49 protein-coding genes and 1 pseudogene (1 of these 50 running past the window's edge) are annotated in these 57,671 nt (G+C 55.4%); 30 read left to right on the top strand and 20 right to left on the bottom strand.

The genetic code is table 11. The features are described from left to right. The 6 genes from ureC to GOW56_RS18345 form a co-directional block, all read right to left on the bottom strand. A protein-coding gene (gene ureC / locus GOW56_RS18370) for an urease subunit alpha (protein ID WP_171206791.1) crosses the window boundary here: on the bottom strand, nt 1-958 show its 5' portion. It extends 803 nt beyond the left edge of the window; the window shows 958 of its 1,761 coding nt (coding positions 1-958); it begins with the start codon at nt 956-958; its stop codon lies off the left edge, out of view. Beyond that, nucleotides 933-1,265 (bottom strand): urease subunit beta, encoded by a 333-nt coding sequence (locus GOW56_RS18365; RefSeq protein WP_171118918.1) that lies wholly within the window; start codon nt 1,263-1,265, stop codon nt 933-935. The genes ureC and GOW56_RS18365 overlap by 26 nt, the downstream gene beginning before the upstream one ends. Beyond that, nucleotides 1,262-1,423: a hypothetical protein gene (locus GOW56_RS18360; RefSeq protein WP_171169025.1), complete on the bottom strand. Its 162-nt coding sequence runs from the start codon at nt 1,421-1,423 to the stop codon at nt 1,262-1,264. The genes GOW56_RS18365 and GOW56_RS18360 overlap by 4 nt, the downstream gene beginning before the upstream one ends. A gap of 18 nt (nt 1,424-1,441) precedes the next feature. Beyond that, on the bottom strand, nt 1,442-1,744 hold the full coding sequence (locus tag GOW56_RS18355; protein WP_152459090.1) for an urease subunit gamma: 303 nt from the start codon (nt 1,742-1,744) through the stop codon (nt 1,442-1,444). Between the two features lies 1 nt (nt 1,745). Further along, nucleotides 1,746-2,483: an urease accessory protein UreD gene (locus GOW56_RS18350; protein WP_371807919.1), complete on the bottom strand. Its 738-nt coding sequence runs from the start codon at nt 2,481-2,483 to the stop codon at nt 1,746-1,748. Nucleotides 2,484-2,890: 407 nt separating this feature from the next. Beyond that, on the bottom strand, nt 2,891-3,508 hold the full coding sequence (locus tag GOW56_RS18345) for a TetR/AcrR family transcriptional regulator (RefSeq protein WP_171118914.1): 618 nt from the start codon (nt 3,506-3,508) through the stop codon (nt 2,891-2,893). Between the two features lie 101 nt (nt 3,509-3,609). Here GOW56_RS18345 and GOW56_RS18340 point away from each other — a divergent pair, with 101 nt between their 5' ends. Genes GOW56_RS18340 through GOW56_RS18325 form a run of 4 tightly spaced genes read left to right on the top strand, consistent with a single transcriptional unit; the run spans nt 3,610 to nt 9,161 of the window. Next, nucleotides 3,610-4,758: an efflux RND transporter periplasmic adaptor subunit gene (locus GOW56_RS18340; protein WP_171206790.1), complete on the top strand. Its 1,149-nt coding sequence runs from the start codon at nt 3,610-3,612 to the stop codon at nt 4,756-4,758. Nucleotides 4,759-4,761: 3 nt separating this feature from the next. Next, nucleotides 4,762-7,890: an efflux RND transporter permease subunit gene (locus tag GOW56_RS18335; RefSeq protein WP_171206789.1), complete on the top strand. Its 3,129-nt coding sequence runs from the start codon at nt 4,762-4,764 to the stop codon at nt 7,888-7,890. Beyond that, the gene (locus GOW56_RS18330) at nt 7,887-8,306 is read left to right on the top strand and encodes a DUF2141 domain-containing protein (RefSeq protein ID WP_171118908.1); all 420 of its coding nucleotides are present in this window, start codon (nt 7,887-7,889) and stop codon (nt 8,304-8,306) included. The genes GOW56_RS18335 and GOW56_RS18330 overlap by 4 nt, the downstream gene beginning before the upstream one ends. A 6-nt stretch (nt 8,307-8,312) precedes the next feature. After that, nucleotides 8,313-9,161: an ABC transporter six-transmembrane domain-containing protein gene (locus GOW56_RS18325; RefSeq protein WP_171206788.1), complete on the top strand. Its 849-nt coding sequence runs from the start codon at nt 8,313-8,315 to the stop codon at nt 9,159-9,161. A gap of 319 nt (nt 9,162-9,480) precedes the next feature. Here the strand turns inward: GOW56_RS18325 and GOW56_RS18320 are convergent, their stop codons facing one another. Continuing rightward, on the bottom strand, nt 9,481-9,789 hold the full coding sequence (locus GOW56_RS18320; RefSeq protein WP_171206787.1) for a hypothetical protein: 309 nt from the start codon (nt 9,787-9,789) through the stop codon (nt 9,481-9,483). A gap of 452 nt (nt 9,790-10,241) precedes the next feature. After that, entirely contained in the window at nt 10,242-11,900 is a 1,659-nt protein-coding gene (locus tag GOW56_RS18310) for a sulfatase-like hydrolase/transferase (protein WP_171206785.1), read from the bottom strand. Between the two features lie 78 nt (nt 11,901-11,978). On the opposite strand from GOW56_RS18310, the gene GOW56_RS18305 reads away from it, so the two are divergent. The 9 genes from GOW56_RS18305 to GOW56_RS18265 all read left to right on the top strand — a co-directional run bounded on the left by GOW56_RS18305 (nt 11,979) and on the right by GOW56_RS18265 (nt 22,915). Further along, complete coding sequence (locus GOW56_RS18305; RefSeq protein WP_171206784.1) at nt 11,979-13,148, top strand: helix-turn-helix domain-containing protein; 1,170 nt, start codon at nt 11,979-11,981, stop codon at nt 13,146-13,148. Between the two features lie 347 nt (nt 13,149-13,495). Next, nucleotides 13,496-13,873, top strand: a complete 378-nt coding sequence (locus tag GOW56_RS18300; protein WP_171118898.1) for a nuclear transport factor 2 family protein — start codon at nt 13,496-13,498, stop codon at nt 13,871-13,873. Nucleotides 13,874-14,059: 186 nt separating this feature from the next. Next, on the top strand, nt 14,060-15,853 hold the full coding sequence (locus GOW56_RS18295; RefSeq protein WP_171206783.1) for an alpha/beta hydrolase: 1,794 nt from the start codon (nt 14,060-14,062) through the stop codon (nt 15,851-15,853). A 272-nt stretch (nt 15,854-16,125) separates the two neighbouring features. Next, complete coding sequence (locus GOW56_RS18290; RefSeq protein ID WP_171206782.1) at nt 16,126-17,112, top strand: zinc-dependent alcohol dehydrogenase family protein; 987 nt, start codon at nt 16,126-16,128, stop codon at nt 17,110-17,112. A 579-nt stretch (nt 17,113-17,691) separates the two neighbouring features. Further along, entirely contained in the window at nt 17,692-19,038 is a 1,347-nt protein-coding gene (locus GOW56_RS18285; protein WP_171206781.1) for a substrate-binding protein, read from the top strand. 105 nt (nt 19,039-19,143) lie between these two features. Continuing rightward, nucleotides 19,144-20,175: a branched-chain amino acid ABC transporter permease gene (locus tag GOW56_RS18280; RefSeq protein ID WP_171206780.1), complete on the top strand. Its 1,032-nt coding sequence runs from the start codon at nt 19,144-19,146 to the stop codon at nt 20,173-20,175. Between the two features lie 3 nt (nt 20,176-20,178). Next, a complete protein-coding gene (locus GOW56_RS18275; RefSeq protein ID WP_171118889.1) occupies nt 20,179-21,384 on the top strand; it encodes a branched-chain amino acid ABC transporter permease in 1,206 nt (401 codons plus the stop codon). 10 nt (nt 21,385-21,394) lie between these two features. After that, on the top strand, nt 21,395-22,150 hold the full coding sequence (locus GOW56_RS18270) for an ABC transporter ATP-binding protein (RefSeq protein ID WP_152459074.1): 756 nt from the start codon (nt 21,395-21,397) through the stop codon (nt 22,148-22,150). Between the two features lie 9 nt (nt 22,151-22,159). Next, nucleotides 22,160-22,915 carry an ABC transporter ATP-binding protein gene (locus GOW56_RS18265; protein ID WP_152459073.1) on the top strand — a complete coding sequence of 252 codons (756 nt, stop codon included), beginning with the start codon at nt 22,160-22,162 and terminating at the stop codon, nt 22,913-22,915. Between the two features lie 492 nt (nt 22,916-23,407). Here GOW56_RS18265 and GOW56_RS18260 read toward each other — a convergent pair whose 3' ends face one another. The 4 genes from GOW56_RS18260 to GOW56_RS18245 are packed head-to-tail and all read right to left on the bottom strand — an operon-like array spanning nt 23,408 to nt 26,568. Further along, entirely contained in the window at nt 23,408-24,205 is a 798-nt protein-coding gene (locus GOW56_RS18260) for an ABC transporter permease (RefSeq protein ID WP_171206779.1), read from the bottom strand. After that, on the bottom strand, nt 24,202-24,954 hold the full coding sequence (locus GOW56_RS18255) for an ABC transporter permease (protein ID WP_117872369.1): 753 nt from the start codon (nt 24,952-24,954) through the stop codon (nt 24,202-24,204). The genes GOW56_RS18260 and GOW56_RS18255 overlap by 4 nt, the downstream gene beginning before the upstream one ends. Before the next feature lie 9 nt (nt 24,955-24,963). Then, nucleotides 24,964-25,728: a transporter substrate-binding domain-containing protein gene (locus GOW56_RS18250; protein WP_171206778.1), complete on the bottom strand. Its 765-nt coding sequence runs from the start codon at nt 25,726-25,728 to the stop codon at nt 24,964-24,966. A 42-nt stretch (nt 25,729-25,770) separates the two neighbouring features. Beyond that, a complete protein-coding gene (locus tag GOW56_RS18245) occupies nt 25,771-26,568 on the bottom strand; it encodes an ABC transporter ATP-binding protein (RefSeq protein ID WP_171169002.1) in 798 nt (265 codons plus the stop codon). Between the two features lie 77 nt (nt 26,569-26,645). Between GOW56_RS18245 and GOW56_RS18240 the strand changes: the two genes are divergently transcribed. From GOW56_RS18240 to GOW56_RS18225, 4 genes are read left to right on the top strand one after another with little or no spacing between them, the layout of a single operon-like run. Then, nucleotides 26,646-27,302, top strand: coding sequence for a TetR/AcrR family transcriptional regulator (locus GOW56_RS18240; RefSeq protein ID WP_171118878.1), 657 nt, complete (start codon nt 26,646-26,648; stop codon nt 27,300-27,302). Further along, entirely contained in the window at nt 27,299-28,483 is a 1,185-nt protein-coding gene (locus GOW56_RS18235; protein ID WP_171206777.1) for a pyridoxal phosphate-dependent aminotransferase, read from the top strand. Before GOW56_RS18240 ends, GOW56_RS18235 begins: the two co-directional genes overlap by 4 nt. Further along, nucleotides 28,480-30,084, top strand: a complete 1,605-nt coding sequence (locus GOW56_RS18230) for a 5-guanidino-2-oxopentanoate decarboxylase (RefSeq protein WP_171206776.1) — start codon at nt 28,480-28,482, stop codon at nt 30,082-30,084. The genes GOW56_RS18235 and GOW56_RS18230 overlap by 4 nt, the downstream gene beginning before the upstream one ends. A gap of 3 nt (nt 30,085-30,087) precedes the next feature. Continuing rightward, nucleotides 30,088-30,870 carry a dimethylarginine dimethylaminohydrolase family protein gene (locus GOW56_RS18225; RefSeq protein ID WP_171206775.1) on the top strand — a complete coding sequence of 261 codons (783 nt, stop codon included), beginning with the start codon at nt 30,088-30,090 and terminating at the stop codon, nt 30,868-30,870. A gap of 266 nt (nt 30,871-31,136) precedes the next feature. Here the strand turns inward: GOW56_RS18225 and GOW56_RS18220 are convergent, their stop codons facing one another. From GOW56_RS18220 to GOW56_RS18210, 3 genes are read right to left on the bottom strand one after another with little or no spacing between them, the layout of a single operon-like run. After that, nucleotides 31,137-32,012 carry a copper resistance D family protein gene (locus GOW56_RS18220; protein WP_171206841.1) on the bottom strand — a complete coding sequence of 292 codons (876 nt, stop codon included), beginning with the start codon at nt 32,010-32,012 and terminating at the stop codon, nt 31,137-31,139. Between the two features lie 2 nt (nt 32,013-32,014). Continuing rightward, the gene (locus GOW56_RS18215; RefSeq protein WP_171206774.1) at nt 32,015-32,356 is read right to left on the bottom strand and encodes a copper resistance CopC family protein; all 342 of its coding nucleotides are present in this window, start codon (nt 32,354-32,356) and stop codon (nt 32,015-32,017) included. A 10-nt stretch (nt 32,357-32,366) separates the two neighbouring features. Continuing rightward, nucleotides 32,367-32,798 carry a cytochrome c gene (locus GOW56_RS18210; RefSeq protein WP_171206773.1) on the bottom strand — a complete coding sequence of 144 codons (432 nt, stop codon included), beginning with the start codon at nt 32,796-32,798 and terminating at the stop codon, nt 32,367-32,369. Nucleotides 32,799-34,083: 1,285 nt separating this feature from the next. Here GOW56_RS18210 and GOW56_RS21700 point away from each other — a divergent pair. The 8 genes from GOW56_RS21700 (at nt 34,084) to GOW56_RS18170 (ending at nt 45,874) form a co-directional block, all read left to right on the top strand. Then, nucleotides 34,084-34,500, top strand: a complete 417-nt coding sequence (locus GOW56_RS21700; RefSeq protein WP_217358838.1) for an antitoxin Xre-like helix-turn-helix domain-containing protein — start codon at nt 34,084-34,086, stop codon at nt 34,498-34,500. Further along, the gene (locus GOW56_RS18200) at nt 34,497-35,204 is read left to right on the top strand and encodes an RES family NAD+ phosphorylase (RefSeq protein WP_217358837.1); all 708 of its coding nucleotides are present in this window, start codon (nt 34,497-34,499) and stop codon (nt 35,202-35,204) included. The genes GOW56_RS21700 and GOW56_RS18200 overlap by 4 nt, the downstream gene beginning before the upstream one ends. Nucleotides 35,205-35,230: 26 nt before the next feature. Next, the gene (locus tag GOW56_RS18195) at nt 35,231-36,388 is read left to right on the top strand and encodes an aminotransferase class V-fold PLP-dependent enzyme (RefSeq protein ID WP_171206772.1); all 1,158 of its coding nucleotides are present in this window, start codon (nt 35,231-35,233) and stop codon (nt 36,386-36,388) included. Between the two features lie 9 nt (nt 36,389-36,397). Beyond that, a complete protein-coding gene (locus tag GOW56_RS18190; RefSeq protein WP_171206771.1) occupies nt 36,398-37,324 on the top strand; it encodes a DUF4007 family protein in 927 nt (308 codons plus the stop codon). A 1-nt stretch (nt 37,325) separates the two neighbouring features. Next, on the top strand, nt 37,326-40,631 hold the full coding sequence (locus GOW56_RS18185; RefSeq protein ID WP_171206770.1) for an ATP-binding protein: 3,306 nt from the start codon (nt 37,326-37,328) through the stop codon (nt 40,629-40,631). Then, nucleotides 40,628-41,464, top strand: coding sequence for a phosphoadenosine phosphosulfate reductase family protein (locus GOW56_RS18180; RefSeq protein ID WP_171206769.1), 837 nt, complete (start codon nt 40,628-40,630; stop codon nt 41,462-41,464). The genes GOW56_RS18185 and GOW56_RS18180 overlap by 4 nt, the downstream gene beginning before the upstream one ends. Nucleotides 41,465-41,528: 64 nt before the next feature. Continuing rightward, nucleotides 41,529-43,934, top strand: coding sequence for a sensor histidine kinase (locus GOW56_RS18175; protein ID WP_171206768.1), 2,406 nt, complete (start codon nt 41,529-41,531; stop codon nt 43,932-43,934). Then, nucleotides 43,931-45,874, top strand: coding sequence for a hypothetical protein (locus tag GOW56_RS18170; protein WP_171206767.1), 1,944 nt, complete (start codon nt 43,931-43,933; stop codon nt 45,872-45,874). Before GOW56_RS18175 ends, GOW56_RS18170 begins: the two co-directional genes overlap by 4 nt. Nucleotides 45,875-45,951: 77 nt before the next feature. Here GOW56_RS18170 and GOW56_RS18165 read toward each other — a convergent pair whose 3' ends face one another. The 3 genes and pseudogenes from GOW56_RS18165 to GOW56_RS18155 form a co-directional block, all read right to left on the bottom strand. Then, on the bottom strand, nt 45,952-46,890 hold the full coding sequence (locus GOW56_RS18165) for a phospholipase D family protein (protein WP_171206766.1): 939 nt from the start codon (nt 46,888-46,890) through the stop codon (nt 45,952-45,954). Continuing rightward, nucleotides 46,890-48,722, bottom strand: coding sequence for an ATP-binding protein (locus tag GOW56_RS18160; RefSeq protein WP_171206765.1), 1,833 nt, complete (start codon nt 48,720-48,722; stop codon nt 46,890-46,892). Before GOW56_RS18160 ends, GOW56_RS18165 begins: the two co-directional genes overlap by 1 nt. A 124-nt stretch (nt 48,723-48,846) precedes the next feature. Continuing rightward, nucleotides 48,847-50,121: pseudogene (locus GOW56_RS18155) on the bottom strand (DEAD/DEAH box helicase); the annotation flags it as partial. An 847-nt stretch (nt 50,122-50,968) separates the two neighbouring features. Between GOW56_RS18155 and GOW56_RS18150 the strand changes: the two are divergent. After that, nucleotides 50,969-52,228: a hypothetical protein gene (locus GOW56_RS18150; protein ID WP_171206764.1), complete on the top strand. Its 1,260-nt coding sequence runs from the start codon at nt 50,969-50,971 to the stop codon at nt 52,226-52,228. Nucleotides 52,229-52,263: 35 nt separating this feature from the next. On the opposite strand, the gene GOW56_RS18145 is transcribed toward GOW56_RS18150, so the two are convergent. Further along, on the bottom strand, nt 52,264-52,497 hold the full coding sequence (locus GOW56_RS18145; RefSeq protein ID WP_171206763.1) for a hypothetical protein: 234 nt from the start codon (nt 52,495-52,497) through the stop codon (nt 52,264-52,266). 581 nt (nt 52,498-53,078) lie between these two features. On the opposite strand from GOW56_RS18145, the gene GOW56_RS18140 reads away from it, so the two are divergent. The 4 genes from GOW56_RS18140 (at nt 53,079) to GOW56_RS18125 (ending at nt 56,464) form a co-directional block, all read left to right on the top strand. After that, nucleotides 53,079-54,089: a helix-turn-helix transcriptional regulator gene (locus tag GOW56_RS18140; protein ID WP_217358834.1), complete on the top strand. Its 1,011-nt coding sequence runs from the start codon at nt 53,079-53,081 to the stop codon at nt 54,087-54,089. Beyond that, the gene (locus GOW56_RS18135; protein ID WP_171206761.1) at nt 54,079-54,378 is read left to right on the top strand and encodes a DUF4258 domain-containing protein; all 300 of its coding nucleotides are present in this window, start codon (nt 54,079-54,081) and stop codon (nt 54,376-54,378) included. Before GOW56_RS18140 ends, GOW56_RS18135 begins: the two co-directional genes overlap by 11 nt. Continuing rightward, the gene (locus tag GOW56_RS18130; protein WP_171206760.1) at nt 54,375-54,893 is read left to right on the top strand and encodes a hypothetical protein; all 519 of its coding nucleotides are present in this window, start codon (nt 54,375-54,377) and stop codon (nt 54,891-54,893) included. The genes GOW56_RS18135 and GOW56_RS18130 overlap by 4 nt, the downstream gene beginning before the upstream one ends. Nucleotides 54,894-55,396: 503 nt before the next feature. Further along, the gene (locus GOW56_RS18125) at nt 55,397-56,464 is read left to right on the top strand and encodes a hypothetical protein (protein WP_171206759.1); all 1,068 of its coding nucleotides are present in this window, start codon (nt 55,397-55,399) and stop codon (nt 56,462-56,464) included. A 329-nt stretch (nt 56,465-56,793) separates the two neighbouring features. Here the strand turns inward: GOW56_RS18125 and GOW56_RS18115 are convergent. Continuing rightward, nucleotides 56,794-57,671, bottom strand: an 878-nt coding sequence (locus GOW56_RS18115) for a hypothetical protein (RefSeq protein ID WP_217358833.1), incomplete at its 5' end; no start/stop codon positions are given.

Below are 57,671 nucleotides of genomic sequence, written 5' to 3'. Positions count from 1 at the left end.
TGGGGTTGGTAGAGGAGGGCAGGACATGGTCCTCTCCGCAGATTTTGATGATATCTGGTGCGTGGCCGCCGCCCGCGCCTTCAGTGTGGAAAGCGTGGATAGTCCGACCCTTTATCGCGGCAACCGTATTTTCAACAAACCCGGATTCGTTGAGCGTGTCAGTGTGGATCATCACCTGAACGTCCATCGCGTCAGCGACCGAAAGGCAGCAATCGATGGCCGCCGGGGTCGTACCCCAGTCCTCGTGCAGTTTCAGGGCACAAGCCCCGGCTTTGACCTGTTCCTCCAAAGCAGCGGGAAGCGAAGCATTTCCCTTGCCTGCAAAAGCAAGATTCATGGGAAAAGCATCCGCCGCCTGCAACATCCGGCCGATATGCCACGGGCCCGGGGTACATGTGGTCGCCAGAGTGCCATGTGCCGGGCCGGTGCCACCGCCAAGCATGGTCGTAAGGCCAGAATGCAGCGCGTCCTCGATCTGTTGCGGGCAGATGAAGTGAATATGGCTGTCGAACCCGCCAGCCGTCAGGATGCGACCTTCGCCCGCGATGGCTTCGGTGCCGGGACCGATGATGATGTCTACTCCGGGTTGCGTATCTGGATTTCCGGCTTTGCCGATCTTGGCGATGCGCCCGTCCTTCAGACCGACATCCGCCTTGTAGATGCCCGAGTGATCCACGATCAGAGCATTGGTGATCACAGTGTCCACGGCACCTTCGGCACGCGTGGTCTGAGACTGACCCATCCCATCTCGAATGACTTTGCCGCCACCGAACTTGACCTCTTCACCATACACATCTTCGCGGTGGCCGGTTTCACTGAAACGCGCAGTTGTTGCGCGCTCCACGATAAGGTCTTTTTCTACCTCGATGATCAGATCGGTATCTGCCAATCGTACTTTGTCGCCGACCGTTGGGCCGAACATGGAGGCATAGTCACTCCGACTGATCTTGCCCGGCATCTTTCAGAGCCCCCATGATATGCATATTGAAACCGTAAATGTGCCGGCGCCCTTCAAATGGCACCAGTATAACTTCGCGAGTTTGGCCTGGCTCAAATCGCACCGCGGTACCCGCCGGGATGTCCAGCCGCATACCCAAAGCTGCATACCGATCAAAATCCAGGGCCGAGTTTGCTTCGGAAAAATGGTAGTGGCTGCCGACCTGTATTGGTCGATCGCCGGTATTGGCGACAATAACAAGACGGCTACTGCGTCCCGCGTTCAGCGTCAGTGAGCCTTCGGCAGGAATAACCTCACCCGGAATCATTTCGGCAGCTTCAAAATTACGGTTATGGCGATGACCCCAATCAAAGCCAACCCAACTGCAAGCGCGGTGTAATCGCTGCCATGGGCGTGAATATGGGTATCCGAATGGGCCGTGGCCGGACCAGCCAGAATGAGAGCGGGAAACAGCATGCGGATCATGGGTGACTCCTTTGGAAATTAGCGAATGGGGTTGTGGACAGTCACAAGTTTTGTGCCATCCGGGAAAGTGGCTTCGACCTGCACCTCGTGGATCATCTCGGGCACGCCTTCCATGCAGTGTTCCCGAGAGATCACTTCAGCCCCAGCTTGCATCATGTCGGCGACCGAACGGCCATCGCGCGCGCCTTCGACCACGGCATCGGTAATCAACGCAATGGCCTCGGGGTGATTCAGCTTGACGCCACGCGCCAGCCGTTTGCGAGCGACCTCGGCGGCCATGGCCACCAGTAGTTTGTCTTTTTCACGAGGGGTCAGGTTCATGTCAGAGCATCCAGCATCGGGGCAATGTGTCGTTGTTCAGCCGGCGCAGAACCGGCATCAATGTGCGGCGCAGTGCAAAGCTGTCGCCGGCCAGAATGCGAATGACCAGTAGGTCTTTCCGGATCAGAGTTGCCCCGGCGGCGTCCGGTAGCAATTCCCTGACAGGTTCCAGATGACCTTCGGCGGAACTCGACATTAAGACGATCAGGGCCATCGCCCCTGCGCCGTTTGCAATATGCCGCTTAGCCAAGTGAGTGTGCCAATCTCCAGCGAACCTAATCGCATCGAGAAACAACGGCGTTCCTTCGCGCCAAATCTCGATCTGATCGCGCAAGCGGATTTCAGTCAACGTTTCACCCATGGCGACGCGTCCAAAAACAAGCGGTTCCACCATCAGCATGTCGGCATCCGGTGACAGGTCGATCCTGAGGCGCCGGTCTAACGCACTGCCATTGTACAGAATGGTCTCTTGTGGCAACCAGTTCAGCCGGGCCCCAGCCTCTACCGTCAAATGATTTGTAACCTGGCCCCATTCTTTGGGCGGGGCCTTGTAAGCGCGCTCGCAAGCTTGCGTTGTCAAGGTCAGCGCTGTGCCTTTTGCTGCCTTGCAAGAAAACCGAAAGGAATCTCCTCCTGTCACTCCGCCAGCCGAGTTTAGCAGAACCGCATCAAGTTCAGGTGTCGTGGTTCTGGGGAATAGGCATTTGAATGACCCAGATTGGCGAAACTTGTTCAGCACGGTCCTGTTGCCCAATTGCTTGGTGCTTAAGCTGACGGTGCCTGCTGCGCGCGGTGGTACTGCGCTGTGCGCGGGTAATATGGTTGCAACTTGTGTAATAGGGCACCTACAGCGCTTCGTTTTGCTGCCACCTGTTTCTCTGTTGAAGTATCGGAACACTAACCTGCAGCGTCGGAATCTGCTTAATTTCACATCATGTGATTAAATTTTAGACAGCAACCATTGGCTTGGATGAAAAAATATGCGCATCTCGCCGATTTCCCAAATTGGGTTAAAGGTAACTTGGGGAGGCTTCGTTTTCCTGAAGGATGGGCGGAAAGCTGAACTCAGCTATCCGCACGATTGCCACAGTGCGTCTTCCCGTTCGCAGGCTTTCATCAGCCTCGAATAGACAAGTGACACAGGCTTCATCGACGCGCCAGCAGAGAGCTCAGAATGAAATCCTCCATGCTTCCAGCGATTTTGCTCATGGGCGTTTCCGACAGAACGCTGCGATACGCGCTTCCTTCCAGAACCTCTATCACCAATTGCGACGCTTGTAGAGGATCCGGAACAGCGCGCAGATCTCCTGCCTCCACGCCGCGTCTCACTACTTCTTCAAGCGCCTCCGTCAGTCTGGCTCGGTTTTCGACGAACAGTCGCGCGATATCCTGTTGACGAACGGCTTCGCTCGAAATCTCCAAGGTGAGGATGACGTTTTCCGGCGCAGCCAGATAGTTGGCGTAGGCCCGGATGAACTTTTTCAACACTTTGGGTGCGGGTGCATTTGAATTCAGGACTTTCAGAAACGGCTCCAGTTCGCGGCGTTCGAGCATTGCGATTTCCACAAGCACATCATGCTTGCCGCGAAAATGGTTGTAGAGGTTTCCAAGGCTGACGCCCGCCCGCGCTGCGATATCGCGGACGCCGGTCTGATGATAGCCGCGCTCGAGAAAACACATGACGGCGGCTTCCAAAATCTGGTTGCGGCGCTTGGCTGTAGCCTTTTCCCGGGCTGACCCTGGTTTTTTGGTGTCTTCAGACATTTTTGCTTTTTCATATTGAACGAACGATCGTTCATAGTATATGACATCCAATCGTGCACCACAAGGCGCAATGGTTCAGGCGGCTCAGGAAAAACAGGACAATGACAGACAAAACCTCAGAAGCTCAGCGAAGACCAGCCCGACGATGGCTCTGGATTGGATTGTCGCTGATGCTGTTTGTGGCGGTCGTCATCCTGTTGTTTGACGCGGAAGATACGGTTGATGTTCAGCCAGCAAACACCTCACCTCCGCCACCGACCGTCTCTGTCGTAACTGTTGTTCCGGAAACCGTGCAGGCGCGTGTTTCTGCATTTGCCGAAGTTCGGCCTCGTTGGGATGCCGAGCTGCGATCTGCTGTGTCCGGGCGCATCACCGCAGTCCATGCCGGTGCTTTGGCCGGGACACAGGTGGAAGGGGGCGACCCTTTGTTTTCAATCGAAAATGCCCCTTATCAAAGCGCCGTTGCAACCGCCGAGATGGAGCTTGAGCGAGCAGAGCTTGCACTGTTGCGCGCGCAGAACAACGTAACCGTCGCGAAACGGCAGTTCGAACGAGACGGGGTGGAACCGCCAAACGAACTGGCCGTGAACCTGCCGCAATTGCGCGTCGCCGAAAAAACCGTTGCAGCGGCGCAGGCACGCCTGAATGCGGCGAGAAATGACCTGAAGGACGCAGAAATTGTTGCCCCGTTTTCAGGCTTTGTCACCCGTCGCTTTGCCAGCCTTGGCCAGGCGGTCAACCCGGGCGATCCCCTGATACACCTGTCGGACAACCGGCAATTCGAACTGGTTGCCGCGTTCAGCCAAGCGGATTGGGCGCTGTTCGATCATCCGATCTCTGGCGTTGCTGCTGACCTGACGCACCGCTCGGGCGAAAGCCTTGGGCAGGCTCGGGTTCGGCGTGGAGGCGGGTTTCTGGATCAGGACACACGACAGGTGCGCGTCTTTTTGGATGTCGCAAACCCCGGTGACGGCATACTCGCCGGAGATTTTCTGAAGGTGCACATTCCCGGACGACGAATTGCTGACACCGTGACCCTGCCGGAAAGCGCCCTGACGCGTGCGGGGTACATTTGGATTGTGGATGAAAACGACCACCTTCAGAGGTTCAGCCCGAACATCCTGTTCCGCAGCGAAGGTGCTGTCACGATACAGGCCCCCGACGGGAACGGCCCATGGCGCGTGGCCAAGACACCTCTGGCCTCGTTCCTGCCGGGTCAGCGCGTCACGCCGCTGTCGGATGGGGGTTGAGCCATGCACGCGCTGACATCCTGGTTTATCCGCAACCCTGTCGCCGCCAATCTGATGATGGCGCTGATCCTCTTTCTCGGGGTGCAGACGCTGCTGAATATTCGGATCGAGGGCTTCCCTCGCATTCCTGCGGAAAGCGTTACGATTTCGATCGAGTTCCCGGACGCCACTGCCGAACAGGTCGATGAATTGGTGACCCGGAAAGTTGAGCAGGCGCTGGAAGGGTTGGAGGGCGTGCGCAGTGTGACTTCGCAATCCCAAAACGATCTGAGTGTCGTGACCGTCCGCCGCGCGGGTGGCCAGAAACTGCAAGCCGTTCTGGATCGGGTCCGCATTCGCATCGATGGGTTGACCGATCTGCCCGATACCGCGCGCCGCCCTGTGATCGAAGCGTCGGGTTTCGATTTTCCGGCGCTCTATCTGAACCTTTTCGGCGAAACGGACCCGGCCACATTGCAGAGCCTGGCGCAGCGCCTGAAAGAAGAGCTGCTGGCGCAACCGGAATTGTCGCGGCTGCAAATCTGGGGTCTGATCCCGCGGGAACTGCGCATCGAAATCGACCCTGCGCTGCTGCGCCACTATGGCCTGACCGTGGCGGATGTGACCCGCGCCATCGAGGAAAACTCGGTGACATTTCAGGCAGGCCGTTTGCGGACCGAGGGCGGCACGATCTATCTGCGGGCCGATGATCGCGCAAAATACGCTCCTGAATATGCGGCCCTGCCGATCATTGAACGTGACGACGGGTCTTTTGTGCCCTTGGGTGATATTGCCAAGATCGAAGACGGGTTTCAGGACGGCGAGTACCTGTTTCGGCTGAACGGCAAGCCAACTGTCGGGATGGAGGTTCTGGTCGGGCAGAAAGAGAACCTGCTGACGATCAGTGACGTTGTGCGCCGCACGGTGGATGAGTTCAGCCGTCAGTTGCCGTCGCAGGTTCAGGTCGATGTCTGGGGCGACAGCGCCGGCTATATCTCGGACCGGCTGGCGCTGTTGCGGTCCAACGGGGTGCAGGGACTGATCCTTGTGACCTTGATGCTGTCGGTGTTTCTGAACGTGCGCCTGGCCTTCTGGGTTGCCATGGGCATTCCGGTTTCGGTCATGGGGGCCATAGCCGTTTCGGGTTCAAAATGGGTGGACTATTCGCTCAATGATGTCACTACCTTCGGTCTGATCATCGCCCTGGGCATTCTGGTCGATGATGCCGTTGTGGTCGGAGAAAGCGTTTTCGAGGAACGTCGAAAGGGCAAAGACCCGATTCAGGACACTGAACGCGGCGTGCACCGCGTGGCAGTCGCAACAGTCTTCGGCGTTCTGACGACAATCGCGGCGTTCTTCCCGATGTTGTTGATCGACAACCCGTTGGGCAAGGTACTGGCCGGGTTCGCGGGGATCGTGATCCTGACGCTGGTCTTTTCGCTCATCGAAAGCAAGTTCATCCTGCCCGCCCATCTGGCGCAGGTTTCGATGGGGCAAGAGCGCAGGTACCTGCTGTCCCGCCTCTGGGGCCGCGTACAGGATACTGCGCAGGGCGGCCTGGACTGGGTACGGGATCGCATCTATCAGCCCTTGCTTGTCGCCGCGGTGCGGCAGCGCTATGCAGTGCTGATCCTGTTCGTCGCCGCCGCGACGCTGGGGCTTGGCTTGATGTACAAGGGCAAGGTCAGAACGGTGTTCTTTCCCGAAGTGCCCGGTCAGATCATCACGATGAACCTGGAAATGGACGCCCGCGCGCCCTTTGCGCTGACCCGCGCGAACGTGGACCGGATTGAAACTGTGTTGAGCGATCTGAACGCCGAGCTTGCCGAGGGCGCGGGCATGGCCACGCCGCCCGTTCAGACGGTGTTCAGCATCATCAACGGCGCAGGAAACGCGCAAATATACGCTGAAATGATCCCGGTGGCCGAACGACCGGATGTTCCGATCCTTTCCGTGGTTCGCGAATGGCGCGACCGGGTTGGTGCGGTCGAAGGTGCAACCGAGTTGGAGTTCACCGGCTCGGAAACACTCGCCGGAGGACTCCGCATCCGGTTGGCGTCCAAAGACGAAGACCTGCTGCAACAGGCCAGCGCCGAGATGAAAGACTTCCTGTCGAACATTGAGGGCGTGGCGAATGTTCGGGATGGGCTGGCGGGCAGCCAGCCCGAACTGAAACTCCGCCTGCGTCCGGACGCGCGGCACCTTGGCTTCAATGCCGAGGCTTTGGCCAGACAGATTGGTTATGGGTTCGGCGGGGCCGAGGTGACCAAGGTTCGGCGCGACGGGTCCGAAATCCGCGTGGTCGTGCAGAACGCGCGGGAAAACCGCGATACGCTCGCCGATCTGATGCAGACCCAGTTGCGCAGCGCATCCGGTGCCTGGGTGCCGCTTGAGACGGTTGCCGAAATCGAAGGCACCTACGCCTCTGACACCGTCGATCGCCGCGACGGCAAGCGCATGAACATCGTGGCCGCGTCCATCGACCGCGACCGTGTTGCCCCCGAAGAGGTTGGTCAGGCGGTGTTCGAACAGTTGGTCCCGAAACTCCGCGAAAAGTACCCGAGCGTCAAAGTTCTGCCCGCCGGTGAACTGGAAGAGATGGCCGATATCAGCGGTGGCTTGAAACGTGCGCTGCTGCTGGCCGCCGTTTTGATCTATGTGTTGATGGCCGTGCCGTTGAAAAGCTATTGGCAACCTTTCGTCATTCTGGCCATCGTGCCCTTCGGTTTTATCGCGGCTGCGGTCGGGCACCTGATCATGGATGTGTCGCTGTCGCTGTTTTCGTTCTTCGGCATGCTGGCGCTGACCGGCGTGATCGTGAACGACAGTCTGGTCATGATCACCCGATACAATCAGGCGCGCGAGGAAGGCCAGCCCGTGAACCTGGCGCTGACAAGCGCTGGCATCGGACGTTTCAAGGCGATCTTTCTGACCACCGCAACGACGGTGATCGGCCTGCTGCCCTTGCTGACGGAAACCTCGGAACAGGCGCAGTATCTGATCCCTGCCGCCATCTCTCTGGCTTTTGGCGAACTGTTCGGCACCGCCCTCATGCTGCTGCTGGTGCCCGTGCTGATCGCCATTGCCGAAGATGTCCTTGTCGTCTTCAAGCCAGTCCCGCCGCACCCTTCCAGAGAAAGGACACAGTTATGACACGTAGCATTCTGGCCCCCGCATTCGCCCTGATGGCGCTTGCAACGCCTGCCGCCTCTGATGGTCTGAACGTGATTGTGGAGGGTATCCGCAACGCCAAGGGAAACATTGTGATCCTTGTTTTCGACGACGCGCGCGCCTTTGACGGTTTGGATGTCCAGAGCGCGATTGACTACGCCCAGGTTCCGTCCCGCAAAGGCAGTGTCAGCCATGAGTTTCCTGACCTGACGGCCGGCCCTTATGCTGTGCTGCTGTTTCACGACGAAAACAAGGACGAAGACCTGAACATGACCGAGACGAAACTTTTGGAGGGGCTGGGTTCAACCGGCGCCCCGAACCCTCAGGACTTGCCTGATTTCAGGGCCGCCTCGGTCTGGCCGGGCGATGTCCGCGTTCGTGTCCACTATGATCCGTGATGCCGCATGCTGAGGAATAGAAAACTGACTATAGGCACGTTGCTGAGCGTGTTTCGGTGGCGTGTCGGGATCACCTGGTTTCTGATACTGTCGGAAACTGCATTAACCGTGTTGATCCCGCTGTTCATCGGCTTTGCCATCGATGGATTGCTGCGCGGACAGTTTCAGCCCTTTGTGCATCTGGGCGCTCTTATGGTCGCCCTCACGCTGATCGGCGTGATCCGGCGGATATACGATACGCGCGTCTACGGAACGATCCGCGTCGAGCTGGGCAAGGCGCTTGCTGCGCGTTTTTCAAACCTGCCGATTTCTTCGTTGAACGCCCGGATCGGAATGGGGCGCGAACTGGCCGACTTTCTGGAAGAGATACTGCCTTCGGCAATTTCAGGGATCATGCAGTTCGTCGTCTCAGCAATATTGCTGTTTTACTTCTCGCCGGTGCTGGCTCTGTCAGCCTGCGGGGTGCTTGTGGGAATGATATGCATCTACGCCCTGTTTCATTCGACGTTCTGGCAATGGAACCGTGCCCTGAATGAGCAGATGGAACATCAGGTCAGCATTCTGGAACAGCGCCGCGTCCGCCCGGTGCTTGTCCACCTGACGAAACTGCGTCGTTTCGAAGTCAAGCTCTCGGATACCGAAGCCTACCTTTACGGTGTGATCTTCGTTCTGCTGATTGGTCTGATCCTGTTCAACCTGTGGTTCGCGACGCAAAACCTGGATGCGACACCTGGAATGATCTTTTCGATTGTCAGCTACTCATGGGAATTTGCTGAAGCCGCGCTTGCTTTGCCGATCACGTTCCAATCCTGGTCCCGGCTGTCCGAAATCACGGTCCGATTGCAGAGAGGATGATCAGATTTTCAAACTGCAAGTTGCGTGGAACAGGTGTTGCAATCAGGTGTTGGTCTTCTAGTGACCGCCGTTGAACCACCCTCCGGCATGCGGCAGGGCAGCTCTTTGTGGCAAATACCCTGTGCGATTGCTTTGCGGCAAAACTGTCAGAGACCTGTATCGCGGGAAAAGCAGGTTTCGAAACAATGGCAGTGTCTCTGCGCAGGTCAGAGTGTTGAATGGAATGTCGTACAGGCTGTAGCTTTGCCAAGACAGCGTCGGCGGGATCTTTCCGGTAGGGAAGGATCAGCCAAGCCAGCCCATTTGCAATTGCTTAGGTTCAGGCTGTATAACGCCTGAGAACGTTATGCGTGATTTGCTGAGTGGTGCGGTCCTTCCGCTTGAGACATAGGAACCAATAGATGGTGCCCGCGCAGAAGGCCTCGCCCTTGCCTTCGATCAGCTGCGCCCAACCAGTTTGCGAAACCGTGTCATAGCGCGATACGATGTATTGCTCGGCCACCTTGGCGCCTATGCTGGGCGATGTGATACGGGCCGCGTTCGGATCAATATCTTTGTTGAAAGCGCTGACCTTGATTTCGATCCCGTCTCCTCGACGGCAGCGGAACTGTGAGGAGTACCCGATCAAAGGTCATTCAAGCCCCGGTTCGGACTGTCGGGCCTCAACCTTGGTTGTGACGTTGTTCCAGGCAGCGCCCAGCATCGCAGGCGATGCGACCACGCTCATGGAGGCTTTCAAAAAGCCGCGGCGGCTAAGGTAGTCAGTAATCAAAGCAGAGTTTTTTGGGCACGGTGATTTGTCCAGCTGGGTTGGAATGCGGTTGGCACATCGGTCAAACGATCCGCAAAAAACCACATCCGGTGAAAGCCTAAAAAGCCAGTTGCTACCAGATTGAACAATATCAGGGCAAACACTGGCGCCGATGCGTTCAAAGATTGCCTTAGAACACTACCTTCCTCGGCATTCGATTGGCTTGGGCCACGCGGAATCTTGTCCAAGCACTGGGGAGTGGCCCAGTGTTGTCTTGACTGCATAGGTTGTCGTTGGCGCGCGGGCAGGTTCCGCGCGCCATCAAGGCTTCACTCTTGCCAGCTCATGAAAACCTGCCGCGCCTTTTCGCTTTCGGGGCGTAGGTTCTCGATGCCGCCATAGGGGACGTCTTTACCGATTGCCGAGTTCGGATACTTGGCGATCATCTTCTGATGTCGCTTGATCATGTCCTGGAACGAGGCGCCGGCCCAGAGGGAGTACCCGACCAGCGGATGCAATTCGCGCGGGTCGCGGTAGATGTTGTACGTTGGCGCGGCGGCTCCGGGTGCGCCCGGAGCAGGCAGGTGCATCTTGAACTCCTGTTTCACGACCGAGCGAAGAACCGGGCCCTCGTACACATAAACGTAGTCGCGTCGCCCATTGCCTTCGCCTTCCAGCAGCAGGGCCGTCTGATCGATCCCATCGATCACCCGATCACGCGGGATATAGTCGGTGGCGCCAGCGATACGCGCCATCGTCGTGTAGATATCCGATACATGAAAAATGTCACCGGCGGCGCTGTCAGCCTCGATCACACCGGGCCAGCGAATGAATGCATCAGTGCGCACACCCCCTTCGAGATGTTGGGTCTTGCCGCCGCGATAGATCAGTTGGTTCAGCCCGGATGTTCCTTCGTAATGGTACATCAACCCGTTGTCGGCCATGATCATGACGATGGTGTTGTCCGCCTCGCCGGTCTTCTCCAGCGCGTCGAGAACGTCGCCGATCCAACCGTCCAGAAGCTGCAACTTGTCCGCGTGGAAGCCGCCGTTACGTGACAGCGCCTGATCGGGATAGACAAAGTTCAGCGGATAAAGCGGCCAGTATTGCAGAAAAAACGGCTCATCCAAGGCTGCGGCACGCTCGAGCTGTTCAATTGCCTGCGTCTGGTAGCGCTCGTTCATCTCTTCGTATTTGGCTTGGGTCCATTCTTCACCTGCGGCCATTTCGACTTCGCGGGCTTGCCCTCCGGCCTCGGCTTCGACACCTGTCACCAAACCATAGGGCTTGAAACGCTCATCCAGCAGAAGGGCATTGTTCTGTCCCGACGCGTGGTACCCCAACATGTTGTTCGCCTGCATCGCCTCGCGGGTCATCAGGCTCAGCTGAACCTGCTGATGCAGCGGGAAGGCCGCCCAGTCAAAGCCCTGATTGTGCGGATAGGCCTCTTCGATATCGCCTTGATGCCATTTGCCGACATGCGAGGTGTTGTAGCCCGCCTGTTTCAGGATTTCCGGCAGCGTCACTTCGCTGGCAGGAAGCCCTTCCCCCACCAAAGCCACTTTCACCTCTTCCACGCCGGCCCGGATCGGGTGGCGCCCGGTCAGCATGGCCGTACGAGTGGGTGTACATGAGGGCTCGGTGTACATCCGCATCAACGACATGCCTTCGCTGGCAAAGTCATTGATATTCGGGGTTTCAATGCCCATCACATAGTTGAGTTTGCGTTCGCCCATCTGGCCAAAGCTGATGTCATCGATGAGGATGTACAGGAAATTCGGGGGTTTGCCGCCGTTGGCTTCCCGAAGTTCAGCCAGCCTCGCATCAATCTCGACGTCCTGCGCATCCCATTGCTCGCCAAATTGGGCGCGCAGGAACGCAAATTCACCGTCATGCACAATCGCGTCTTGTTGTGCGGCCGATTGTGTGGTGCTCAGCGCTGCTAGCAAACAGGCTGCGATGCCAGTCCTTTGGACAACATTAGTCATTCTTCGTTCCCCCTTTGGTGCTCCTGAAGTTCATCGCCTGAACAATCAGGTCGCGACATTTTGCTGAAAGAGATTGGTTTGACTGATGCGCCAGCTCAGATAACCGCTGGTGTTCTGGTGGCGTTAGAAACGTCACCACGCGCTCTGATCGGGCATCGGCCTCAGGAAGCCGTGGTCGGCCCATGGTGGCGAGGTTTGGAGTTTTTGCTGACACTTGACTCCCCGCGGTTCGAATTCGCTACATTACCGGTAAAGTGTCAGGCTCTGGGAATGGACCACATCAAGAATTCGCCAAATTCGCAAAAGGGTGTCCCTTCCGTATCAGACGGGGTTACGCCCACAGCCGTGCTGAATTTCGAACACCCCAACAAAATCGGGGAAATTACGCCGTGGGAGATAGACTTCCGACAGCTCGATCCCGGTCGGTTGTCGACGTCCATAAGGGTGCGCTCAGGGCGATCGGTCTCCGCTCTCAGCATCGCGATGAACCAACGCGTTCATCAACGTGGTGTTTCGCCCAAGGGCTGGATGACGTTCGGGATTCCGTCAAATGGTGCGGTCGACAAATGGCAGGCAAAGGACGTAACCGATAACGCATTCCTGTCCTTCGGTGACAGTGATGGGTTTGACGGTATTTCGACGGCCGGTTTCACGGGAAATGTCATTTCCTTCCAGACGCACAGATTGGAGAATTTTGCAGAGTCCTGCGGATTTCACTTGGCGCGCGACAACCCGGACGCCCACAGACTGAGGTCCAAAGCAGGTTTGGCCAGCATGGCGAACCTGGAGGGTCGCGTAGCCGGGCTTCTTAACAGTGTTGATGCGCAGTGGTATGAGGCGGCTGAGCAAGCCCTGATGCTGGAAGCCCTGGTTATCCTGACCGACGACGAAGCGCATTTTGACAGAAGTCAGGCGGGCACCAGGCGGCGTGCCTTGGATCGCGCAACCGATCTTATGGTTGCCAATCTGGAAGACCCGATTTCAATTGAAGAGATTTGTAAAGAAAGCGGGGCGTCTTGGCGAACTCTGGATCGCGCTTTCAAGGAACAGTTCGGACAAAGCCCCAAGTCGTATTATATGCGTCTCAGGTTGAACCGTGTTCGCGAGGACCTTCTTTCAGGGTCTTTCAGCGGAACGATAACCGATGCTGCAAACCGGCTCGGATTTTGGCATATGGGCCAGTTCGCGCGCGACTACAGGCTGTTTTTCCGAGAGCTGCCGTCTGAAACAAGGGGCGTGCAGAAATAGGTTTCCCGTACCAATTCGCGCTCTTCAACACCCGGAATTATCAGGGGTAGGGGCCAGCACCTTCCTGCCCTGAGCTGGCGTCAAGCGCATATCGGCAGGAGGGTTGTTGCCAGTTTCGAGCAGTATGGTGTCGTCCGGTACAGAGTTGAGATGCGCCAAGACCCGCAGGATCACATCTTGCCCAACGAATGGCGGCTACTTGCTGCGTCCAAATTTACAAGGTGCAGTTCTACCTGTTCCGAAGCAAGCCCGGTGGCCAATCTTTGCAGGACCGTCTCATTTTGATCTTTGTCAAGGTTGGATGCGGCCCGACGAGATACAGTCACGAGTGTATCAGGAGGTCTTGCATGGAAAGACTGGTCGAAATTGGGCGGACATTTGTTCAGGCGATGCGTGATCGCAATGGCTTGGCAAGTGTTGACGAGATGTACGCGGAAAACGCTCAGTCCATAGAGGCGGTTGTGCCTCCGGTGCGGCAATTTCGGATTACAAAGGGTCGCGACGCCATCAAAGCAAAGCGGGAAGATTGGCTGAAAACGCATGAAATCCAAACGCTTACGGCAGATGGTCCTTTTGTTCATCCGCCCAATCGCTTTGGCGTGCGTTTCAATGCCGAGGTCGTGCAGAAAGACACCGGACAAAGAATGAACCTTAGCGAGATTGCCATTTATTCCGTTGAGGATGGCAAGATTGTACTCGAAGAGTTCTTTATGTTGCCAAAATAGCGAACGGCGCCCGGCAACACGGGTTCCCAAGCGCTTGCGTCCATTTCAGGAAGCCTCGCCAGGTCCGGCGCTGCAATCAAGTACGTCCAATCAAAATGGGCGGTTGACTGGTCGGTCCGGGGCTTGGTGGACAGATGGATTAAAGCTTGCAGCATTTTAGCACTCTGCCCGGATCGGAGAACCCAGATGACCGAACTCTCACCTGACAAGCTGTCTGCCGAGGCCGGGGTTTGTGCGGCAGATACCGACGAGAATGCCCCGCCACACCCCTATGAGAAACTTGACCGCGCAACGCGCGCGGCCCTTGCCCGTGCCACCGCCGGTGTTTCCCCGCATTCGATAATGGCCACCTGGATGGATTGGGCCCTGCACCTGGGTCGTTCACCCGGACGCCAGCTTGAACTGACAGAACGCGCGGCACGCGATGCGGCCAAACTCTGGGTCTATGCCAGCGAGATGGCGACCGGCGCGAAGGCCACTCCGCCTTTTCAGCCACGTAAGCAGGATCACCGTTTCAATGCGCCCGGCTGGCAGAAGGCGCCGTTTTCCCTTTGGCAGCAGGCTTTTCTGAGCGCACAGGATTGGTGGCAGGCCGCAACGGACGAAATGCCCGGCATCGCCCCCCGCGACGCCGAACGCGCGCAATTTCAGATTCGCCAAGCACTTGATCTTGTCTCTCCTTCGAACTTTCCGTGGTCAAACCCGGAAATCATCAATCGCACGTTCCAGACCGGCGGTCGCAATTTGATAGAGGGCGCCGCCCATTTCCTTGAGGATGTTGCCCATACCATAACGCAACAGCACGAACCTGTCCCTCAGGGGTATGAAATCGGTAAAGACATTGCCGCGACCCCCGGCAGGGTCGTTTATCGCAACGCGCTGTTCGAGCTGATTCAATACACACCGCGCACCAAGCGCGTTCAGGCGGAGCCGATCCTTTTCGTGCCTGCCTGGATCATGAAATACTATGTGCTCGACCTTTCTCCGGAAAACTCCATGGTGCGGTATCTGGTCGAGCAGGGCTTTACCGTTTTCATGATCTCTTGGGTCAATCCCACCGCTGATCAGTCGGATCTCAGCCTCGAGGATTATCGTCTGAACGGTGTCATGGCCGCGATCGAGGCCATCGAAAAAATCGTTCCGGGTCAAAAGATTCACGCCAATGGTTATTGCCTTGGCGGCACACTTCTGGCGATTGCAGCTGCGGTGATGCAACGCGATGGTGATGACCGGCTTGCAAGCGTTACGCTGATGGCGGCGCAGGTTGATTTCGCCGAAGCCGGTGAGCTTTTGCTGTTTATCGATGACAGCCAGGTCGCTTTTGTCGAAGACCTGATGTGGTTGCAGGGCTATCTTGATCGCCCTCAAATGACACGAACTTTTACGACAATCCGCGCCGAAGATCTGATCTATGCCCGGGCTGTCCGTCGCTATTTTCTGGGTGAAGACGACCTGCCTACGGATCTGACCGTCTGGAACAATGACACGACCCGGATGCCGGCGCGAATGCATTCCGAATATTTGCGCGGTCTGTTCTTGGAAAACCGGCTGAGCGCTGGGCGCTTTTCTGTCGAAGGTCGGGTTGTTGCGCTCAAGGACATACGCGTACCCATGTTTGTGGTCGGAACGGAATCCGACCACATTGCCCCGTGGCGATCAGTGTATAAAATTCGGCTGTTTACCGACGGAGATCTCACCTTCGTGCTGACCAACGGTGGTCACAATGGCGGTATCCTCAGCGAGCCGGGGCACAAGCACCGCCACTATCGGTTGGGCCACAGGCCGGCGGACGCGCTGTATACCTCGCCGGACGAGTGGTTTGAGTCGGCCGAAGAAAAGCAAGGTTCCTGGTGGCCTGCGATGGTGGATTGGATCAAAGACCGTTCATCGGGCGAAACTGCGCCGCCGCCGATGGGCGGAAAACGAAGGGGGGCTGAAAACCTGCTCAAAGCGCCGGGCAGCTACATTCATCAGACCTGAAACCGGTGGCGAGGGTCAGACCCGTCAGTGCCCGGTCGATCTCCTTTGGCATCCTGCGCAAGCCCCTCAGGTGCAGTTGAGGTTTTGGTCGCTCGGTCAGATCTGGGACTTTGCGATGGATCAAGCCTTGCTGCGGCGCAGTTGTGCTATCGTTCAGGTCGTCGGAACCTAGTGCCACATTTACGGTTTTGTCGAAGGCCGAGTCCGAAATTTGCAACGAAAAGAGGCAATACACAGATGATTTCGGGCGGATGTATCTGGAGAGTTGGACCATGACACGCGCAATGGTTTTGAACGAGGCCGGCCGCGCGCTGAGACTGGAAGACATCGAACTTCCGGCGCCGGGCGATCATGATATCCAGATCCAGATCGAGGCTTGTGGTGTTTGTCGCACGGATCTGCACATCGTCGATGGTGACCTCGAACATCCTGAACTTCCACTGGTTCCGGGCCACGAAATCGTGGGACGGGTCCTGCGAAAGGGAGATGCCGTAACAGGGCTGGAAACCGGTCAGCGCGTCGGCGTGCCATGGCTTGGGTCCACTTGTGGGAAATGTCCTTATTGCCACCGCGCGCAGGAAAACCTGTGTGACGCGCCGGTGTTCACGGGATACACGCGAAACGGAGGGTTTGCCGAAGCCTGCCTTGCGGATGCACGGTATGTCTTTGCCCTGCCAGAGGTTGCCGATCCGGTTGCACTGGCACCGTTGTTATGTGCCGGGCTTATCGGATTTCGCTGTCTGCGAATGGCGCAGGATGCCAGGAATATCGGCTTTTATGGATTCGGAGCCGCCGCGCATATCCTTGCACAACTGGCCATCTGGCAGGGCCGGAAAGTATATGCGCTGACCCGGCCCGGGGATATCGAGGCGCAGGATTTTGCGCGTGACCTTGGCGCGGTATGGTCTGGTGGGTCCGACGAACGACCACCGGTGGAACTGGATGCTGCAATCATATTCGCCCCCGTCGGGTCCCTTGTGCCCAAAGCGCTGCAAGCTGTCCGCAAGGGCGGCCGCGTGGTTTGCGGCGGAATTCACATGAGCGACATTCCTTCCTTTCCCTACAGCGATCTTTGGGGGGAACGTCAAATCCTGTCTGTCGCAAACCTGACGCGTCAGGATGGTGAGGAGTTTTTTGCAATGGCCCAAGCCGCAGGTATCCAGACACGGACACAAAGATATTCACTGAAGGACGCCAACAAAGCCCTCGCGGATCTGAGCGCCGGGCGATTGCAAGGGGCAGCGGTTTTGGTTCCCTGACCAAAGGTCGGTCGCGCCGCGCGCCGGCTCGGCAAGTCAAAGCTGACGTCAGTGTCCGAAATCCGGGGGGTGGCTCGGGCAAACGGATCCTGATCGTGAAATGGACGAAACACCGGAACATGAAAGACTGCTCATTGCGCTGGGATGCCGCCCACCCGCGCCGGACACAATCATTCCGGCCGCCCCGTGGACGATCTTGCGCCAACAACAATCAAACTGGACCGTCAGATGAGGGAGGGGCAGAGAGCTTGTTTCCATTCAACGTGTTGAAAAGGCTGGCTTTGCATGGGAAATCGTCTTTTGGCGCAGCAGTGAACGAACATTGCTGTCATGTCTGGCAATTGCGTCGTTTATATTTACATTTAAATATTTGAAAAATATGTATTTAAATTATCCTAGGCCAGAAAGCTTTTCAAATGATCTTGGGCTTCGTCAAGACGTTTACAAAATTTTGTTTCAAATCCAGTAATTTGTTGTGAAATTTTCCACCGCGTTTCCATTATTGAAATGCACATAAGTGCGCTTTCGTCTGCTGGAAGAGGAGCCAGACGACGAGAGAAAGGGAAATGGGAGGAATTAATGACCAACAAATCTGTCACACGCCGCGGCGTGTTGAAGTCTGGTGCCGTTGCAGGCACCGGTCTGGCCCTGCCTACGATCTTCACGGCTTCGTCGGCTGCTGCTTACACCAACGAACCAACCGGAGGGTCCGTGACCCTGGGCTTCAATGTTCCCCAGACCGGGCCGTATGCGGAAGAGGGAAATGACGAGCTGCTGGCGCAACAGCTGGCGGTGGAACACCTGAACGGAGAGGGCGACGGCGGTTGCCTGAACACCTTCACGTCAAAGGCGCTGAAGGGCAATGGCATCCTCGGCAAGAAGGTCGAGTTCGTCACAGGTGACACCCAGACCAAGTCGGACGCCGCGCGTGCATCTGCAAAGTCGATGATCGAAAAAGACGGTGCGATCATGATCAACGGCGGGTCGTCCTCGGGCGTGGCCGTTGCGGTTCAGGGCCTGTGTCAGGAAGCGGGTGTGATCTTTATGGCAGGTCTGACCCACGCCAACGACACGACCGGCAAGGACAAGAAGGCCAATGGTTTCCGCCATTTCTTCAACGCCTACATGTCGGGCGCCGCGCTTGCGCCGGTGCTGGCTGCCGAGATGGGCAATGACCGCCGCGCCTATCACCTGACGGCGGACTACAACTGGGGCTGGACCCAGGAAGAGTCGATCGTCGCCTCGACCGAAGCCCTGGGATGGGAAACGGTCAACACCGTCAAAACGCCACTCGCGTCAACAGACTTCTCGTCCTACATCACTCCGGTTCTGAACTCGGGCGCGGACGTTTTGGTTCTGAACCACTATGGCGGCAACATGGTGAACTCGCTGACCAACGCGATTCAGTTCGGTCTGCTCGACAAAGTCGCAAACGGCAAGGACTTCAAGATCGTCGTGCCGCTGTATTCGGAACTGATGGCCGCCGGTGCTGGCGAGAACATCAAGGGCGTGCTGGGTTCGATGAACTGGAACTGGCAGTTGCAGGATGAAGGCACCAAAGCCTTCGTGAAATCCTTCGGCGAAAAGTACGGCAAGCCGCCGTCCAACTCGGCCCAGACCTGCTATGCACAGGTTCTGCTTTATGCTGATGCTTGCGAGCGTGCCGGTACATTCAACCCATGCGGTGTTGTTGATGCGCTGGAAGATTTCGAGTTCGACGGCCTGGGCAACGGCCCGACCTGGTATCGCGGCGCGGATCACCAGTGCTTCAAGGACGTGCTGGTCGTGCGTGGCAACATGAACCCGACCAACGCCTATGACACGCTGGAGATCGTCGAGATCACGCCACGCGCGCAGGTCGAATACGATCCGGAGCATCCGATGTTCGCCGGTGGCGCATTGGGTGAGTGCAACCCGGGCGCATAATGCCGCGTATCAAAGTCTGGCCGCCAAAATGGTGGCCAGACATCTACAGCAGGGTTGATCCTGTTGTGCCACTCAATTCACACTGACCAACCCTGAGGTGGGCCAATGGACGCCATCCTATTGCAAATTCTGAACGGTCTGGACAAAGGGTCGGCTTATGCGCTGATTGCGCTGGGGCTGACGCTTATTTTCGGGACGCTCGGCGTTGTGAACTTTGCCCACGGGGCCCTGTTCATGATCGGCGCGTTCTGTGCCGTCACTTTGCAAAAGCTCATGAACCTGAGCTTTGTAACCATCGACGAGAGCCAAACCGACTTTCTTGGCAACCCGCTGAAAGTGGAAACACCTTATGTCCAAGCATGGTTCGGCCCGGAGTTCGGGGCGGCGATCATCGACTGGTCCGTTCCATTGGCAATCCTGTTTGCGATCCCGATCATGCTGGCGGTTGGCTATGTGATGGAACGCGGGCTTATCAAGCATTTCTACAAACGCCCCCACGCGGACCAGATCCTTGTCACGTTCGGCCTTGCGATCGTGTTGCAGGAAATCGTGAAGTACTTCTTCGGCGCCAACCCCATCCAGACCCCGCCGCCCGACGCGCTGAGTGGTTCTATCGACCTTGGCACAATGATCGGGTTTGATCCCAACGCGATCATCTACCCGATCTGGCGCCTGGTTTATTTCGGCTTTGCGGTCGCAATTATCGGTGCGGTCTTCTCATTCCTGCAATTCACCACCTTCGGCATGGTTGTGCGCGCCGGCATGGCGGATCGCGAAACTGTTGGCCTGCTGGGCATCAATATCGACCGGCGTTTTACGATCATGTTCGGTATCGCCGCCGCGGTGGCCGGTTTGGCGGGCGTCATGTACGGGCCGCTCAACCCACCAAACTATCACATGGGGATGGATTTTCTGGTCCTCAGCTTCGTTGTGGTTGTTGTTGGTGGCATGGGGTCTCTTCCCGGCGCGGTGCTGGCTGGCTTTCTGCTGGGCATTCTCGAAAGCTTCGCCTCTACGACCTGGGCCACAACGACGATCCCGGGCATCAACCAAATCATCATCTACCTTGTTGCCATTATTGTGCTGCTCACACGCCCGCGCGGTTTGATGGGACGCAAAGGCGTGATGGAGGAATAATCGATGTTGGGACTGAACAAAAAAGATACCAGCCTGCTGATCATCGTCGGCATCCTTACGATGCTGGCACCCTTCATCCTGAATCCGTTCCCGGAAGGCAGCGCCATGGCGCAGTTCAACGCGGGCTATCCGGATCTGATGCAGCGCTTTGTCATCTTTGGCATCTTTGCCATCGGCTTCAACATCCTGTTCGGCCTTACCGGATACCTGTCATTCGGACACGCGGCCTTTCTGGGCGTTGGATCCTATTCCGCCGTATGGATGTTCAAGCTGCTGAGTTACAACATCATCCCGGCCATCGCACTCAGCGTTGTGGTCGCCGGGGTATTCTCATTGCTGATCGGGTTCGTCAGCCTGCGCCGGTCGGGCATCTATTTTTCGATCCTCACGCTGGCTTTCGCCCAGATGAGCTTTGCGTTGGCTTATTCGGTGTTGTCCAACCCCAAATTCAACCTGACGAACGGGGAAACGGGATTGCAGGTTTACGCGGATGATCCACAGATTCTGCAAGGGGCGAATTCGCCGGACCTGCCGCATTTGTTCGGGTTGCCGATGCGCGCAACCTACACATTAGACGTGGGTGCGTGGAGTTTTGATTTCAACGCGGGATACTATCTATGTGCAGTGATTATGATGGTGGTGTTCTATCTGTCCATCCGAATTTTCCGTTCACCTTTCGGGATGATGCTGCGGGCCGTCAAATCAAACCAGCAACGGATGAACTATACCGGCCTAAACTCGAAACCTTACACGCTGGCGGCATTTGTCATCTCTGGCATGTATGCCGGCCTGGCTGGTGGGCTGATGGCCGCAATGGACCCGCTGGCAGGTGCCGAACGTATGCAGTGGACCGCATCGGGCGAGGTCGTTCTGATGACGATCCTAGGCGGCACCGGCACACTGATCGGGCCGGTGCTGGGTGCGGGCTTCATCAAGTACTTCGAAAATATCTTCTCGAAGATCAACGACAACGTGTTGCACAGCTGGTTTGCATTCCTGCCTGACGGGCTGGAGGACGCGGTGGTTTTCTTGATCCATCCGTTCATCGGCAAAGGCTGGCATCTGACGCTGGGCATTCTTTTCATGCTTGTCGTTATCTACTTGCCGGGTGGTCTTGTCGAAGGTGGTCAGCGTTTGCTGAACCGGCTCAAGCGCAAGAAATCAAAATCCGACGACGCGACGTCGGGCAAAACGGAACCGGCGGAATAAGGGGCGAGCCATGGCAATTCTAAGAGTCAAAGACGTCAGCAAGCGCTTCGGCGGCCTCAAGGCGCTCACGGATGTGAATCTCAGCGTCGAGGAGAATTCGGTTCACGCAATCATCGGGCCTAATGGTGCGGGCAAGTCGACCTTGCTGAATTGTCTGGTCGGCAAGCTCATGCCAGATACCGGGTCCGTATTGTTCGACAATGCATCGGTCTTGGGGCTTGAACCCTTCCAGATCAACCAGATGGGCATAAGCCGAGTGTTTCAAACACCAGAGATTTTTGGTGAATTGACGGTGATGGAGAACATGTTGATTCCGATCTTTGCCATGCGGGATGGCGCGTTCCGGATGCATGCATACGAGACCATCGCCAACGAAAAGGCTGTTGTTGAACAGGCCGAAGCCATGCTGGAAGAAATGAACATGGCCGACAAGCGCGAGATGCATGCAGCCTCGCTGTCGCGCGGCGACAAGCGCCGGCTCGAGATTGGCATGTGCCTCAGCCAGAATCCGAGGCTGTTGCTGCTGGACGAACCGACGGCGGGGATGGCGCGGGCGGATACCAACAACACGATCGACCTGCTGAAACAGATCAAGGAAGAACGCGACATCACCATCGCGATCATCGAGCATGACATGCATGTTGTCTTCAGCCTTGCCGAACGCATCACTGTTCTGGCCCAGGGGACACCCCTGGTTGAAGATACTCCTGAAAACATCCGCGGAAACCCAAAGGTTCGCGAAGCCTATCTGGGCGAGGCTGCGTAAGGACAAGCTATGAACGAGAAACCTGACTTTTCGAAAAACGCCAATATGGCCAGCACCGCCCCTGCGTTTCTTTCCGTTTGGGATATGCACTCCTATTATGGAGAAAGCTATATCGTGCAGGGTGTCAGCTTCAATGTGCATGAAGGCGAGATTCTTGCGCTTCTTGGGCGCAACGGTGCGGGCAAAACCTCGACACTGCGCTCGATTGCAAGGGTTGGAGAACCCGAAGTAAGACATGGCGAAATCTGGTTGGACCACAAACCGCTGCACAACATGACAAGCTATGAAGCAGCAGCGGCTGGCCTTGGTCTTGTACCGGAAGACAGACGCATTATTCCCGGCCTGACAGTTGAAGAAAACCTGCAACTTGCACAGATTGCTCCTCCGATCGGATGGTCCCTTGAACGGCTTTACGAGCTGTTTCCGCGTCTCGGTGAGCGCAGGAAGCAGGAGGGGATTACATTGTCGGGAGGCGAACAGCAGATGCTGTCAATCGCCAGAGCGCTTGCCAGGGACATCAAGGTGCTGCTTTTGGATGAGCCGTATGAAGGTTTGGCGCCTGTTATCGTCGACGAAATCGAAAAAACCCTCATACATGTCAAGCAGCAGGGTATGACCACGATCATCGTTGAACAGAACGCTGTGCGCGCTTTGGAACTGGCGGATCGCGCGATAATTCTTGACACCGGGACCATCGTGTTCGACGGAACGGCAAAAGAAGTGCTTGAGGACACCGGTCTTCGTGAGGAGTATCTGGCGATCTAAGCGTTATTCTGATTGGCAAACAAACCCGATGGGTATGACCAGTTCGTGGCTCACCATGACCCGCGTTCAGCGCAGATACTGCCCATTCGCGCGATCAAAGGTGTTTCACCCCAAAAATGATGGTCGTTGGCTCAAAGCCGAATGCGGGTTTGCGGTAACAGGTTCTGTCGGGCCTGCGCTGAATGCGCGCCTCGTGGAACGCGCCCCGAAGGACGAGGGGGCAAGTTTGCAATGCTTCGCGACATCCGCCACTGCGCCAACCAGACGATTGCGCCGCGGTGTTCCAGGTCGCTGTGCAATGGATAAGAAAGTCAGGCTCTGGCCCTGGGCAGCCAGTGCCTTCGCCGCAGGGGCCTGCAAGCCGAACCTTCCCTAAATCATTTCGGGCAACCGTCTTGATCGTGGGCCCATGGTTTCAATCGGCCTGAAAACGCGCCGACGAAATCTGTGCCCGGAGTGGGGCAGTGGGTCTCGCTTTACTTCCGGCTTGGACTATCCGGCTGGCCCATTTCGGCTTCCGGTTCCCAGCACCTTCACTTCCAGCCAGTGGAACATCAGGGCAATAATACCGGCAACGAGAATGTAGAATACGGCCAGCAGGATGAGCGGCTCGTAGATGATGAACGTGTCGGACCGCACTCGGGATGAAACGGCATAGATATCAACCACCGTAATCGTGGCAACCAAGGGCGTCGCCTTCAACTGGAGAATGGTTTCACCGCCCAGGGTCGGCAGGACATTGCGAATTGCCTGCGGCAACCAGATGCGGCGGAACATCGTCAGCCTTGGCATGCCAAACGCCTTTGCCGCCTCCAGCTGACCTTTGGCGACGCCTTTGAAGGCTCCGCGCATCACCTCACCTTCATAGCCGGCATAAGAAAGCGTCAAAGCCAGCACCGCATAAGGCCAGGCCTGACGCAGATACGGCCAAAGCTCGGACGATCGTATCCATGGGAATTGAGGGAACAATGAGCCGAGGCCATAATACAGCAACCAAAGCTGCAAAAGCAGAGGTGTGCCCCGAATGATGGTGCAAAACGCCTTGGCCGGGGCCGCAAGGTACCAGGGCCCAACGGCCTGGGCCAACCCAAGTGGTACAGCCAGCAGAAACCCGAGAACGACGGTGACAACAAGCAGCCAGAGTGTGGTCCAGATTCCCTGTAATGCAAGCGGAGCGTATTTCGGCAACCAGTCCCACCGCAATGCCATCGCACACCAAACCACGATCCCGGCAAAGACCAGCATCATCACGATGCGATGGGGTTGCATCAAAGACCTGAGATCGATCATCTGCCACCTCCTTTCAGAGAAGGTTGACCGCGACGCGCCCATTTCTCGATCCGCGCGAAGATACCACCCGAAAAGAGAGTGACCATGAGGTAGAGAAAACCCGCTGCCAGAAAGAAGGTAAAATAGGCCCGGGTGCTGCTGGCGGCCTGCCGGGTTTCCAGTGTCAGTTCGTTGAACCCCACGACCGCGAGCAGTGCAGTGTCCTTGGTGGCAATCAGCCACAAGTTGGCCAGACCGGGTACAGCAAAACCCATCATGGCGGGGATCGTGACACGCCGCATGGTCATGAATGCGGGCATCCCGTAGGATTTGGCCGCCTCGATCTGTCCGGGTGGAACCGCCTGAATGGCTCCGCGCAGAATCTCGGTTGCATATGCGCCCTGAACGACGCCCAGAACCCAGATGCCCGCAGCGACGCCATTGACCTCGACCCGTCCTCCGCCCATTGCAGCGGAGATTTTGTTGATGATGTCAGATCCCACGTAATACAGGATCAGGATCAGGACCAGTTCCGGCACGGCCCGGATCACGGTCGTGTAGATGGCAAGAAGATCGCGCGTGACCTTCCCGCCGTAAAGCTTGCCATAGGCTCCGAACAACCCGATCACGAGGCCGAGCGCATATGCACCAAAAGCGATCTGCAATGAGTGGGACAATCCGCGCAGCAGATTGCCCCCCCAACCCGGTGGCGACAGCGACAGAAGCTCTGCGCTCTGCGCCAGTCCAAGCGATTCCAACAGTCCGGTCACGGCAGCCGCTTAGTAGATGCTGGCCGAGAAATAGTTCGAAGTGATCTTCTCGTGCGTTCCATCGGCAAGAATTGCCGCGATGCCCTTGTTCAGCGCTGCAAGCAGGTCATCATCGCCCTTGCGAACACCGGCACCAACGCCCCGGCCCAGGATGGCCGGATCATCTGCGACGGCGCCTTTGATTTCACAGCATGCCCCGGCATCCGAGTTCACGAAGTCCGCCATGGCGATACTGTCGGCCTGAGTGGCGTCAATACGACCTGCGAACAGGTCCTGGTTGGCCTCATCTTGAGTTTGATAAACCTTCAGTTCGGAATCCTTGAAATATTCCTGCGCATAAGCCTGGTGGATGGTCGACGCCTGAACGCCGACAACCTTACCGGCCAGCGAATCGGGGGTCGCTTCGATATCCATCGATTTGTCCGCGACAATGACGGCAGGTGTGTTGTAGTAAGGATCGCTGAAATCAATGGTTTTCAGCCGCTCTTCGGTGATCGACATAGACGCCATGATGGCGTCGATCTGCTGTCCGGTCAGCGACGGGATGATACCATCCCAGGCGACCGGCGTGATGACACAGTCAAGTTCCGCAGCGGCGCAGACCGCATTGATGACATCGATCTCCCAGCCGACCCAACTACCTGAACTGTCCAGTGATGCGAATGGCGGGTAAGGTTCGGCTGCGATGCCGATCTTGACCTCTTCTGCACTGGCGACACCAGCCGAAAGGACAGCGGCGGCAAGGCCGGACACGAGCAGTTTCTTGACGTTCATTTTGATACTCCCTTTTGGTTCATTTTGTTTTGTTTTTTAGGTTCAGGCGACCGAGCTGAGGAACTGCTTCAGGCGCTCTGATTTTGGGTTTCCGAAGACCTCGGCAGGTGGGCCCTGCTCTTCGATGCGGCCCTCGAAGAGATAGACAACGTGGTCTGCGACTTCGCGTGCGAATTTCATTTCATGGGTGACAAGCAGCATTGTGCGCCCTTCGGCGGCAAGATCGCGGATCACGGTCAGAACTTCGCCAACAAGCTCGGGATCAAGCGCTGATGTGGGTTCATCGAAAAGCATCACCGAAGGATCGACTGCAAGCGCCCGGGCAATGGCGGCGCGCTGTTGCTGACCACCCGAAAGATAGGCTGGATAGGTGTCAGCCTTGTCGCCAAGGCCCACCCGTGTCAGCAATTCATGCGCCCGTGCGATCGCCTGGGCCTTCGGCACCTTGAGCACATGCACCGGCACTTCGATCACGTTCTCCAGAAGCGTGCGGTGTGTCCACAGATTGAACTGCTGGAAAACCATGGCCAGACGCGTGCGGATACGTTCGATCTGGCGGCGGTTGGAAGGGCTGCCATCGGTGTGCATTTCAACCAGTTCACCGCCGATGGTTATCTTTCCGGAACTCGGCGTTTCCAGAAAGTTGATGCAGCGCAGCATGGTGGATTTTCCAGAGCCTGACCCCCCGATAATGGCAACAACATCCCCCTTGTTTGCGGTCAGGGATACGCCTTTCAAAACCTCCAGCGTGCCAAAGGATTTGTGCAGATCCTCAACCTTGATCGCCTCGTCAGGCGTGGTTGTTTCGGGTGCGGGTGCAACTGCTTTGGCTGTGTCCATATCCAAGAATCTTCTGATTTCAGCTTGCAGTAAGCCCCGAATCTCGCAATTATGCAAGTGTATAATAACCCCGTGCCATGGATGACACTGACGTGCAGGACGACAGCCGCAAATTCAAACGTGAGTCTGCCGAGTTTCGCCGCGAGGCGCTGATTCTGGCGACTTTGGACCTGATCGCCGAGATGGGCGTTCGGGGTGCCACGGTGCGCGAGATCGCAGCCCGCGCGAATGTGACCCAAGGTTTGATCCGGCACTATTTCTCATCCAAGGACGAACTGGTTCAGGCGGCGTATGAGCACCACATGAATACGCTGACGGACCAGACCGCGGCGTCATCAGGAACCGGAAGCGCGGTTTCTAAGTTGACCAACTTCGTCGACGCGTCACTGCGACCGCCGATCGTCGATCCAAGCGCCGTGGCGTTGTGGGCGGGTTTCCTGAACAAAGTGCAGCATGACCCGAAAATGCAGCGCATTCACCAGCGAACCTATGACTATTTCCGGGATCACCTCGAGAAGCTGATCGTCGCGGCATTGCAGGAAACCGGGCGTTCGGTTGATGCGTCAGAGGCAATGCAACTGGCCATCGCATGCAACGCGGTGATCGATGGCCTGTGGCTTGAAGGGGGCGCGCTTCCGGATGCGTTTTGCGAAGGCCAACTGGCGCGGATCGGTTTGGATTCCGTCAGCGCCATCGTCGGGATTCCATTGACCAAAGAGGTGGAGCAGTCATGAAGACCACATCGGTGACAGAACGGTTGGCGGGCTTGGGTGGTGCCAAATGGGGCGTACATCTGAAAGCCCGCGACCTGATCAAGGCCGGAGCGGACATCGTCGAAATGACGATAGGAGAACCGGACGTGCCGGTGCCGGATGCGCTGGTCGAAGCCACCGTTGCCTCATTGCGGGCGCAGCGGACAGGGTACTCCAACGGGCGCGGTGAAGCAGGGCTGCTTGACGCGCTGGCTGCGCGCTATTCTGCCTCTCGCGGGCGGGCTTTCGAGCCCGGGAATTTTCTGTGCTTTCCTGGCACACAAACCGCCTTGTTCGCAGCCATGGCCGGGGTCGCCGAGGCGGGCGACGAAGCTCTTGTCGGCGACCCGATGTACGCGACCTATGAAGGTGTTGTTCGTGCATCCGGGGCCGAGATGGTGCCCGTACCGCTGCGGCCCGAGAAAGGGTTTCGCATGCAGGCCGCAGATATCGCGGCCCGCATCACTCCGCGCAGCCGCACCATTCTTCTGACAACGCCGCATAACCCGACGGGCGCGCTTCTGACCGCCGCGGACATTGCCGAGATCGGGCAGCTGGCGATTGCGCGTGATTTGTGGATCATCTCGGACGAGGTCTATGAAGAACTGATCTTTGACGGTGCCCGATTTGTTTCACCATTGGCAGATCCGGAACTGGCGGATCGTGTCATTGGCGTATCATCCATCTCGAAGTCTCATGCCGCTCCGGGATTCCGCAGTGGCTGGTGCGTCGGGCCCGCCGCGTTCTGCGAAGCGCTGCTGCCCTATTCCGAGACCATGCTTTTTGGCAATCAACCGTTCATCGCGGACATGACCGAAAAGGCGATCCGTGACGGATCCGAGGTTGCCCCCGGTATGGCCGCCCGATTCTCTGGTCGCGCGACCCTGTTGGCCGATCGTCTTGAAGCCGAAACGGATCTGAAAGTTCACCGGCCCGAGGCGGGAATGTTCGCACTCATCAATGTCTCTGCCACCGGGCTGGATGGCGAAGCCTATGCCTGGGATCTGCTTCAGGCCGGGGTGGCCGTCATGCCGGGATCTGCCTTTGGTGACAGCCTGAAGGACTGGGTGCGGGTTGCTTTGACGATCAATGACACGGATTTTGGTACCGCAGTTTCCCGTATCATCGAACACGCCAACAGCAAATCACGCGAGGTCGCATGAGCGGTATGACAATTGGCGAAGCTCTGGTTGCCGGGCTGCGCCAGCGGGATGTGACCTGCGTCTTCGGAATTCCGGGCGTTCACACGGTGGAACTGTATCGAGGGCTTGCCGCTTCGGGCATACGACATGTGACGCCCAGACACGAACAGGGGGCGGGTTTCATGGCCGATGGCTATGCCCGTGTGTCGGGTAAACCGGGTGTTGCCTTTGTGATCACCGGCCCCGGATTGACCAATACGCTGACGCCGATGGCGCAGGCGCGGGCCGATTCAATACCGATGCTGGTGGTGTCCGGCGTCAACAAAACCGGATCACTTGGCAAGGGTTTGGGGCATCTGCACGAATTGCCAGACCAAATCGGGCTGGCGAAAACGGTTGCGTTGGTATCCGAACAGGTCACCGGCCCCAGTGCTCTGGCCCAGGTTTTGGACCGCGTTTTTCACGGCCTCAGCAATGGTCGCCGCGGGCCGGCGCATATCGAGGTTCCGTTGGATGTCGCAGCGGCGGAATACCAGGAAACAGCAGTCGAGACGCCTGACCCTGATCCTCCGGTCAGCCCGGCATTGATCAGGCAGGCTTCAGGGCAACTGGCTGAGGCAAAGAAAGTCGTCATTTTGGCGGGCGGCGGCGCGAAACGTGCCGAGGCGGGATTGCAGGCACTGGCCGAAGCTCTGGATGCTCCGGTTGTGCAAACCGTCAACGCGCGCGGCCTGATGCACGGACATGCTCTGACCGTACCGGCCAGCCCCAGCCTGAACGCGGTGCGCGCATTGTTGGAAAGCGCCGATTGCGTTCTGGCCTTGGGAACCGAGCTGGGGCCAACCGATTATGACATGTATGCCACCGGTCAGTTTGCGAAACTGCCAAACCTGATACGGGTTGATCGGTGCAGCGATCAGCTTTCACGGCATGAGGCAGCGATTGCCATTCAAGGTGACGTCGGCTTGGTTTTGCCAGCGCTGTGTAAGGTCCTGCCGCAGAGGTCACGGCAAAGCAACGGTGCGGACTGTGCCAGAAAAACGCGCAATGCGGCCTGGCAGGAGATTGGTCCGGATTATCGCCAACAGGTGGAGATACTGAATGCAATGCGCTCGGCGTCTCCGAATGCTCTGATGGTCGGGGATTCCACCCAGCCCATTTATGCTGGCAATCTTTACTATGACCACGACCGGGCTGGTGGCTGGTTCAATGCGGCAACGGGGTATGGTGCGCTTGGCTATGGCATACCCGCAGCCATCGGTGCGTCGATTGCCGATCCAACGGCGCGGGTAATATGCATCACCGGCGATGGCGGGGCGCAGTTTTCAATGCCGGAAGCAATGGCCGCGGTAGACGAAAACCTGCCGGTCACGTTCGTGATCTGGAACAATCACGGGTACCGGGAAATCGCCACATCGATGCAGGATGCAGGCGTGATGGTCATTGGATGTGACCCCACACCCCCCGATTTTGCAGCAACGGCCAGATCCTTTGGCATTCCGCACACCCGGGTTCCCGACAAGCCGCAGGCCATCGCGCAAGCGTTACGCGAAACCGCGTCCATGGGCGGGCCCGCGATGATCGAAGTCACCGCCCGAAAATTCGAACCTCAGAGAGATTGAAACATGTCAGACCCAACTTTTGAGTTTTCCCGCGCCATCACTCGCCGCCCGGCACCGACCATCGCCGACGGATTGCGCGCAGAAGATATCGGAAACCCGGATTTCGATGGGATGACGGGCGCGCATGGGGCATACGTGGCAGCACTGAAAAGCACCGGGGCCGAGGTGATCGAGCTTGATCCCCTGGATGCGTTCCCTGACGCGCAGTTTGTGGAAGATACGGCCCTGTGTCTGCCGCAGGGTGCTGTGCTGATGCGGCCGGGCGCGCCTTCGCGAATGGGGGAAGTGGCCGAGATCGCCCCGGCACTGCGGGCCTGCTATGAAACGGTCACACAGATCAATGGTCCCGGCCATATCGAGGGCGGAGACATCCTTGTAACCGGCCGCGAAATTCTTGTGGGCCGGTCAGACCGCACTGACGCGGAAGGTGTTGAGGAACTGGCAAAAATCACCTCGGAATGGGGTCACAAACTGCGGGAAGTGTTCACGCCCGAGGGCGTTTTGCACTTCAAAACGGATTGTTCTCTGATGGATGCCGAGACAATTCTTGCGACCCGGCGATTGGACGCTTCGGGCTGCTTTGAAGGCTACCGGGTGCTGCATGTTGCTGACGGAGAGGAGGCGGCGGCAAACGCGATCCGGTTCAACAATCTGGTGCTGATGGCCGCTGGTTTCCCACGCACCGCAGAGATGCTGGACCGCGAAGGCTATGAGGTCGTCGAAATTGACAATACCGATTGTGCAAAGCTTGATGGTGGCATGTCCTGTCTTTCATTAAGGTTTTGAGGGGCAGCTGCAGGGTTCAGACCCCAGTGAATTCGGCAGGTCGCGTGTTGATGGTTCGAAAGACAGGCGGTGAACAAGCTTGATTTCTTACGGTTGACCGGCGCGCAGGTGGCACTGTTTGAACCCTGTTTGCCATAGGCCCAATGGCTAGGCCCCGCGGCAAGGGTCGGCGGGCCCTGAGTGGGATTGTCTTCCTTGTTCGCATCGGATCGTGCACCGCCGCTGCCATTGCTGCACATTGCGCGCGCACCGGTGTCTGGCCCGCTCTAATGGCCCGAATTCGGAAGCGTCAGAACACTCGTGAGTGTCGCTGTTGTGGCCAGCACCATCAATACCATCAATGCCTCAACCTCGATGGAGCGGGCGAGGCGTTGCGCTGCCTTGACCTCTCCACCTTGCATGGCCGGAACAAATCGGAGCTTGTTTGCGGCGGCAAGAAACAACAGCAGAGCCACAAAAAGCACTTTGAGCAACAACGCCTGCCCGTAGCCAGTGAACAGCAGCCCTTGGAGATTGCCGACAAGCAACCAGGCCATCCAAAGGCCCGCCACGATCAACGCCGGCACAAGCCAAGTGGCAGCTTGCCCAAAGACATGACCGAGCTCAGCAGCATCCTTCAGGTGTTCAGGAGCAAGGGCCATATTCCGCAGCGGGCTGAAGATGCCCACCCAGAAAGCTACACACAACAGGTGCAGCAGGAGCAGGAGCTGGATACCAAAGCTCTCCAGTTCCGGCACGTGCCCGATCTGCGCAAACGACCACAGAGCGATCGAGCCACCCAACAACGCGATCCACTGACCAAAGCGAGGAACGGACAGCCCCACAAGGATCAACGCTGCGCCTGCAAGGCGGTAAACAAGTGTGTCGCCCACGGATGTCTGCCACAGCAGGCCAAGCATCTTCGGATCGACTATGCCGTCAACCCCGCCTGTCAAGGCGGCCCCACGAAGCAAGAAGCCAACTGCTGTCGCGACAAGAGCAAGCCATGCCAAGGCCCTTGCCTGACGCGCCATTGCAAGGTTCACCGGTGCGACAAGGCCGGAATAGAGGCATCCGACAATCACAAGCCCGGCAGAGCCCGCAAAGCCGATGTACAGCACCAGCTTTGCGAGGATCGCAGCAATCGCCCAGATGTCTGGCATGCTCATTCCACGGTAAAGGAAAACGCGCCCTGCATCGCATGGCCGTCTTCACCCAAACCCCGCCATTCGATGACATAGGTGCCCGTTCCATTGCTCGGCAGTGGGATCGTGAATGCCTGACCAAAACTTGTCTGGTCGCCCAAATCCAAGCTTACCGCCGAGTGTTCTTCATGGGCCATCTCTATCCGTGTCAGCCGGATGTTTTTTGAGAAGTTGAGACCAATTTCAGCGGGCACAGTGGTTATCGTGGCGCCGTTGGCAGGGGTTGTTTCTTCAATTTTGGAATGCGCCAGTGCGCCGTTGGCAAGCGCAACCATAAGCGCGAATGTCATGATCTTCTTCATTGGGTTACCCTCAGTTTATTCCGTTGGCACGCTGGATTTCGCGAATGTAGGCGATCACCATGGCAACGTCACCTCGTGTCAGGCCCTCCACGGGGGGCATGTCGCCAAACTGCCAATGGTGGCTTCTTACACCTTGTGAAACCGCCCTGTGAAAGGCTTCATCAGCGTGGTGGCTGGGTTCATATATTTTGTGGATCAAAGGCGGCCCGACGCCCTCTACGCCGACCGCGTTGGCGCCGTGGCATGACGCGCACGAGACCTCAAAGACACGCTGGCCGATTGCGGCATTGCCTGCGATGGCTGGCATCCGAATTGCGACCATGGCGTCGCCTTTGCGTGTTTCATGCGATGTGGTCTCTTCAATTGCGCCGGGGCGAAGAGTTACGAAGGCGGCGACGGCAGCGACAGCGCATGCGCCGATTAGCAAGTGACTTTTTTTCATGGATTGGTCCTGACATTTTGGAAGCTGGCAACGCTGCGGCACATCGCGAACAGCCACACGTGCTGGTCGCTAACATCCGCAGGGATTTGTGCTGCTTCAAAGGTCAGGGGGCCTGTAAAGGACGTCTGGTTCACTCAGCTTGACTTGGGTTCCAACATGGAGCTCCGGGTCAGTATCACGCCGACCCTTGGCAACTTCACTGACTTGGAACGGCAATGCAACGGCTTGGCAGATAAAGGGATTGCACTTTCCGGTTTCGGAACTCTCCGGGTCATGATGATGACCTGAAGCCGAGACGTCTCCGCTCGTTGCCAGTGCTGAGTGTTCGGAAGGTTGCGTATGGTGCTCACAGTGAAAGCCCGCGCAGCCCTTCGACAGCGCGTGCGCAACACCGCCAATGCCGGTCAGGATGACCAGAACGCCAACCAATAGAACAAGTGAATATCGCCGGATGACCATGGTGCCGGACGTTACTGCACGCAAGCGCACGATACAACGCCACACAATTCATCGCCCCGAAACAGGGTCGCTCAATTGTGGTCTGCGATGCAAAAAAAGCAAACCGTGACTGCGATGCGGTTTTGTGCGCTGCATTCTCACCATAGTTGTCATGGCCCAATTCGCAGTATCGGATGGTATCAATCATGCGCTCCCTATGAGACTCACTGAAAGGGCCGAGTTTATCCCGCGCGCCCTTGTCCTTGCCAAAGCACTCTTGAGACCCCGGGCATCATTGTGCATAGTTCATGCCCGACTGTTATTTGTGCTTTTTTATTGCGTCGCCGCACGCTGCAAGACGCCCTGCCAGAGTACCAGCCTCTTTAGGGCGTCGGGTACGCAAAGTCATACGAAGGGTCCCACGTGTGGTGCTTGGTCTAGTGCGGGGTTTTGGAGTTGTCTCGGGCAGTGGCCAACGAAAGTAGTAGATGCCATGTCGGGACAGTGAAAGATACGCATGCAGCTTCATTTTGTGTCACACCTGTGTGTCACACCGCTCTAATGCTTGCTATCTAGTTGTATTGTTAGGTTTTGGTGGAGCCTAGGGCCACCATACCCTCGTTGAAAACACTGCGTTTTCTGCCGGTCAGGACTTCTCGCCCCCACACAAACCCCCACATAGTTCTGACTTTGGTTGATTTCAACTGCTGCTACTTGGGCCATTCAAACCGAATTGGTCAATCTCAAGGCGCGGACGTGCCAACCAATCAAGCAACGCATGCTCCACAAAGGATATTGACAATACCTCATCATATGATATGTATTTTCTACTCATATGGAGCTAATCATGCTTGAACCTATCCCAAATGTAACTCAACCGGCATATGTCCAGCCAATTGACCAACAGGACAAAATCGCTGCGATTATCAAAGGCGTTGTTCGGACCGCTGATGCTTGGGGACTTTCGAACGCCGAAGCCGCAGTGTTGTTCGATGTTCCGACTGCTACTTGGGGGCGCATGAAAGCTGGTACGTATAAGGGCGTGCTAGATCAGGACAAGGTCACCCGCGCAAGCCTGCTGATCGGATTGTTCAAAGGCCTGAGGCTCTTGTTCAACGGTCCGCTCACATTTGGCTGGCCAAAGACCGCCAATGCAGGCCCGGGCTTCAATGGCAAGACCCCGGTTCAGATCATGTGCGAAGGCGGAATTCCGGCGATGATGAAAATGCGCCAGCATATAGATGCGCTCCGAGGTGGCGTGTGATCAGAGCAAGTGACCTGGCACAGGTCGAGTTTACCGACCCCAAAACTGTCCGGCTGATTTCTACCGCATATGTCGACGAACCTACAATGGCACCGTTGGCGGATAATGACGATGAGTTGGCGATCCTTGAGGAAATCGAAGGGCTGACCTCGGCGCGCCGGTCCGTCACCCTGCCACTCCCGGGCGGCCTTCATCCTGGTGAGCTTCTGACCGAGGCCGCCGGCTATGGCTGGACACTGGTGAATGCAGCGTTCTGCTATACCCGCCCGACAGGCAACAGGTTCAATGGCCCGGACCGCGGGGCGTGGTACGCGTCTTATGGAGATCTTGCGATAGAAACCGCGCAAGCCGAGGTATCCTGGCATCTGACGCGAGAGCTTGAGGCGACCGGTGTGTTCGACAACCTCACGTCCTACAGGGAGCTTTTTGCCGGGTTCACTTCACAGTTTCACGAACTCGCCCCGGGAACAGAAGACGCCGCATTGCACACTGACCCTGCGACCGCATACCCGGCGGGGCAAGTCCTGGCCCGCGATGTGCTTGGCTCAGACGGCAACGGGATCCTCTACCCGTCCTCACGACTGCCGGACGGTCAATGCCTGGTCGCACTTCGTCCGCATTTGGTGCAGAACATTCGGCAGGGTGCGACTTGGGATTTCGTGTGGGATGGCGCGCCTGCACCAACCATCACCATGCGTTCATAGAAACCTGCGGAGGCAACTAAAAGATCATGCTATATCTTGATGGCCTTTCGAGCTGGCCGATGCGCCCGGAAGCGAGAGACACTCTCCTAGAGGCTTTGGCACAACCTGGAAATGCCAATTCCAACCACCTTGCCGGCTGGAAGGCTAATAGCCACTTCGAAGCAGGGAGGCGAGCGGTGGCAGATCTTATTGGCGCCACACCGACCGAGATCTATGTGACCTCCGGCGCCACAGAGGCTAACGCACTTGCAATAGTCGGCACTGCGCGTGCTGTAGCAGGACAAACCCCAGAAAGAAAAAGAATTGTACTGTCTGCGATGGAACATGATGCAGTCCGCCGTCCTGCAGACATGTTGCAAGAGCTGGGCTTTGAGGTTGCGATCTGTCCAGCAAATACCAATGGTGCGATTTGTCTGGAAAGCATGGAAGCCCTTCTTGACAAGCGCACATTTCTTGTCAGCACGATGCTCGCCAGCAATTTGACAGGCGTCATTCAACCAATTGAAAAGATAAGTAAAATGTCCCGTGATGTCGGTGCCCTTTTGCATGTCGATGCAGCGCAGGCCGCGGGCAAACTCTCAATCGATGTTTTCGATCTTGGTGTCGATTACCTCAGCCTTTCGGCGCATAAATTCGGCGGCCCGCAAGGCGTTGGCGCGCTTTTCGTGGCCGCCCACGCACCAAAGCCAAACGAACTGACGGCTGCGACTCCCGTCAGAGAGAACCTAAGCGGAACCCAACCGGCCGCGTTGACAGCAGCAATGGGCACCGCCGCAGAGATCTCGCTACAGAGCATTTCGCGCGAAACAACCCACAGCCGAAACCTAATCTCCCGACTCGAGGATCAACTATCAGGTAGCCCGGCCCGAGCGGAACGCCTCTTTTCATCGAGCCCGTCCATTCCCGGCGCCGCCGCTTTCGTCCTTGATGTATCTTCAACATCTGATCTAATAGACGTATTGAATACGAAGATATGCCTTTCGAACGCCTCTGCTTGCCATTCGGGACTGTTGCAGCCATCGCCGGTGCTATCCGCACTAAACCTTTCCCACGACAGGCAGAAACGTTTCCTGCGCGTCGGCGTCGGATGGTGGCTAAATGAGCAAGACATTGACGAGGCGGCAGCGGCAATAAACGACGCAACCGCCAAAGTCCGGGTTGCTACTGGTGAGCTTCACCAGTAGCATAGCTTTATGGCCGATGTATTTGACAATTGGTCCGGCAAACCACAATTCGCCGGGCACGAGACATTCCCCCTGCGCATCCTTTGGTTGCGCAAAGCATATGACGCGGTTCGTGACGGCGCCCCACTGACAGTCTTTAAGGACGATGAAGCCATTTCTCGGTTCGGTGTTGGACGCAATATGGCGGTTTCAATGCGGTTTTGGGCGCAGGCTGCTGGAATCATCGAACTCGATGGCAAAAAATTGAAGCCGACGCCATTGGGAGATCTGCTTTTTGGTGATGGAGGACTCGATCCGTATTTGGAGCATCCGACATCCCTGTGGCTTATCCACTGGAATCTTGCGTCGAGCCCTGAAAACACCACGACTTTCTTTTATTGTTTCAATGGGTTGTTCGGCCACGAGTTTCGATCAGCAGATCTAGTCCAGGCAATTGAGCGCTTGATTGAGCAAAAAGGCTGGCGCGGTGCGCACAAGACCATCCAAAACGATGTGACGGTGTTTCTCCGCAGTTACTGCAGTCGCCCTAGTGGAGCGATGGACGATGCAGCTGAACCCCTTCTCTCGGAACTCGCTTTGGTGCAGGAAACAGGCGCGAGCGGATGGTACGAGTTTTCAATTGGACCAAAGCCAAACCTCCACGATGCTCTCTTTGCCTATGCGTTGGATACCTACTGGCGGAGAGCGCATCAAAGCCGCGCGACACTCGCTGCAGAACTGATTTGCCACGACGCAGGCAGTCCCGGCCGTGTGTTCAAAATGGACGAAGACAGTGTCATTGAACGCCTGATGCGGATCAATGAAAGCACCTCCGGTGCGTTCGTGTGGACTGACACCGCAGGCCTGCGACAGATCCAGCGCAGCAGCCAGTTGGACACGGGCGCTCTTTTGAAAGGCGCATTCGATGAGATTGCGCGCCATGGAAAGGCCGCGTGACATGGCAAACAAATTGCTTTCAGATATCGTCAGATTGAATGGCAGGTTCGTCCGCAGCGCGCGTATCGACATGGATTTGACCGGAACGCCACCTCTTGAAGGTTATGTTCTGCAAGCCAGCACCGAAAAATCGCTTCTCGCAATGGCCGCATCGATTTCTGACGGCGGGCAATGTGCCTTTACATGGACTGGGCCATATGGAGGCGGAAAATCAAGTACGGCACTATTGCTGGGCAACTTAATTGCCGGCTCCAAAGAAGGTAGGTCACTCGCCCGGAAAATTGCGGGCCCAAGCCTATCGAAGGCCATTAGTAAAGCATTCGATCCGAGCTTGGGTAATTGGACAGTCATCCCTGTAACGGGGAGTCGAGTGAGCCTGAGGCAGGCCATCGCTGCAAAACTCGCGGAGCGCTTTGAATGGACTCCTGCCAAAATTGAGCGAGCAACCAAAGACGACAACAAGCTGGTTCAAGACATCGCAAAGCTATCTGAGCAGGGTCCGATCATTTTGATCCTGGACGAGCTCGGAAAGTTTCTCGAGGCGGCTGCCGATAAAGATCATGATGCGCACCTTCTACAAGATTTGGCCGAGATTAGCGCAAGAAGCCAAGGCCGCTTGGTTGTAATCGGCATCTTGCACCAAGCCTTTGAGGCCTACGCAGATAGGCTCGCTTCCAGTGCTCGCTTAGAATGGTCCAAGATACAGGGAAGGTTCCAGGATCTGTCCTTTCTTTCGGCAAGCGACGAAACGGTAAGATTGCTGGGACGAGCCATCGAAACGGACAAGACGCCGGCGTCAGCTGAGAAACAGGCTAGGAGCCTTGCGCAATTCGTCGCATCAAACCGACCAACTGACGAAGCAGAGCTTACGGAGGCGTTGTCACAAACCTGGCCGCTGAACCCGATTTGTGCCTTGCTACTTGGCGGCATTACGCGCCGAAGCTTTGGTCAAAACGAGCGTAGTATCTTCGGCTTCCTTGCGTCGGAAGAGCCTGGCGGATTCCGGGAGTTCTTGAAGTCGAAGCCCGCCAATTCGAGCGAAACATTTGGGCCCGATCAACTTTGGGACTATCTGCAAACCAATTTCGGGCTCGCTCTCGCGGCTGGCCCGCTAGGGTCGCAGATGACACTCGCGACTGAGGCTATTGAAAAAGCAAATGTGCTCGGAACCGATATGCATGTGTCGCTGGCAAAATCGGCGGCGCTTGTAGAGATTTTCAAGAACGGGACCGGCTTGGCTGTTGATCACGAAGCCCTCGTCATCGCAATTCCTGACAGAAAAGCCTCAGAAATCGAGGAGGCTCTCGAAGATCTCTGTAATTGGGGCGTTCTGCTTCGCCAGAAACGCATAGGCGGGTTCGCGCTTTTTTCCGGCAGCGACTTCGACCTTGATGCAGCTCTCGAAAGATATGGCAGCCGAACGACCTCCTCAGACCTGTCTCAAGTCGCTGCAATTGCTGGGTTCGATCACATCGTCGCCAAACGACACTATTTCAATTGCGGCGTGTTGCGGACGTTCGCGTTGCATGTGGAGTGTTTGGGAGACCAATTTGATCCAAACGAATTCAAACGAACAGTAAGTCGCAAAGCGTCATCTGCAAGTGGCGTCATGGTGATGGCAATCGCACCTCATGACCCACACACTTCGGATATCGAAGCGATGATGAACCAAATTGTTCAGGTCATAAAAAAGGCAGGCTTGGTGAGTGCGGTCACGTTAACCGGGCACGGGAAGCGCCTGATTGACGATGCAGGGGACCTCGCCGCTCTTGCGCAGGTTCAAAGACAAGTGCCGCAAATTTCGGGGGACCGGATAGCGCGACGTGCAATCCGCGCGCGCGAAGCCATGCTGCGCAATCGCTCAAACGTCGAACTACAACGATTGATGTTGTCGAGCCAGTGGCAAATCCTTGGAAGCGACGACAGTTCAGAAACCATAACCACGCTGTCCATCGCGGCTTCAAGGCTAGCTGACAGTGCCTATCATTCAACACCTGTCATTCATAGCGAGTTGCTGCAAAAGGATAGACCTTCATCAAGCGCTGCGGCCGCTTTGAGAGGCCTCTGCCATGCAATGGTGCAGCATCCAGATCAAGAGAACCTTGGTTTTGAGGGTTTCCCGGCCGCATTTGGCCTATACCTCACGATCTTGGTTCCGGGCGGTCTGCATAGGAAAACCAAGTCTGGCTACAGCTTTGAGGCCCCAGCAAAGAACGAGTTCGGCCTTTCACTGAAACCTGCCTGGAAAGTTCTGGACGCGAAGAAAGAGCATTCTTTGGCAGACGTGTACAAGATCTGGCAGGGTAAGCCTTACGGTATGAAACTCGGGGTTATGCCAGTTTTGGCACTTGCCTTCATGCTCGCAAACAGATCGAGCTACGCAGTCTATCAGGATGGACGCTTTGTTGCGGAGCTTGATGACATCTTCGTCGACAGGATGCTTCAAAATCCTTCAGCCATTGTTTTAAGACGCGCTGGTCGCTCAGAAACCCAATTGGCTTTCCTGTCCCGCCTCGCGCAGGGTTTGGCTCTCTCCGACGTTTCCGCCTTGTCAGTGGCAAGCGCAGCCTTCCAACGCATCGAGGCATTGAGTGATTTCGCCAAGCGCACCAACCTCGTTTCCAAAGAGGCGCGCAAAATTCGCGACGCAATAAGACATGCCGACGATCCGGAAATGCTGCTTTTTGAAACTCTTCCTAGCTTAAAAATCTCAGGAGACCTCGTGGAAAAGACAGTTGCGGCGATCGAAGAGTGCGAGGCGGCCTATAGCGTTTTGGCCGAAGATCTTCGGCGAGCCTTAGCTCAGGCTATAGGTGTTCCGAATGATACCTTCGCCGGAAGCAAGGAGCGCGCTGAATCCATCAAGGGTCTCAGTTCCGATCTGAAATTCGAAGCGTTCGCAGCGAGGGTAGGGGAACTTGAACTTGGAACAGGGAGCCTGGAAGCGGTAGCCGGCACCCTTCAGCCCAAGCCCATGCGCGATTGGTCCGACCGCAACCGGGAAGGCGCACTATCTGAGGTGGCAAAATTCGGCCGCCGGTTCAGGCAAGCTGAAGCTGTTGCACTGATGCGCGACCGCAAGTCGAACACGGAAGCGATCGCGCTAATCGTTGGCATTGACCCCAAGCAACCGCCAATCCTCCAGAGTTTTGAACTCAGCGAAAATGAAAAAGAGACTGCGAGCAAGCTGGCGGACAAAATCATTGAAGACATAGGGAATCGTGAACATAGCCACGAGTTGGCCCTAGCAGCCTTGGCGCGCGCCGTCGCAGCGCTCACTGACAATGTGGACAAGATTGAAGCATGACAACCGAACGTCACATCCTGGGTATTTCCGGTGGTCGCGACAGTGCAGCCTTGGCTGTCTACATGCGTCAGAATCAACCAGACATCGATATGGAGTATTTCTTCACCGATACAGGGAAGGAGCTTCCGGAGGTTTACGATTTTCTCAACAGGCTCGAAGGTTTCCTTGGCAAGCGTATCAATCGGTTGAACCCGGACCGGGATTTTGACTTTTGGCTGGCCGAGTACGGTCACTTTCTGCCTTCAGCAAAAACGCGGTGGTGTACGCGCCAACTCAAACTTAGGCCGCTCAATCTGTGGCTGCGCGAAGACTTGGAAAAGGGTGTCACTGTCCACTCCTATGTCGCGATCCGTGCGGATGAACCGAACCGATCTGGCTACAAATCACCGCACCCGAACATGAACGTGCACTTCCCTCTCCGGGAAGCCGGAATCGATAAGGCTGGGGTCATCGACCTCCTAAAAGACACCGATATCGGCGAGCCCGAATACTATCGCTGGCGCTCCCGATCTGGCTGTACCTTCTGCTTTTTCCAACAGAAGATTGAGTGGGTGCGGTTGATGGAAGAGCACCCCGAGGCTTTCGAAGAAGCGCGGGCCTATGAGAAGACCGCGGAAGAGCACGGCTCGCCATTCACATGGAGCGATGGTGAAAGCCTGGACGAGCTGGCCAAGCCTGAACGTATTGCAGCGATCAAAGCAGATTACGAGAAACGCAGAGCCCGTGCCATGCGCGCCGCGCGACCCAACCCACTGTCTGCACGTGTCGAACCTTCGATTGACGAGGTTCTTGGGGTTTTTGAAGGAAACGCTTGTGTTGTTTGCCACAAGTAATGATTTGATGGTTTGTACGAAATTGGAGCGATTGCGCTCGAACGCGGAATGAAAAGGTCAATAGTTGTTTAGAGTTACAGCGAGAACCGTTCTTGAATTGGGATCTGAGCTAATTAGCTCCGACCCAATCGCATTCTATGAATTAATTAAGAATGGCATCGATGCCGGATCAAAAAGCGGCGTAACCATTACTTTTGACATCGTTCTACCACGCCGGGACTTTGAAGAAGCAAAAGCACAGATCAATCGCGCGATCTCCGCGGCGCAAGAGAATTCAATAAAGGAGACCTGGGACTTTGAGGAGTTAAAGAATTGGGTTTCCGGGAAACTGATAACAGAAGCTGGAGAGCTCTGGGATCAAGCTACAGAATTAGTTGAGCAGTCAGCCAGCTTTGATGATATCCTTTCTGCTCTCAACAAGATCGATGGACTTAACTCGATCACTGTCAGCGATACCGGCTCCGGAATGTCGCTCGAAGAGCTGAGTTCGTTGTTCCTTGTGATCGGTACGCCGTCGCGGCGCCACGAGATCGATGCCGCTCTTTCGGACGGGTCATCAGATACACCTTATCTTGGCGAGAAGGGGATCGGGCGCCTTTCCGCGATGCGATTGGGAGATTATTTATCAGTCCGTACAGCCAAAAAAACCGACAAACACTTCAGCCTGATCGATATCGATTGGGCAGCATTCGATGATCCTTCGAAAATGATCGAGGATATTGAAGTCGCACCATCAATTGGTCCTAGGAAATTGGACCCTGATTTCAGCGGGACTGACATCCGAATCCGCTGCCTAAACGGCGACTGGGCTGAGAAGCGAGTTGAGCGTCTCGCCATGGATGATTTTTCGCTCTTGGTGAACCCTCTTGGAAAGAAAACCCGTCAACGGGTTGCTGTTTTCTGGAATGGAAAAAGGGTCGCCATCCGTCGCTTGGAGCGTAGCTTTCTGTCACATGCAAATGCGGTCGTTCGGGGATCGTACAAGGTTTCTGAGACGGGGCCAGCACTCGAGTTGCGCATCGAACTAAACAACATTGGTTTCGAGCACCCCAAAGAAATCAGCATTGAAACTGCCACAGCGGATGTTCTGCACGGTGCTTTGGTTGGGCCGAAGGCCAAGCGTCGCCGCATGAACAAGCGCGATATCGACTACACTGCACTGCAATCCGTTGGCCCGTTCGACTTCGAACTCCACTGGTTCAACCGCTCGATTCTCCGCAAAGGCAAATCGACTGGCGAATACCAGGCCTTGCGCAATCTCCTCGATCAGTGGATGGGCGTCAGACTATATCGGGATGGGTTCCGCGTGTATCCTTATGGTTCAGAAGATGACGACTGGTTGGAACTCGACAAAACGGCTTTGGCGTCAAAGGGGTATGCGTTGAACCGCATACAGCTCGTTGGGCAAGTCGAAATCGGCCGCCTGTCAAATCCGAGCCTGATCGATCAGACCAACCGTGAGGGCCTCCGGCAGTCTCCCGAGGAAGCAATCCTCAAGGAGACAGTACAATTCGCGGTCGAACGCCTGCGTGATGAAATGAACCGCATTACCCGCGAACAGAAGGACGCCAAAGAACCATTTGTTCCGGACGAAACAAGGACCGTGGATCTCGAAAAACGAATGAAAAAGACCATTCGTGCGATCAGCAAAGTCGTCCCAAATGAGCATCGCGACGCCGTAGAAGAGCTAGAGCTGATGCGCGAGGAGTTTTCTCGATACGCTGCTCAAGCCCGCGAACGGATCGCGGATATGGAAAAAGACGCAGATCAGATGCTAGTTATGGCCGGGATCGGCTTGATGGTCGAAGTAGTCGCACATGAGTTGACCCGGTCGGCCGAAGACGCTCTCGACATCCTAAATGGTCTACGAAGAAAATCTGTTCCAGACGAAATTCGTCGTCGCCTGGAAAGCCTGCGCGCCTCAATGAACAGCATTAGCAAACGTTTGCGCATCCTGGATCCGTTGAGCGTCACGGGCCGGCAGCGTAAAGAGCGCTTCAAGCTTAATGAGCTGGTTGAAGAGATCGTTGAAGCACACGAAGCTCAATTCGAGCGCCACAAGGTTAAGCCCAAGGTCCTGCTCCCTGAGAAGTCTGTCGAGCTATCCGCCGTGAAAGGCATGGTTGTTCAGGTTTTAGAGAACCTGATTTCTAACTCTGTCTACTGGATGGACGTCGAGAATCAGCGCAAGCTCTCTTTAGAGCCTGAGATAACTATCGTGGTGGAGGACAATCCACCCCGCGTCAGGTTCAGTGACAACGGTCCCGGGATATCGAAACAATACCGGGATCGGATCTTCGATCTGTTCTTCTCGTTGAAGGACAAGAGCCGTCGCCGTGGATTGGGGCTGTTTATTGCCAAGGAGGCAGCGGAGCATAACGGCGGCAGCCTGACATTGGATCCGGACATAACCAATGCTGAAGGTCGGTATACGACATTCGATTATCAAGTGGTGGGTGACGGTTCATGAGCGATCGGCGTCAGGTGGCCGGCGCTGGCATCCGATCTGCCATCATCGTGGATGATGGCTATGATGTTGTCCCTCTGGTCGATGAACTGAGAGACGAAGAAGGATGGGACAACTTCTTTGATGATGTTCAGGCGGGCCAAGAGGGTCGAATTGCCGCGTTCTATCCGGAGTTCAACGCCGACAACCGAGATGACCTGAAAGAAGAACAGGAATTTGTTACGGTCTTATGGGAAAACCGCGCGGCTGTAGATGACCTTTTGGGCGATCTGTTTGAAAACTATGAGCGGAAGGCGGAAGACAATGCCCCCTTTCTTCAGTCTGCTGAGGCGGCGCTTCGCGCATTGGGAATTCCATTCACGACTCATGGACGTGACTTTGTCGATGCTGCAACAACTGCCGACCTGATCATCATCGACCTGTTTTTGGGCATTCAACAAGGAGCCCAAGACAGAAAGGTTACCGTTGAGCGTCTAAAAGAAGCGATAAAACTGCGAACTGGGCCTTTACCGTCAATCGTGTTGATGTCACAGATTCCAACTATCGATGAACTTGCCAAGACTTTCCGCGAAGATGTGCAACTCCACGCTTCTGCTTTTCGGTATGTTCGCAAGAATGATCTCGCTATTCCTGGTCGTATTCAAGGTTTGATCCTGACACTCGCGGCGCATCGATCGGACAGCCAAGCATTGGCGACGTTTGTTGACACTTGGGAACAGAAGGCAATTGACGCCGTTGGGAAAGCAGCTGCGTCGCTGAGAAAAATAGATATCGATGACCTTCAGCATATTCGTACAATGCTTTTGCGTTTTGAGGGGGTAAACACTTCGAGCTACATGCTCGACGTCTTTGATCGTGTCCTGCAGTATCAAATCGAAGCGCATGACGAGGTTTTGGCGGCCGCAATGCCGCTTGATGAAATGGCAGACGATCCTCCACCGTTGATGATTTCCAATGATCGCGACACTTACACTATTTTGGAGCAGACTCTTTTTGTTAACCCCGCCCGACGAGCTCATGCGACAGGCGCGGTCTGGCCTGTCACCTTTGGCGATGTCATAGGACCGAGGCACGGAGCCCCCGAAAAACCACGTGGTTTTTTTGGTGGCAGAAAAGACTTGGTTTTCTTCGTCGCATCTCCCGAGTGCGACCTCATTCGCGCCGATGGGTTGAAGACAGTTTTGCTTGTGGCCGGAAAACTAGAAAAAGTGGACATGGCTAAACCGGTTCTTGGGGTATCCGGCAATACAACCCCAATCCTCAACTATGACGGTGTGGGACGCTTCCAAGTCAGCTGGGACTTCGGGGATCTTAGAACAATTGGATTGTCGCGAGCGAAAGGCCTCCTGAAATCAGGTGGGGACGCAACTATCATAGGAAGACTTCGTGATGTAGCAGCGCTCGGTTTAAGGCAACAACTGCTGGGCAACGTTGGCAGAGTCGGCGAAATGGCTCCTATGCCCCGGTCTTTCGCTTTCAGCGCTGAGATTCACTATCCTAAAGAAGACGAAACTGCCTCACAGCTCGATCTGCCAGACGGTGTGCAAATCCGTGGCAACATGTTGGTCCCTCGCAAAGCCCGTTTCGCGAATCTTGTGCTCGACTCGAACTCCGAAAATGAGCTGACACAAGCGATTCTGGACCTTGATATTGCAACAGTTCATCAAAGTAGCCGCGCTCGCATTAACAAAGTGAAGCAACAAAGCCAGCTCAGAAAGCTGTTTCGGTCAGGCCTTCAGTGGGCCTCGCTCCCAATGCAAGAAGTACGCGAAGCTGAACTTCTCAAGGATGGCGAACCGAGTCCCGAAAATGACGATAAGAAACCAAAGACGGAGAAAATCGGCAAAATCGTCTTTGAAGCGGATATCGCCGGCCAACTCGGCAGTGATCTAAAGAAGGCAGGGCTGATTTTCAAAATCAACATCGAGGAAATGCCAGGGTAGGAACTCAAACCACGGTAATTACACTGCTTTCGAATAACCCGGCTCGGAATCTCGCCAATCTTTCAGATATTCGATCGCTAGTGTCCCGCTATTATACGGCTCTTGACCAAAATCTCTTGGCCTACTTCGATACGATACTGCTCCGGGAAGAAGTGCATCATCCAGCGCTTAAGAACTTTCCAAGCGTCACCCGGATCGATCGTCGACGATTCTTCAATGTAGTCGGCGATCAGTTCGGCGGCCTGAATATCGGAAAGGCCTGCGCTGCTTGCACTGACTACTTTCTGAACTACCTCGAGATTCTGCAAGCGATCCGCAACATGCTTCAGGAAATGTGCCTCAGAGTAACCTCTAGGAGGCCCGAGCGATCTCAAATCACGCTGTGCAAATTCAAAGGCCGATTTGACCATTCTCGCTTCGTCAAGCTCGCCAGTATATACCTTGAATAGTTTTTCCGGTGACGGACAGAGTGGTACCCAGCGAAAACTCGGATCATCGTCATGCTCAACTTCTATCGAGAGCAGTTTGGGACGTTGTGCCTCCAATTCCTTAACCTCTTTCGCAATCTTATCTCTCAACTCAGCGGTCACAGGGGTGCAGGTCCTCATCAATGATGCTTCCCAAGCTTGGATTCCATGCGTGCTCACATCTATTTCAACAAGTAGCTCGAGATTAGTTGGCAAACGCCAACCGAGCGCACGACCAGTCAAATTAGCAGACCCTATTAGACAAGACTGATCGGCTCTAAAGTATTTGGCATGCAAGTTCGAATGCATCCAGAGTTCGCCGTTGGCTCGATTTGAAACGACTTCGAAAATCTCCAAGTCGCAGACACCGTCCACAATGTCCTCAGGCCGCCATCGCGTCACACAAATGATTTTCTGACCTGTATTTGGAATGACGTCGAGCACACGGCTAAGCGCCTCGGCCTTGATAAAGGGTGCGACCAGCACAACCTTTTCTTTCGCAGATGACACGAGCTTAAGAAGCTGGTCACCCAACATTTCCTCAGCCATTAATCATCCTCACCATCTTCGAGGAAAAACCGCGCCATCTTTCCCCACTCCTGGCGCATGTCTGATAGGCGCTGTTTGTGCCTGATTTCTTCCATTTCGTAGCGCGCCCAGGCTGAAAACACGACGCGGAGTGTATCCGAAGCCGTGTTAACGCGATCAAGAAGTTCCTTCTCTGTGTCTTCATCGGTGTCTGGGTTCAGCGCCTTCACCAGATTGTCAAAAAAAGGATGGTTTGAGTTGAAGACGACATTTGTCACACCGCCTTGAACGCTTTCCACGTTGAAAAACGCATAGCCTTCCATGGCTTTCTCCAAAAAGGCAACCTTGCGCTTCCTTGTCAGAATGGCATCGGCAATGGCTTTGGCAACGTCATCAGGATAGTGTTTGTCATCTTTCAGATCGTCTTCATAGGCATCCCGGTCATCGATGCCGAAATCTTCCGTGTCCTGCGGCGTTTCGTACCCTTCGTCAGCGCGTTGACGAAACTTCGAAGTGACCGTGTCTTCAACACCTGGCTCTTCGTGGCGTTTTCGACCACCAGAACCTCGCGTACCTTTCGTTTGCTGCTCAGTCCTCTTTCTTAACTGCGTAATCTGGTCTCGGATGTGTTCGACGATCGGAATCAGAAGCGCCCGAGGGTCACCTTCGCCGCTCGCTCTTTCGATAAAGGAGGATCGGCTTTCGTTGTCTTCTGCGTCTGTCTTCCAGTCGTATTGGGCCAATTGAGAGAAGATTGTCGCGCTCTGTTTGTTGTTCGTCACACCGAATATCTCATCCAAAGTGGCAGGGAATTCGACCTCAGCTCCCCACCATCGTTCTGTAGGATCATAGCTGTTCGTCCACGACGTATCCAAATCTAGTTCACGACCCTCTCGAACAATCGAAAGGCCGAGATTTTTCATGGCATGTTTGCCGTATGGTTTTGAGCCGCGGTTCAGCCCGTCATCGGGAACGGTTTCTGGTTTGGCCCAACTGAACCTCACGAAAACCTTGTGCAATTGCCCATCAAACTCGATCGTGAACTCTTCATCATTCTCACCCCACGGCTGAAACATCGGCTCTTTGTCGAAAGGTTCGGGAGTTGAGGAGTTTGGCATGAGGTAAAGAGGATCATTAACCACCGCCAGCCTTCGGCTGCTCTCGCCGCCATCTTCGACCCGCACGAGGTGAATGGCCACCCGACCGTCATTGATGAACTTGCGGTACATCCGGCCGATAATGGCCTCGGTGTTTCTCAGCGTGGCCTCAGCACCACGCCATGTGAGGCGATATTCTTCAAAGTGTGACCAGACAACGAGTGTCCCTGACGTACCCAAAACCTCAGAACGCTCACGCCATTTTGCAGGTACCGGAGAGGGAGAGGGCAGGGGTACCCGATCTTTCACGCCGCTCTGAATGTCTCCGACATCCAGATATGAGTGGATAGCGTTGTCTGGACCATTCGTCCATGTCCATACGTCCAATCGGCGGCATTGGGAAATCGACGAATTGGGTAACCCCATGCCGAACCGCCCGATCCCGGCTCGATCTTCTAGATGAGTACCGTTTCCGAACTGCAGAGCAATAGCCAAAGTTTGCGCGGACATACCATTGCCATTGTCGATCGTACCGATCTCCTGCAACCGAAGCCGTTTCTGAGAGTTTACCTGTTCATACTTTTCGACACAGATGAGCTCGACTTCGCTAGCGTCCGCCTGAATTGAATTGTCGATAAGCTCAGCCAAAGCATAAGCAGTGTTTCGATATCCACTATCGCGCATTGCTTTGACAGCAAGTTCTGGTGGAATAATGAATCCGGACTCGACATCTCGGTTTTCAATTACTTTGTTCATTCCAAACATCTTCCCAATTGCAGAAGGCGTCGGCGACATCGCCAAAGCCGTGCATTTCAGTATCCGTCACTGTTACGATCTCTGAGGTTTCATTTCCACCGGCCTTCACGCCACGCGTAGCCCGACCCACCATTTGACTATAGAGAACCAAAGACTTGGTTGGACGGGCAATAATTGCCGCGCTCGTTTGCGGTGCATCAAAGCCAGTTGTGAGAACGCCATAGTTGAACATTACGATAGGTTCTGGAGCTTGGCTCTTAAAGCGCCGAATAGCCCGTTCGCGAGCCGCTGGGGCAGATTCTCCCGTTACCACAAGAGCCTCTGTCCCGCGTGCGACCATGATTGCCGCAAGCATTTTAGCGTTAGCCACTGACGGGGCGAAGACGATCACACGACGATGGGTCGATACCAGATCCTCGCACTCAGCGATAATCTTCAAGTTCCTTTGTGTACTTTGGCCAAGACGCTCCAAAACGCCGCCCGGAACATCAATTGCTTGTGACAGCTCCGTCATGTCCTTTTGAGAAAGATCGAGACCAGCCTGAACGTTTAGCGTCCGGAAGTGGGGGCGCGCAAGATATCCTTCTTCCATCAAGTATGTAACGGGATCTGGATGACCTTCTATTTCAAGCATTACTTTTTCTCGGCCGAAGAATTCAGACAATTCTTCGTCCTTGCCCAAATCATCCCAAGTCCTCCCAGGAGTAGCTGTTAGGCCGAGCAACTGAGTCGCAGGGCGCTTTGTAGCCAGTGAGTCGAGAACGGAACGATATGTGGGAGCGATCGCTTGGTGAGCCTCGTCAATTACAACAAGAGAGACCCGGTCAGCCAAAGCGAGCAGGGCGTTCACCGCGTTTTTCTCAATCGCGGCCATCTTTCCAAGACCAGCAACAACGAGCCCGTCCCGAGCGTTTGCGAGGTCAACACGTTTGGAACCCCAAAGCCGCCACAGTCCGACTTCCCTGTTACCGAGACAACGCCACGATTTCTGGAATTCATCAGCAGCTTGATCAAGAAGCTCAATGTTCTGCGCCAGCCAAACGACCAGTGTTGGCTCATCGGCGACAAGATGGGACCCCACAAGATGCATTGCCGTCCTAGTCTTTCCCGCGCCTGTCGGCATATGCAGGACGCCCCTGTGGGGGCCTTTGGAAAGCATCAATTGGGTTCGCCTTGCTGCCAACCTTTGATGATCAAAAAGCCCGTAACCAACTGTGGCTCGGTCATTACCCGGCAGTTGCGCGGCAGGAGCCGTAGGGTCGTCCACAACGCCAAAAAAGGACAACAGCGCTGGGAAATTTTCTTCATACGACGCTAGTTTCAGTGCTTCATCAAACGGGTTACACCTCTCCGAACTACCCAGTTTCGTGCAGAGTTCTCGCGCTTTCTTAAGTGGCATCAAAGAAATAATCTCTGAACGCAATGTATCATCCTGAAGCGTATCAACTGGATCCAACATGTTAACCGCGAGTTCGGTTAGTCTGTCGGAACCACTGAAACCAGGCTCCAACCCGTCCATGACCTCGAGCATTTCGTCGGGTAGAAGTGTCTTGATCCTCTTCGGCCTCGCTAGTCTTAAAAGGCTGGAGAATGCGAGACCTGGAGCATCCAGATCGATGTCTGCAACGGATGGCATAGTTTTTTGGCCGACCTTATAGTTTTAATTCAAGTGCTTGCCTGACAACTTATGGCAGATTTTTTCAACGACCCAACATCTTCTTGGGACAACGAGGCTATTGCGCACCTTTTTTGCAAAGGGTCAACGTCGGACCAGACCATGAGGGTTCAGCTTTGCGCAAATCTTATGCCTGAAGTATCCATTTATCTAACACAGTAAAGCATGTATAACATAAATGCTGACCCTCATATTGGCTCCCTACTTTTTGCCAAAAACCTGCCGAAACTGGACTAGGTTCCACCGATGTTTCTGCTACTATCAAGTGATGGATTTCTCGACAGCCCAATAGGTCGCAAACAACGGACCGTTTTTGACTGAGTAGCTATGGCAGGAGGCTCTGTGCGAGAGCGGTCATTCGTGAGCCGCGCGGTTAGGCGGATAGTGTCCCTGGAAATGGTGTAGCTTTGCTCTTCAACCTTGGCTTGGCCGCAGCAACAGGACGGCGATCGCCGGGTCCATGGGCTCAGTGTCGCAGATGGCGGCGACGGTTTGCGCAGCTGCAACAAATCGATAGCTCTTACCTCCAAACAGCTTCAATCAACACAAGACCCAAAAGCCGACTACTGCGATGATCAGCTATCCTTTCAAAGGCCCTTTGATGAATGCGTACTGTGCCGACATCGGCGCACCGCGGCCCAACATTCAACCGAAGCATGTTCCTTTTCTTGCTCGCAACAGCAACCTTACAGAAACGCAAGCTCGCGAAGCCGACCGACTCCGCAAAATGAAAGATCGTATTCCCGATAACGAGGCAGTCTCCCTCGGTAGCAAGAAGATGCGGGCTTTCTTTACGCAGGTCCTAGATCATTGGGCCGATCGGGCCGGTCGGAAAGAAGCAAAAGGATTCAATCTCGCTGACCTTGATGCCTTTATCAATGCCTTCCAAGAGAAGTACGCATTGTCCTTCGACGAGTTCGCAAAATGGTGCGGTGGCCCAACTTCTCTTCTTTTGGGTATGGCAGCCAGTCGTTCTTGTACATCGTTTCCAGGCTCGAGCACATCGCGCGCTTTTTCTGCCTCGTTCATCGAAGCTTTTTCTGAGCCGGAGCGGAACGGCGTCGCTTTGGAACAAGGCAAGATACCCGAAAAGGATCTGATAAGGACGTGCCTGGAAGGATTGCCCGAAGGAAATGCTCTGCAAAGGTATGTGGAACGTGAAACAAGCCTCGATGCGGAACGATTGGGGCGATTGGCGTTTCAGACCGGTATGATGTGGCAACTGGCTCTCGTTTCTGCAGCAACGGCCGCGCCCGGCGAGGAGCACAACCCAATTCTGAACCCGGCACCTCAGCCGACTAAAAATGGCGCGCAGCGATGGTCAAGTGGGCCAGCCTGGGTTGCTGCCCTCGCCGAATTTGAGCGAGTTCACCACAGTGCTGCGCGAACGGGAAGTCGGGGTCCGACCAGCGTTGCCCGGCAGATCCACACCCTTTTGGCAAAACACCCGGACGGCGCGAATGGAAGCGAATATATTGTTCGAAAGTTGAACGGAGTTCTTTCGGGCCAAGAACCGATTACATTCAAGTTTGTTGAAGACATTTGCCGAACGATCGAAGCTGCGGAGGATTCATTTCCTGACGGGACATTGCAGAGTGCCTTGTCAGACGACGGGGATGCGAAGTGGGAAAATGAGCTTCTTCGGCTGCGAATCTACGGACACATCGCTGGGTTCATGAGTTACGTTGAGCGTGTGTGGGAGTATGCAAGTCGCAAGCTTGACAATCCGACACTGCTTCAAGACTTGCACGACGTTTGGCAGGATTGGCCGCTGATATACGATAGCGCATTGGACAACCATCGGAAGCGCCTTGCTGAGTTTGGCCTCTGATCCCAATTCAGCAAGGCTGTGCTCAAGTCATAGTATCAGGGCTGACGTGCTGGTTGCTTCGGGCGGCCGTGAGCAACCGTTTTTTGGGCGCGGTTTACAAATCCACTGTCGAGCGTCTTGCTTTGTTCGATGCGCCGGACAGCTTCCGTCGTCATCGGCACCCGCGAGGCTTTCCCGGGCTTGGGAGATTTGTTGTCGCGGTTCTTTCCGGACTTCATGCCATGTTTCTTCGAAGGCAGACCAGCGGGTTTTTTCGTTATGACGTTCATGATTTGCTCCATTATTGCTTGTTAGAACACCAGTTTTCTCCCACAGTCTCACCGAAAAACTCTGTCGTACTGTGGGACAAAATGAAAGCGCTGCTATCGGCCCATGTCCGCTTGATCCCATAGCACGTTATCTAGATCTAGGTTGAGGTACCAATGACCACGCATCGGACCCCTATCTAGCGGCTTGAATTGGTGATCCGAGAGCTGCCGTCCGAAGCGTCAGGCCCGAACCGTTTAGTCACTGCCAATGTCAGCTGCGCTGTGTCGATAATGCTGGGTGAGTCGAACAATTGGCCGAAGCTTTGATCGAATCGAGAGAATTTTAAGTTAATGAAAATGAGAAACTTACACGTGGTTTGATCAAACAATACTAGCAATAGTTAAGCAGTATCTAATGCCCAACGCCTGCAAATCTTTGGATTCTCTAAAACTTTTTCATTGAATTTATACCATTTGGCATCACGAATTCCCCTCCAGAAAGCAAATTAGTGCCTTCAGAGCAAGTTTTATCCCAATATAATACTTCTTTACTGCGAAGAATGATTTTATTTTAAATAAATGATACCGTTTGGAGGCCAATGATGAAACAACCTATATGCCCCGCGATGCTCAAGACGCTGCGCGAACGTCGCGGTCTTTCGCAAGCAAAGCTGGAAGCCAGAAGCGAAGAAATGCATCAGAAGGTCGGCATCGCGACTATTAAACGCATCGAGACTTGGGACGGAACCTACATGGCCACTCCAACCGTAGCGGAACGACTGTCGAAAACCCTCGGCGTTGGTGTCGAAGATCTCTGCAAAGTGCCCGCTACAGACGAAGTCGATCACAAAAGAAAGCTACGCAAATTGGGGATGCGCCAGGTTCGTGCGACCGTGCACGAGAATACTATGCTATCCTTTCGGATGGTTGAATTTCTTTACGGCATCCCTGTCCGGGCTCAGATAGAAATGGCACCGCTCTTTATGGCGTTACTTGCCGAAGGCAGTCTCGCCTGGCGAAAAAAAAGGCTATCCGAGATTGACGAAAAGGCAGACGAGTTGATGTCGCTCGGCGGTGGTAACTTTTCCTTTGCACATGCCGTGTCCCGCATACAGGACGCAGCTTTCGAAGAGGAGCAATCCATTAGGAAGCGAGACGTGTTCGGCAAAGACGTCGCCCAAGATACTTACGATCTGGGCTACAATCCCAATTTTAACAACCCCTTTGCCGACTATCTCAGAGAACAAGCGCAGGCTCACGGCGGGGCAGAAATTGTCCTTGATCCAGCGCCATTCGGGTCTGAGATCGGACAGTTCGGCTTCCCCGAATACCGGATTGGCATTGAGCGGGTAAATAAGCTCACAGGCAACGACCCTGATGCCGAGTACGCACTGGCGTGCGGTCATGTCAATATCGCTGACATCCCGACGGAGCTACAGAGCGAAGACACAATTGAGAAGCGAGTGGAATGGATCATTTCCCATATCCCAGACGATGAGGTTGACGACCGCAAAGCAAGACGAGAAGACCTCAATGAGCTCTTGGCCAGAAACGATCCAGGACTGTCAGAGACGAACCAAGCGAGTAGCGAGGGCAACCAAAATGATTCATGATCTTTCTCCTACTCGACATGCCGAGACGAGAATGCGCCAAAGAGGTATCCGCGACGTCGACGTCTATCTCTTGTTTGAAGTCGGGGAACGGGTTTCTGAAGACGCGTTCCAGCTCACGCGGCGGCGCGCTGCCCACGAGATCACCAAGTTACGGCGCAAGATCCAGCAAATCGAGCGTCTGCGTGGCACCAAGCTGATCGTTGAAGAAGGCACCCTCATTACTGTGTGCCATGAGCATCATTCTGCAAATCCCGACAAGCGTTCGAAGCGCAACAGGAGGAGCAGATGATTTCGACTACCGTTTCCTCAACGGCCATCTTTGTGCCCATTGATCTTGAGACCACCTCGAAACTTCTTTCAAAGCGAAGGCACGGCGAGTCACTATCCGGTGTGGTTGCGCGCTTATGCGAGAGCGGCGGCAGTACTGAACGTGAAGCGGTCGTGCAGACTTCCGGAGTTGAAGTTAATGTCGGGAATTACACGGCCATGTTTCTTGGCGAACCGATCCACGCGGAAACCCTTCCTGAGCTCTTCGCACGGGTCGTCGACCTATCATTTGAGCTCGATCCCGCCTCGATTGAACGGTTGGCGAGCATGAAGGCCCGGACCCGGAGATATGTTTCCCGCAAAAGGGAGGCGATCCATCCCGGTCGCCCTGACCTTCCGGTGACAAGAACCTGCACCGGCTGGTGGATCAGCGCGAATGTGGGTGTTGAAGACATTGTAAGAAGCCTGCGCGCACTAGCGGACGCTGCCAAGCTTGATTTTGGCACAGACATTCGATTTCCAACCAACGCGAAGTGATCACAGGACGTCACCATCTGGACCGCCGCCCTTTGTCGCGCGGCGTAGCGCAGTACGCTGTCCTGTTCTGTGAAATACGCCTAGGCCTGATTAATTGTTCCAAACAATCTAGGCCTTAGTCAGCAATGCGCTCGCTCGCTGATAAGCGATGATCTCAAGCTGGCAAAGCCACATGTTCAGATGTTTTTTCCTGATCTCGGCAAGAGTTGCGTTCACGAGTGGCAAAGACGACCTAATATCGGCAGTAACGATCTTAGGACTGGTGCTTGCTGGGGCGTGTACGGATCACGAGAAGGCGGTGGCCGAGGTGAAGAACGAGTCTGACCGGATCATCGTTGATCATTGCCGCTGCTGGCGGCCTCGGCACATCATGGCATCATGATGCTTGGTTAACTGTCTGGAAGCTAACCTAGATACCTTGTCAGTGTTTTGAGCTTATGCCGCTTGACTGCATTGTATCGGCAGGCTTGACTAACGACGGATAGAGGAAATCCGAGTTGCCCATGCCTATTTTTGAGTTCGCCAGCGGAAGTATTCAACCGCTAGTCAAAACCACGTTCAATGAGGCGCAATTACTGGAAAGGCGCGATCTACAAAGGCTGTTGCGCGCAAACGTAAGCGTGATTGCGCCGGATACTTTGGTGATCGCTGAGGAGTTTGGTGATTTTGACAAATCACGACGGCGCATAGATCTTCTGGGGGTCGATCGGAATGCTAAACTCGTGGTAATTGAGCTAAAGCGGACTGAGGATGGTGGCCATATGGAGCTGCAAGCGGTGCGCTATGCGGCGATGGTTTCAAGCATGACATTCGATGAAGCCGTCGAAATTTTCGACGGCTATCTTACGCAGATCGGGAGGGTCGAAACGAACGCACGAGCCGAAATGCTCGAATTTCTCGGGTGGGACGAGCCTGATGAGGATGCATTCGCGCAAGACGTAAGAATTGTCTTAGCTTCTGCCGAGTTCAGCCGTGAGCTTACCTCTTCGGTTATGTGGTTGAACGACGGCGGCATTGACGTTAGCTGTGTCCGGCTGCAACCATACATGCTCGACGGTAGGGTCCTAGTGGATGCCCAACAGATCATCCCCTTGCCCGAAGCCGCCCAGTACCAAGTTCGAATTGCTACAAAGAAACGCAAGGAACGCGAGGCACGTTCCTATGACCGAGACTGGACTATTTTCGACGTTTCGCTCGGTGACAAAAAGTTAAAGAACCTACGAAAGCGGCACGCGATCTACCAAGTCGTCCGCTATCTTCTGGAAAACGAAGTAACTCCGGATAGCATCGCTGAAAAATGCAACAGACCCGTCGGCATTGTGTTTGCTTCTGTCGAAGGCGAGGTTGACGCAGATGACTTCCAGATCCTTGCGCGCGCTTCTTGCGAGAAGGAGGGACGCAACTTCGATCCGCGCAGGTATTTCTGTGGGAATGATGAACTACTCCGCATCGGAGGGCGCACTTATGCTTTTACTAACCAATGGGGTGGCCCTGCATTTGATGCAGCCATGGTCAACTTGCGCAACTCATTTCCCCAAAACGAAATCGCTTTCGAGCCGTCAGCGCAATAGACAACGCGACCTTGGGTCAGCTCAGCACTGACGTTGTTAGTATGAATTGAAACAACGAGAACAAGTTGTCTTGGGATTGGAAGCACGCGGGCTTTTCCAGATCAACTGTTGCGCAGGATTTTTCGTTGCGCTTAGTTTTAACCTAGCCGCGAAAAGCAGTTTTAGTTCGGATTTTCAACTAGATGGCAAAAATCTTGTTCAACAGAAAGCACCGAGTATGAATTGGCAATTAGCAACAAATGAGCATCTAACCGGATTTAAAGTAGCTCCGATCATCAATCGTGAAACCTCCTGTGAGCCGAGAGTAACCACCAACTGGATGAGCCGGATTAGCGGTGCGTGCTGATCTGGTCGTAGAGCGCGTCGAACATCGGGTCCTCCGCGTCACCGGGCTTTCGACGCAACGGTCTAGGACACCATCGCCTGTCCTGCATCAACGCTACCAACACGCCCGCTGTTGCTGCCAATTGCGGCAGGTCGGTCAGCGTCTGGCGTGGATCATCTAAAATACTGTCCATCTGCGCCCGCATACGTTTCTGCAAACTTGTGCCTTCGGCGATCATCCAAGAGGGTGGGTTATCCGGATCATCGCGAGGTTCCGCTAGAATGCCGGACACGTCCTCTGTATGGAAAGCGGCAGGGTATTGGCCATAGGGACGCTTTGATGCGTCAGTCTCCTTATAGGGGTTGTCAACGTCCGCATAGGCGATGAAGGGTTTGTATTCCCCAACGCCCACCTCAATCGCATCATACAATTGCTCGGCAATCTTGTCGCGCGTGCCCTTGACGTGAGATGGCTCAGCCGGTGCGTAGGCATAGAGGCCGGACTTACATGCTTTCCAGACCGTTTTGTTGAATTCAATCACCTCGGCGATCACATTCGCTCGGCCTGTGGCCTCAATCTCTTTCAAATGAGTGATGACAACAATCGGGATTGCCTGACTACTGACGGTTTCCATAATGCCCGGTTCTGAATGGGCAATGTTCCTCTGCCACAACTGTAGCTTTCCGCCCGCGATTGTCAGCTTCGATCCGTGCCACATCCAGAATGTGCCGTTGAACGGCACCTGTACCGGGGCGATCCAGCGCCCTTTTGTCGTGACAACTGCGCTTATGCTTGTCTGTGTATTTGAGCCTCCCCAACTGAACGGGTCCACCGTTATGTTTAGGAAACGGAGGACTGAGAATGGCAAACAAGCGACCGAAG

This window comes from Ruegeria sp. HKCCA0235A, from assembly GCF_013033235.1.
Lineage (GTDB): Bacteria > Pseudomonadota > Alphaproteobacteria > Rhodobacterales > Rhodobacteraceae > Ruegeria.
Note: the sequence above shows the minus strand (reverse complement) of the source record. Positions and strands in the feature narration are given on the sequence as shown.

Coding starts and splice junctions, on each gene's coding strand:
- GOW56_RS18180 (WP_171206769.1), top strand. CDS start 40,628: ATGACAACCGAACGTCACATCCTGGGTATTTCCGGTGGTCGCGACAGT.
- GOW56_RS18245 (WP_171169002.1), bottom strand. CDS start 26,568: ATGGACACAGCCAAAGCAGTTGCACCCGCACCCGAAACAACCACGCCT.
- GOW56_RS18215 (WP_171206774.1), bottom strand. CDS start 32,356: ATGAAGAAGATCATGACATTCGCGCTTATGGTTGCGCTTGCCAACGGC.
- GOW56_RS18330 (WP_171118908.1), top strand. CDS start 7,887: ATGACACGTAGCATTCTGGCCCCCGCATTCGCCCTGATGGCGCTTGCA.
- GOW56_RS18260 (WP_171206779.1), bottom strand. CDS start 24,205: ATGATCGATCTCAGGTCTTTGATGCAACCCCATCGCATCGTGATGATG.
- GOW56_RS18125 (WP_171206759.1), top strand. CDS start 55,397: ATGCCTATTTTTGAGTTCGCCAGCGGAAGTATTCAACCGCTAGTCAAA.
- GOW56_RS18325 (WP_171206788.1), top strand. CDS start 8,313: ATGCTGAGGAATAGAAAACTGACTATAGGCACGTTGCTGAGCGTGTTT.
- GOW56_RS18135 (WP_171206761.1), top strand. CDS start 54,079: ATGATTCATGATCTTTCTCCTACTCGACATGCCGAGACGAGAATGCGC.
- GOW56_RS18195 (WP_171206772.1), top strand. CDS start 35,231: ATGCTATATCTTGATGGCCTTTCGAGCTGGCCGATGCGCCCGGAAGCG.
- GOW56_RS18210 (WP_171206773.1), bottom strand. CDS start 32,798: ATGAAAAAAAGTCACTTGCTAATCGGCGCATGCGCTGTCGCTGCCGTC.
- GOW56_RS18165 (WP_171206766.1), bottom strand. CDS start 46,890: ATGGCTGAGGAAATGTTGGGTGACCAGCTTCTTAAGCTCGTGTCATCT.
- GOW56_RS18300 (WP_171118898.1), top strand. CDS start 13,496: ATGGAAAGACTGGTCGAAATTGGGCGGACATTTGTTCAGGCGATGCGT.
- GOW56_RS18185 (WP_171206770.1), top strand. CDS start 37,326: ATGGCAAACAAATTGCTTTCAGATATCGTCAGATTGAATGGCAGGTTC.
- GOW56_RS18160 (WP_171206765.1), bottom strand. CDS start 48,722: ATGAACAAAGTAATTGAAAACCGAGATGTCGAGTCCGGATTCATTATT.
- GOW56_RS18240 (WP_171118878.1), top strand. CDS start 26,646: ATGGATGACACTGACGTGCAGGACGACAGCCGCAAATTCAAACGTGAG.
- GOW56_RS18220 (WP_171206841.1), bottom strand. CDS start 32,012: ATGCCAGACATCTGGGCGATTGCTGCGATCCTCGCAAAGCTGGTGCTG.
- GOW56_RS18295 (WP_171206783.1), top strand. CDS start 14,060: ATGACCGAACTCTCACCTGACAAGCTGTCTGCCGAGGCCGGGGTTTGT.
- GOW56_RS18170 (WP_171206767.1), top strand. CDS start 43,931: ATGAGCGATCGGCGTCAGGTGGCCGGCGCTGGCATCCGATCTGCCATC.
- GOW56_RS18235 (WP_171206777.1), top strand. CDS start 27,299: ATGAAGACCACATCGGTGACAGAACGGTTGGCGGGCTTGGGTGGTGCC.
- GOW56_RS18190 (WP_171206771.1), top strand. CDS start 36,398: ATGGCCGATGTATTTGACAATTGGTCCGGCAAACCACAATTCGCCGGG.
- GOW56_RS18340 (WP_171206790.1), top strand. CDS start 3,610: ATGACAGACAAAACCTCAGAAGCTCAGCGAAGACCAGCCCGACGATGG.
- GOW56_RS21700 (WP_217358838.1), top strand. CDS start 34,084: ATGCTTGAACCTATCCCAAATGTAACTCAACCGGCATATGTCCAGCCA.
- GOW56_RS18355 (WP_152459090.1), bottom strand. CDS start 1,744: ATGAACCTGACCCCTCGTGAAAAAGACAAACTACTGGTGGCCATGGCC.
- GOW56_RS18335 (WP_171206789.1), top strand. CDS start 4,762: ATGCACGCGCTGACATCCTGGTTTATCCGCAACCCTGTCGCCGCCAAT.
- GOW56_RS18275 (WP_171118889.1), top strand. CDS start 20,179: ATGTTGGGACTGAACAAAAAAGATACCAGCCTGCTGATCATCGTCGGC.
- GOW56_RS18140 (WP_217358834.1), top strand. CDS start 53,079: ATGAAACAACCTATATGCCCCGCGATGCTCAAGACGCTGCGCGAACGT.
- GOW56_RS18230 (WP_171206776.1), top strand. CDS start 28,480: ATGAGCGGTATGACAATTGGCGAAGCTCTGGTTGCCGGGCTGCGCCAG.
- GOW56_RS18250 (WP_171206778.1), bottom strand. CDS start 25,728: ATGAACGTCAAGAAACTGCTCGTGTCCGGCCTTGCCGCCGCTGTCCTT.
- GOW56_RS18270 (WP_152459074.1), top strand. CDS start 21,395: ATGGCAATTCTAAGAGTCAAAGACGTCAGCAAGCGCTTCGGCGGCCTC.
- GOW56_RS18150 (WP_171206764.1), top strand. CDS start 50,969: ATGATCAGCTATCCTTTCAAAGGCCCTTTGATGAATGCGTACTGTGCC.
- GOW56_RS18280 (WP_171206780.1), top strand. CDS start 19,144: ATGGACGCCATCCTATTGCAAATTCTGAACGGTCTGGACAAAGGGTCG.
- GOW56_RS18365 (WP_171118918.1), bottom strand. CDS start 1,265: ATGATTCCGGGTGAGGTTATTCCTGCCGAAGGCTCACTGACGCTGAAC.
- GOW56_RS18310 (WP_171206785.1), bottom strand. CDS start 11,900: ATGACTAATGTTGTCCAAAGGACTGGCATCGCAGCCTGTTTGCTAGCA.
- GOW56_RS18360 (WP_171169025.1), bottom strand. CDS start 1,423: ATGATCCGCATGCTGTTTCCCGCTCTCATTCTGGCTGGTCCGGCCACG.
- GOW56_RS18345 (WP_171118914.1), bottom strand. CDS start 3,508: ATGTCTGAAGACACCAAAAAACCAGGGTCAGCCCGGGAAAAGGCTACA.
- GOW56_RS18130 (WP_171206760.1), top strand. CDS start 54,375: ATGATTTCGACTACCGTTTCCTCAACGGCCATCTTTGTGCCCATTGAT.
- GOW56_RS18225 (WP_171206775.1), top strand. CDS start 30,088: ATGTCAGACCCAACTTTTGAGTTTTCCCGCGCCATCACTCGCCGCCCG.
- GOW56_RS18290 (WP_171206782.1), top strand. CDS start 16,126: ATGACACGCGCAATGGTTTTGAACGAGGCCGGCCGCGCGCTGAGACTG.
- GOW56_RS18265 (WP_152459073.1), top strand. CDS start 22,160: ATGAACGAGAAACCTGACTTTTCGAAAAACGCCAATATGGCCAGCACC.
- GOW56_RS18285 (WP_171206781.1), top strand. CDS start 17,692: ATGACCAACAAATCTGTCACACGCCGCGGCGTGTTGAAGTCTGGTGCC.
- GOW56_RS18145 (WP_171206763.1), bottom strand. CDS start 52,497: ATGAACGTCATAACGAAAAAACCCGCTGGTCTGCCTTCGAAGAAACAT.